We start from the raw sequence: 56,655 nt of genomic DNA on the forward strand, positions 1-56,655 counted from the left end.
TGGCCACGCCGGCGAAATGGCCGTGCCGGCGCGCGCCACACAGACCTTCGCTGACTGTCGCCACGGTAACGGTGGTGGAGAAACCGTTGGGGTACATCTCCGTCACATCCGGCGCGAACAGCAGCGGCACGCCGGCCGCGCGCAGGGCGGCGACATCCTGTGCCTCGCGGCGCGGGTAGGAATCCAGATCCTCGCTGGGTGCGAACTGCGTCGGGTTCACGAAGATCGTCGCCACCACCTGGTCGCACATTTCAGCGCCCTGCCGCATCAGCGACAAATGCCCCTCATGCAGCGCGCCCATGGTCGGCACCAGCGCGACCGTCAGCCCCTCGGCGCGCCAGGCCGCGACCTGCTGGCGCAGATCGGCAACAGTCCGGACGATGCGGGGAAGATCGCTCATGCCGCCCCCTTCGGCTTAGCCGTGCCAAAGCAATGTTCCGGGCCGGGGAAGCGTCGCGCCGTCACCTCCGCGGCGTAGGACTGGACCGCCTGCTCCACCGAGGCACCCAGCGAGGCGAAGCGCTTCACGAATTTCGGCGTGAAGTCGGAGAACAGCCCCAGCATGTCGTCGGTCACGAGGATCTGCCCGTCGCAGGCCGGCGAGGCGCCGATACCGATGGTGGGGATGCCGATGGCCTCCGTGATGGCGCGGCCCAGCGGCTCCGGCACGCCCTCGATGACCACGGCGAAGGCACCGGCTTCCTCTATGGCCTTCGCATCCGCCATGACGCGTGCGGCCTCCTCCTCGCCCCGCCCCTGTACGCGGAAACCGCCGAAGGCGTTCACCGATTGCGGCGTCAGGCCGATATGGGCCAGCACCGGGATATGCCGCTCCGCCAGGAAGCGGATGGTCGGCGCCATCGCCACCCCGCCTTCCAGCTTCACCGCCGCGCAGCCGGTTTCCGCCAGCACGCGCGCGGCGGCGCGGTAGGCCTGCTCCGGCGATTCCTCATAGGAGCCGAAGGGCAGATCGACCACCACGCAGGCATGGCGGGCCGAGCGCGCGACCGCCTTGCCATGGGCGATCATCATGTCCAGCGACACGCCCAGCGTGGAGTCCATGCCATAGACCACCATCGCCAGCGAATCGCCGACCAGCAGCAGATCGACATGCGGGTCCAGCAGCTTCGCGATGGGCGCGGTATAGGCGGTCAGGCAGACCAGCGGCTGCCCGCCCTTGCGGGCGCGGATATCGGGAACGCCGATGGGACGGTCCTTGGTCGGTGTACTCATTATTCTGTCCTCGGCTGCCTTCAGCCTTGTCCTTACAGCCTTACCGGATTTACAGCCCCGCCACGCCGGACGGCCGGCGGCGGTCCGCGCCCCCGGCCTTCAGCCCGGTCGCCGGATCGGCGACGATGGCGCACACGCCGCCAGCCTTCCAGGTCCAGTCCGGCCAGGATACGACATCGTGGCCAAGGGCGGCGAGGGCGTCCTGCGTCCGGCGCTCGATCCGCCCCTCCAGCGTGAGGCGGCCCGGGTAATAGGGGTGCGGCGCGAAGGAATCGGGGAAGCTGTATGTCGCAAAGCGCGGCGCGTCGATGGCCGACTGCGTGTCCATGCCGAACACGCCGACATTCAGCAGCACCTGCAGCATGGCCTGCGACTGAACATCGCCGCCCGGCGTGCCGAACGGCATCAAGGCGCCATTGTCAAACACCGCCAGCGCCGGGTTCGGCGTCAGGCGCGGGCGCTTGCCGCCCATCAGCTCGCTGGCATGGCCTTCCTGCGTGAAAGCCTGGGAGCCGCGCGAGGACGGGCAGATGCCCAGCCCCGGAATCACCGGCGCGTCGTTCGAGGTGTCGCTGGGCGTGGCGGAGAACACATTGCCCCAGCGGTCCACCGCGCAGACATAGGAGGTATCGGGCGACAGCGGCGGCTCGCCATCACGGACCGGTGCCTTGCTTCCGCTGTTGCCGAGAATGGCGCGCAGATTGCGCGGATCGCCCGCCGGCGGCATCTCCGGCCAGGCCTTGTTCGGGTCAATCAGCCCGCGCCGCAGATCGGCATACTCATCCGACAGCAAGTCCGCCATCGGCACATCGACGAAGCGCGGATCGCCGTAATAGGCCTCGCGGTCGGCGAAGGACAGCTTCATCGCCTCGGTCAGCAGATGGATATAGGAAGGGCTGTTATGGCCCAGGCCGCGCAGATCGACGCCCTTCAGCAGGTTCAGCATCTGGATCAGCACCGGCCCCTGGCACCAGACATCGCAGGTATAGACCGTCATGCCGTTGAAGCGCCCGGAGACCGGCTTCTCGAAAGTGACGGAGAAATCGGCCAGGTCCTGCTCCGTCATCCAGCCATCATTCTCGGCATGGTAGCGGGCAATCGTGCGGGCGATATCGCCCTTGTAGAAGGCATCGCGCGCGGCGCGTAGCCCATCCTCCCGGCTGCCACCGGCTGCCTTCTCCTGATCCGCCATATAGGTCAGCGTGGCCGCGAGATCGCTCTGCACGAACAACTCCCCCACCTTCGGCGGGCGGCCCTTCGGCAGGTAGATCTCCTTGTTGGCGTCCCAGCGCGCATAGGCTTCCGCCTGGCCGGCGACATAGTCGGCCAGCAGCGCGTGCGTCGGGAAGCCCTCGGCGGCGTAGCGGATCGCGGCGGCGGCCACCTCGGAAAACCGCATGGTGCCGTATTTTGCCAGCGCGGCGATCCAGGCATCCGGCGCGGCGGGCACCACGGTGCGCTTCAGGCCGGGGGGAATCTCGCCGCCATGGTTTTCGCGGAACCAGGCGGAACTGGCCTGCTTCGGAAAACAGCCAAGGCCGCTGATCGTCGTCACCTCGCCGCTGTCCGCCATGCGGATCATGATCGGCGCCACGCCCGCGACATTCACCAGGTCGGATTGCAGCACGCCCAGCGCGATGCCGGCGGCCACGCCCGCATCGACAGCATTGCCGCCCGCCTCCAGAATGGCGAGGCCAGCCTGCGCGGCGGCGTGATGGCCGGCTGACACCATGTGCCGGCTGCCCAGCGTCACCGGCCGGTGCGCACCCGACCCCAGGCCCGGAAAAGACTCCATTCCCCACTCCTGCTTCTTGTTTTTTTGCAGTGCCGCATAGGAAAGCTGCCCGCGCCCGCGCTGGCAAGCGGCAATGCATCGGGGCAGGGTTACGGAAGCCTGCCGGCCCTGTCCTTCGAGACGCTGGCGCTCGCTCCTCTCTCCCGCCACCTACTCCGCCCGTCACCCCCGCATTTATTGCGGGGGTCCAGGCCTCAGCTAACTGGATGCCCGCCCGATCAGGCTGAACCCTGGATTCCCGGGACAAGCCCGGGAATGACGGCTAGTGTGGTTGTAATAGGGAGCGCAATTCCCCTCACGCCGCTTCGGGCACTTCGGCGGTCTTCAGCGCCTCGGCCTGGCGTTTCGCCAGTGCCTTCGCGTCGAAATCGGCGATCAGCTCGTGGAACATGCGGTACCAGTTGATCTCCGCCTTCAGATGCAGGAACACCGAGCCAAGGCCGATGGCCGCGCGGTCCATCAGCACGAATTCGCGCGGCGGGGCGACGCCGCCGATCCGGCGCAGCTCGGCATGCACCTTCTCCGCCACCTCGCGGCCATACATGCCGTTGTTGGTTTCCTGGATCGGGCGCTGGCGGTCCTCCATCAGCGGCGCATAGACGAAGCGCGCCCAGAGGTTCAGCACCTCGATCTTGTCCTTGGTCAGATTCTCGAAACCCCAGATCGTGTAGGCATGCACGGCCAGCTCGTCATCGCCGTCGCGCAGCGCCTTGTAGAGGTCGATGACGCCCTCCACGAAGCTGGGCCGAAACACGCGGACGCAGCCGAAATCCAGCAGGTTCACGCTGCCATCCGGGCGCACCGAATAGTTGCCGAGATGCGGGTCGCCATGGATCGATCCGAAGAAATAGAACGGCACATACCAGGCGCGGAACATGTTCAGCGCCACACGGTTGCGGAAGTCGAGGTCTTCCCCGGTGACGGAGAGCAGCGGCGCGCCGTCCAGCCAGTTCATGGTCAGCAGCCGCCTGGTAGAGAGCTCCGGCACGGCAGCGGGCACATGCACGCCGGGCTCATCCGCCAGCATATGGGCATAGAGCGCCATGTGGCGGCGCTCCAGATCGTAATCCAGCTCCTCGCGCAGGCGGGCCGAAAGCTCCTGATACATGCGGGATGTGGAGATCGCCTTGTCGTAGCGCTCATAGACCGACATGGCGAGCTTCAGCTGCTTCAGGTCGGCCTCCACCGCCGACTGCATGTCGGGATATTGCAGCTTGCAGGCCAGCGCCGTGCCGTCCTTTGCCGTGGCGCGGTGGACCTGGCCCAGCGAGGCGGCAGCGGCGGCCTCATGCGCGAAATCGGCGAAGCGCGAGCGCCAGTCCGGCCCCAGCTCGGCGGCCATGCGGCGCTTCACGAACAGCCAGCCCATCGGCGGCGCGTTGGACTGCAGCTGCTGCAGCTCCTGCGCATATTCCTTGGGCAGCGCATCGGGGATGGTGGCGAGGATCTGCGCCACCTTCATCAGCGGGCCCTTCAGCCCGCCCAGCGCCTGCTTCAGCCCCTCTGCATGCTCGGTTCGGTCCAGCTTCAGGCCGAGATAGCGCTCGCCCGCCAGCCTGGCCGCCAGCGCGCCGACGCGGCTGCCGACCTGCACATAGCGCCGCGCCCGGCCGCCGAACCTGTTGTCTTCATTCTCGGACATGAGGCTCTGACTTTCTGTATGTGTCATGGCCGGACCTGATCCGGGCATCCAGGGGCGATGCCCTGCCTGTCACGTCCAAAGCTGTGGCTCTGGATTGCCGGGTCAAGCCCGGCAATGACAGGCTGGCTGCCCCCTACTCCATCGCTTCCAGCTCGTCGATCATGCCGGCGATCATCGACAGCCCCTTGGCCCAGAAGGCCGGGTCCGCGGCATCCAGCCCGAAGGGGGCGAGCAGCTGCTTGTGGCGCAGCGTGCCGCCGGCCCGCAGCATCTCCAGATAGCGGTCGGCGAAACCGTCCTCCGCCTCCCGGTACACCGCATAGAGCGAGTTCACCAGGCAGTCGCCGAAGGCATAGGCATAGACATAGAAGGGCGAGTGGATGAAGTGCGGGATATAGGCCCAGAAGTGCCGGTAATCCTCGTCGAAGCGCAAGGCCGGGCCGAGGCTTTCGATCTGCGTTTCGATCCAGATGTCACAGATCTCGTCCGGCGTCAGTTCGGACTGCCGGCGCGATGCATGCAGCTTTGCCTCGAAGAAATGGAAGGCGACCTGCCGCACCACCGTGTTCAGCATGTCCTCCACCTTGCCGGCCAACATGGCCTTGCGGCGCTTCGGATCGGTTTCCTTCTTCAGCATCGCCTGGAAGGTCAGCATCTCGCCGAACACGCTGGCGGTCTCCGCCAGGGTCAGCGGGGTGTTCGCCTGCAGATGCCCCTGCTCCGCCGCCAGTACCTGATGCACGCCATGGCCCAGCTCATGCGCCAGCGTCATCACGTCGCGCGTGCGGCCCTGATAATTCAGCAGGATATAGGGGTGGGCGCTGGGCACGGTGGGGTGCGAGAAGGCGCCAGAGGCCTTGCCGGGACGGGCCGGCGCGTCGATCCAGCCCTCGCGGAAGAAGCGGCCGCCAATCTCCGCCATGCGCGGATCGAAGCCGGCATAGGCGGTCAGCACCGTATCCTCCGCCTCCTCCCAGCGGATCAGCCGGTCGGCATCGTCGGGCAGCGGCGCGTTGCGGTCCCAGTAATCCAGCTTGTCGATGCCGAACCACTTCGCCTTCAGCGCGTAATAGCGGTGCGAGAGCCGCGGATAATGATCGCGCACACTGTTCACCAGCGCGTCCACCACCTCATCCTCGATCTGGTTGGCGCGGTTGCGCGCCGAGACCGGCGACGGATAGTGACGCCAGCGATCCTCCGTTTCCTTGTCCTTGGCCAGCGTGTTGGTGACCAGCGAGAACAGCCGGGCCTCGCCGCGCAGCGTGGCGCCCAGAGACTTTGCCGCCTCGCGCCGTTCCTCGCGCTTGCCACTGGTCATCTTCTCCAGAATGCCGGTGACGGTCAGCTCCTTGCCCTGGAAGGGAAAGCGCAGGCCGGTCAGCGTCTCGTCGAACAGCCGGTTCCAGGCGGAACGGCCGGAAATCTCCTTCTCATGCAGCAGCTTTTCCAGATCGTCGGACAGCTGGTGGTCGCGGAACACGCGCAGATCGCGCAGCCAGGCGGAGAATTTCGCCAGTTCCGGCGCCGTCAGCTTGTCCGCCAGCTGCGATTCATCCAGCCGGTTCAGCTCCAGCGTGAAGAACAGCAGCTTCGTGGAGATATCCGTCACCCGCTCCACCACCGACTGGTAGAAGCGGCCGATCTTCGCATCACCCATGTCGCCGGCATGGACCAGCTGGGCATAGCTGGCGGCGCGCGACAGTACCTCGTCTATGCGCTCATATTCCGCGACCGCCCGGCCCAGCGCCGCGCCGTCGAGGCTGGCCAGCTTGCCGGCATGGGCCGTCTCGAAGGCCGCCGCGTCCTTTTCCGCGCCATCCAGATCGGCCTTCAGCCGCGGACACGCCATCCCGTCATACAGGTCGGCGAGCCGCCATTCCGGCAGATCGCCCAGATCGGGGGCGGCGTTGTCCTTGATTTCGGCGGCAGCAGTCATATTCCTCTCCATGGTTACTGACAGGGATATGGTGAGCCTTGCCGGATCGCCAAGCGCAAGCGACACTGCCGGCACTATATGACAAGACGCCCCGATATAACGGGACGGCGACATGGGAGGAGACGTGGCGATTATCGATTACGCGGCGGCGCAGAACCTTGCGCTGATGTTCTTCGAGCAGGCGGCGAAGCTGGGCGACAAGCCCTTCCTCTGGGCCAAGCGCGACAGCACCTACCAGCCGATGAGCTGGCGCGAGATCGACCGCCAGGTGCGCACCCTGTCCCGCGCTCTACGCGCGCAGGGCATCCAGCCCGGCGACCGCGTGGTGATCGTCTCCGAGAACCGGCCGGAATGGGCGATTGCCGATCTTGCCATCATGGCCGCCGGCGCGGTCAGCGTGCCGGCCTACGTCACCAACACGGTGGCCGACCACATCTACATCCTGGAGAATTGCGGGGCGAAGGGGCTGATCTGCTCCACCGAGAAGCTGCTGCGCAATGCCCTGCCCGCCGCCATCCATTCCAGCCATTGCGAGTTCGTGATCGCGTTGGAAGGCAAGGGCCCGGCGCAGGAATGCACGATCCGCTTCCAGGGCTGGGATGACGCGCTGAAGGCCGGCGAAGCCCTCCTCAGTGCGGGGCCCGACGATGTGGAGGATGTCGCCGGCCAGCGCAGGCGCGACGACCTGGCCTGCCTGATCTACACCTCCGGCACCGGCGGCGCGCCGAAGGGCGTGATGCTGAGCCACCGGGCGATCTTCTGCAACCTCGTCTCGGCCTTCGACCTGCTGCACGAATTCGGGCTGGGCGACGAGGTGTTCCTGTCCTTCCTGCCGCTGTCGCATTCCTACGAGCATACCTGCGGCCTGTTCTTCCCGATCTCCATCGGCGCGCAGATCTATTACGCGGAAGGGGCGGACACGCTGGCCGCCAATCTGCAGGAGGCCAAACCCACCATCATGACCGCCGTGCCGCGCCTCTATGAGGTGCTGCACGGGCGCATCCTGGCCGGGGTGGAGCGCGCGGGCGGCAGGAAGCGTGACCTGTTCATGAAGGCGCTGGAGCTGGGGCGCAAACGCATCGAACAGCCGGGCAGCCTCAGCCTCGGCGAGAAGGCGTTCAACCTGCTGCTGGACCTTTTGGTCCGCCGCAAGGTGCGCCAGCGCATGGGCGGGCGGCTGAAGGCCTTCATCTCCGGCGGCGCACCGCTGAATTACGAGGTCGGGATGTTCTTCCTGGCGCTGGGCATCCGGCTCTGCCAGGGCTATGGCCAGACCGAGGCCGCCCCGGTGGTCAGCTGCAACCGGCCGCGCCGCATCCGCATCGAGACGGTCGGCCCGCCGCTGAAAGGCGTCGAGGTGCGGCTGGCCCCGGACGGTGAAATCCTGGTGCGCGGCGAACTGCTGATGGACGGCTACTGGGACGATCCCGAGGCGACGGAGAAGGCGCTGATCGATGGCTGGCTGCACACCGGCGACATCGGCGAGATCGACCCCGACGGCTATATCCGCATCACCGACCGCAAGCGCGACATCATCGTCATCTCCGGCGGCGACAATATCTCGCCGCAGCGCGTCGAGGGCTTCGTCACGCTGCAGCCCGAAATCAACCAGGCCATGGTCTATGGCGACAAGCGGCCCTATCTGGTGGGGCTGATCGTGCCGGCGCAGGATTTCGTCGAGAGCTACGCGAAGGGCAAGGGTGTGGCGCCGAACCTGGCGGAACTGGCCGGCGACAAGGACTTCCGCGCCGCCGTCGGCGAGGTGCTGGACCGGGTGAACCGCGACCTTTCCAGCCTGGAGAAGGTGCGCCGCTTCGTCATCGCGACCGAGCCCTTCACCACCGACAACCAGATGCTGACGCCGACCATGAAGATCAGGCGGCACAATATCCGCAAGGAATACCAGGCGACCCTCGACGCGTTGTACGAGGGCAAGGCGGGGTAGAGTTCTGTACCCCCCTCACCCAGCTTCGCCTAGTTCGCTACGCTCACAAGGCTGCGCATCCCTCTCCCCCAAGGGGGCGAGGGAGCTTCTTTTCATCTTCTTTTTTGTTCCCTCGCCCCGGAAGGGGAGAGGGATGCGGAAGCTTGGCGAATGAAATGAGCCTAGCTGGAGCTGGGTGAGGGGAGAAACGTCCCTCCCCCTACTGGTCGTACTGCGCCAGCGTGGTGATCGGCATGTCCAGCTTGTCGCGGCCGTTCAGGAAGGTCAGCTCGATGATGCAGGCCGCCGCCGGCACCTGACCGCCGACCTTGCGGATCAGCTCCGCCGCCGCCGCCAGAGTGCCGCCGGTCGCCAGCAGATCGTCAACCAGCACCACCTTCTGGCCCGGCTGCACGGCACCTTCCTGAATCTCGATGACGTCGGAGCCGTATTCCAGATCATATTCGTGGCGCACCGTGGCGCCGGGCAGCTTGCCCTTCTTGCGCAGCATGATGAAGCCGCAGCCCAGCATCAACGCCAGCGGGGCGGATACCAGGAAGCCGCGCGATTCGATGCCGGCCAGCAAATCCGGCTTGTGCGGGGCGATGGCATCGGCCATCTGGCGCACCGTGTGCTGCCAGGCACGGGGATGCATCAGCAGGGTGGAGATGTCGTAGAACAGGATTCCCGGCTTCGGAAAATCCGGCACTTCGCGGATATGCTGCTTGATGTCCATGCGTTCTCACTTCCCCCTGAATATCTGACTGTACTGGCGTTTCGCGGCTGCGGCGTTATAGCGGGCGCGCTGCCTGCGGGCAAATACACCGCACTTGCCGCCCCACTTCCCATTGACGAACGTGCTTGGCCGCGCCTTCATACCCCTATCGCCCTTGCATCAGGAAGCCAGCCATGTCCGGCACCCCGTCCCGCGTCTTTCACCGCCTGCCCAACGAGCCGATGCCAACCGCCGTGGCCGGCGATGGCTGCTACATCATCGATGCCGAGGGCAAGCGCTATATCGACGCCTCCGGCGGGGCGGCCGTGTCCTGCCTCGGCCACAGCCATCCGGCGGTGCGCAAGACCATGCATGAGCAGATCGACAAGCTGGCCTTCGCCTATAGCGGCTTCTTCACCACCGAGCCGCTGGAGCAACTGGCCGACTACCTGATCGACAATGCGCCGGACGGGCTGGAGCGGGTGTTCTTCGTCTCCGGCGGGTCGGAGGCGCTGGAATCGGCGATCAAGATCGCCCGGCAATATTTTGTGGAGATCGGCCAGAAGCAGCGCACCAAGCTGATTGCGCGCCGCCAGTCCTACCACGGCAACACGCTGGGCGCGCTGTCGCTGGGCGGCAACATGGCGCGCCGCGAGCTGTACCAGCCGCTGCTGTCGGAGAATGCACACCATATCGCGCCCTGCTACGCCTACCGCCATCAGCACCATGACGAGACGGAGGAAGAATACGGGCTGCGCGCCGCCAACGAGCTGGAAGCGAAGATCATTGAGCTGGGGCCCGACACCGTGGCCGCCTTCGCCTGCGAGCCGGTGGTCGGCGCCACGGCCGGCGTGGTGCCCGCCGTACCCGGCTATCTGAAGCGAGTCCGGGAAATCTGCGACAAGTACGGCGTGCTGCTGATCTTCGACGAGGTGATGTGCGGCATGGGGCGCACCGGCTACCTCTATGCCTGCGAGGAGGATGGCGTGGCGCCGGACCTGCTGTGCATCGCCAAGGGGCTGGGGGCGGGCTATCAGCCGATCGGCGCGATGCTGGTGTCGGGCAAGATCTGCAAGGCGATCGATGAAGGCAGCGGCGCCTTCATGCACGGCCACACCTATATGGGCCACACGCTGGCAAGTGCCACGGCGATGACCGTGCAGAAGGTGATCCGTGACGACAATCTGCTGGAGAATGTCCGTACCCGCGGCGAACAGCTGCGCGCGGCGCTGCAGGAGCGCTTCGGCAACCACCACCATGTCGGCGACATCCGCGGGCGCGGGCTGTTCGTCGGCATCGAGCTGGTGGCCGACCGCGCGACCAAGCAGACCTTCGACCCGAAGCTGGGCCTGCACAACAAGATCCGGCTGAAGGCGATGGAGGAAGGGCTGATGTGCTATCCGGGTGCGGGCACGGTGGATGGCAGGAACGGCGTGCATATCCTGCTGGCCCCGCCCTTCATCATCGATGAGAGCCATATCGCCGAGATCGTCGAGAAGCTGGACCGCACGCTCACATCCGTGCTGGCCGAGGCGAAGCAGGTGGCCTGAGGCGGCCCCCCTTATGTCACCCCCGGGCTTGACCCGGGGGTCCAGGGGCGGTGCCTAGCCTGTAGCATTACAGAACGTGGCCCCTGGATTGCCGGGTCAAGCCCGGCAATGACAAAGGAAAGAATTACAATTCAAGCGGACGCCTCAGGATAGCTCACCCACGGTACCGTGCTGCCGCCGCTTGGTTGACCCGCCCGGCTTCAGCGGGCATAGTCCCGCACAAGAGCCGGGCGGCACAGGCCGCCCCAGAGCACGAAAACATCCCGGTGCGTGAGCCTTTGCGCCGTATCGGGAATGGCAGAATCATCAAACGACACGATAAGGGAGCACACAGATGAAGAAGCTCACGTCCCTTTCCTTTGCCGCCGCGCTTGCGTTTGGCGGCCTGGCGCTGGCCGATGGCACGGCCGCGCAGGCACAGCAGAAGTTCTTCACCATCGGCACCGGCGGGGTCACCGGCGTCTATTACCCGGCCGGTGGTGCGATCTGCCGCCTGGTGAATGCCGACCGCAAGACCCACGGCCTGCGCTGCTCGGTCGAGAGCACCGGCGGTTCGATCTACAACATCAACGCCATTGCCCAGGGCGAGATGGAGATCGGCGTCGCGCAGTCCGACTGGCAGTATCACTCCTACAACGGGTCGGGCGGTCCGTTCGAGGGCAAGCCCATCAAGCAGATCCGCGCCATGTTCTCGCTGCATCCCGAGCCCTTCACCGTGCTGGCCCGCAAGGATTCCGGCATCAAGACCTTCGACGACATGAAGGGCAAGCGCGTCAATGTCGGCAATCCGGGTTCCGGCCAGCGCGCCACCATGGATGTGGTGCTGAAGGCCAAGGGCTGGACTACCGCTGACTTCTCGCTGGCCTCCGAGCTGAAGCCGGCCGAGCAGAGCCAGGCGCTGTGCGACAACAAGGTCGATGCCATCATCTACACCGTCGGCCATCCGAACGGCTCGATCCAGGAAGCCACCACCTCCTGCGAGACCGTGCTGGTGAATGTTGATGGCCCGGCCATCGACAAGCTGCTGGCGGAGAACCCCTACTACTCCAAGGCGACCATCCCGGGCGGCATGTACACCGGCAACCCGAATGACGTCACCACCTTCGGTGTGGGCGCCACGGTCGTGACCTCCGCCACCGTCTCCGAGGATGTGGTCTATCAGACCGTGAAGGCGGTGTTCGAGAATTTCGAGGACTTCAAGAAGCTGCACCCGGCCTTCGGCGTGCTCGACAAGAAGGGCATGACCATGAACGCCCTGTCGGCCCCGCTGCATGACGGTGCCGCCAAGTACTATCGCGAAGCCGGCCTGATGTAATCGGGTCCGCCTCGGCGGAACAAGAAGCGGGGCCGGGAAACCGGCCCCGCTTTCTTTTTAAAGGGCAGGAGAAAATCGCCTGCTTCCCGCAATAGTTTCAATTCGCGGCAAGCTCTCTTACAGTTAGGCGTCATCTGAATTCAGGACCGGGGGGCTCCATGTCCGATACAAGCGAAGGCCGCAAGGGTCTTTCCGACACCGACCTTCAGGATCTGGTCGCCCAGGCCGACACCGGCGGGCGCAGCCCGACAGGGCCGGTCGGCGTGCTGCTGCTGGTCACCGCCGTCGCCTGGTCGCTGTTCCAGCTGTGGTATGCTTCGCCGCTGCCCTTCATGCTGAACTTCGCGATCCTGAACGACACCGAGGCGCGCTCGATCCACCTCGCCTTCGCGCTGTTCCTGGGTTTCCTCGCCTATCCGGCACTGAAACGCTCCCCGCGCAGCTATATCCCGATCCAGGACTGGGTGCTGGCCATCGCCGCCGCCTTCTGCGCCGCCTACATCTTCATCTTCTACCGCGACCTCGCGCAGCGGCCGGGCATGCCGACACAGTTCGACCTGATCGTCTCGGTCATCGGCATGCTGCTGCTGCTGGAGGCGACCCGCCGGGCGCTGGGCCCGCCGCTGATGATCGTCGCCATCGTCTTCCTGATCTACACCTTTGCCGGCCCCTACATGCCGTCGGTGATCGCACACAAGGGCGCCTCGCTGGCCCGCACCATGGACCAGCAATGGCTGACCACGGAGGGCGTGTTCGGCATCGCGCTGGGGGTGTCCACCAGCTTCGTCTTCCTGTTCGTGCTGTTCGGCTCGCTGCTCGACAAGGCCGGCGCCGGCAACTACTTCATCAAGGTCGCCTTCGCGCTGCTCGGCCATCTGCGCGGCGGCCCGGCCAAGGCAGCCGTCGTGGCATCGGGCATGACCGGTCTGATCTCCGGCTCCTCCATCGCCAACACCGTGACCACCGGTACCTTCACCATCCCGCTGATGAAGCGCGTCGGCTATCCGGCGGAGAAGGCGGGCGCGGTCGAGGTCTCGGCCTCGGTGAACGGCCAGATCATGCCGCCGGTCATGGGTGCCGCCGCCTTCCTGATGGTGGAATATGTCGGCATCTCCTATGTCGATGTCATCAAGCACGCCTTCCTGCCGGCGATCATCTCCTACCTCGCGCTGCTCTACATCGTCCATCTGGAGGCGCTGAAGCTTGGGCTGAAGGGGATGGAGAAGCCGAACCCCAAGACCCTGCCGATGGCGCTGATCACCTTCGGCATCACCATTGCCAGCATCATCATTCTCTCTGGCGTGGTCTATTACGGCGTCGGCTGGATCAAGACCGCCTTCGGCGACGCCGCCAGCCCCATCATCGCGGTGCTGGTGCTGGCCGCCTATATCGGGCTGGTCTGGTACTCGACCACGGTGCCGGAACTGGTCATGGACGACCCGAACTCGCCGCTGGTGAAGCTGCCGGAAACCGCACCGACGGTGAAGGCCGGCCTGCACTTCCTGCTGCCGGTCGTGGTGCTGATCTGGTGCCTGATGATCGAGCGGCTGTCGCCCGGCCTGTCGGCCTTCTGGGCGACCGCCTTCATGATCTTCATCCTGCTGACCCAGCGCCCACTGATCGCGCTGTTCCGCAAGACCGACACCCTGGCCGCCGTGCGCCAGGGCACGGTCGAGCTGATCGACGGGCTGGCCACCGGTGCGCGCAACATGATCGGCATCGGCATCGCCACGGCGGCGGCCGGCATCATCGTCGGCACCGTGTCGCTGACCGGCATCGGCCTGATCATGACCGAATTCGTGGAGTTCATCTCCGCCGGCAATCTGATGCTGATGCTGATCTTCACCGCCGTCATCAGCCTGATCCTGGGCATGGGGCTGCCGACCACGGCGAACTACATCGTGGTCTCCACCCTGATGGCACCGGTGATCGTGGAGCTGGGCGCGCAGAGCGGCCTGCTGGTGCCGCTGATCGCGGTGCATCTGTTCGTGTTCTATTTCGGCATCATGGCGGACGTCACGCCGCCGGTGGGCCTGGCCTCCTTCGCCGCCGCGGCGATTTCCGGCGCCGACCCGATCAAGACCGGCCTGGTGTCCTTCTACTACTCCATGCGCACGGCGATCCTGCCCTTCATCTTCATCTTCAATACCGAACTGCTGCTGATCAATATCGGCGGGCCGCTGCACCTCATCATCACGGTGGCGGCAGCGGTGATAGCCATGCTGGTCTTCGCGGCCTCGACCCAGGGCTTCTTCCTGGTGCGCAGCCGGCTGTGGGAATCCGTAGCACTGGCGCTGATCGCCTTCACCCTGCTGAGGCCCGGCTTCTGGATGGACATGATCTATCCGCCGCTGGAGCGCGTCGATCCGAAGCAAATCGTCGAGGTCGTGGCGCAGAAGCCGGAGGACGCGATGCTGCGTGTCGTCGTCGAAGGGCTGACGCTGGACGGCAAGGAGGTCAGCAAGACCGTGCGCCTGCCGCTGGGCCCGAAGGCGGATGGTGCCGAACGCCTGCAGTTCGCCGGCATCGAGGTCATCGAGGATGACGGCAAGATGCTGGTGGACAATGTCGTCTTCGGCTCCCCCGCGGAGAAGGCCGGCATCGACTTCGACTGGGAGATCAAGGTGGTCGAGCTGCCGGTCGAGACGCCGGACAAGCAGTGGATGTTCGTCCCGGCGCTGATCCTGCTGGGCGGCATCATGCTGCTGCAGCGCCGCCGCCGGACGGACGGCCCGGCACCAGCCACCGCGTAAGGGAGGACAGGCCATGTACAAGGACATCCTGCTGCCGGTCGATCTCAATCAGGACAGCTCCTGGAAGTCGGCGCTGCCGGTCGCCATCGACCATGCCCGCGCCTTCGGCACGCGGCTGCATGTGATGACCGTGGTGCCGGATTTCGGCATGACGATGGTCGGCCAGTTCTTCCCCAAGGGCTTCGAGAAAAAGGCCGTGGAAGCCTGCCAGAGCAAGCTGCGCGCCTTCATCGATACGGAGATCCCAAAGGACATCCCGACCCAGTGCATCGTCGCCGAGGGCACGGTCTATGAGCGCATCCTTGACCTCGCGAAGAAGCTGAAAATCGACCTGATCGTGCTGGCCGCGCACCGGCCGGAGCTGAAGGACTACCTTCTCGGCCCGAACGCCGCCCGCGTAGTCCGCCACGCCGCCTGCTCCGTGCTGGTGGTCAGGGAGTAGGAGGAGCGGGCTGCCCTATGCTTCGAGACGCCCGCTGAAGCGGGCTCCTCAGCATGAGGTCACCTGGGGGTACTGCCGGTGAATCCAATACTCCCCTCGCACTGAGGAGCCACCCCAGTATCTTGGGTGGCGTCTCGAAGCGCATGGCGGCAAGCGCCATTCCCCCTCACCCGGCTCGCTTCGCTCACCACCCTCTCCCGCAAAGGGGAGAGGGTTAAAGGGGCTGCTGCTTCTATCCCTCTCCCCTGGAGGGAGAGGGTTGCCGAGCCTTATGAGCGAGAGCGAATTAGGCGAGGCTGGGTGAGGGGGAAAGGCAATTGCCCGCTCCGGCGACGCTTGTGAGAGTCCCACGATCCCCCCGCAACAAGTGCGAGGGTGACGCCAGTATGGAAGCTTCTCCGTAAATGCCCTATATTACAGCAAATACAGCATTTACGGATTTCATATCATGAGCCGGCAGAGCTATTCGACCAGCGACCTGTCCCGCAAGTCGGGCGACATCATCGCCGAGGCGCTGCGCCACCCGGTGACGATCACCCAGCGCAACAAGCCGCGCCTCGTGCTGCTGAACATCGAGGATTACAACCGGCTGCGCAAAAGCGCCGAGACACGCACGGTGGGCACGCTCGAAACCATGCCCCCCGCCCTGCTCGCCGAGATCGAGGCCGCCATCGACGCTTATGCGCAAGAAGACGATGCCGATCCAGGCAAGCACGGATGAGCTTCGAGGCGCTACGCACCGGCTGCGTTATCCGCTATCCTTATCTTTGGGCGCGGGAGGCAGCACGCGGCGAAACCGAGGGCCGCAAGTCACGCCCAACAGCCGTCGGCATCCGTCTTCCCCGCCCGGACGGTGATACGCTGTTACTGTTCCCCATTACCAGCCAGCCGCCCAGACCGGACTGCTTCGCCGTGGAAATCCCGGAGATCGAGAAACGGCGCGCCGGTTTGGATACCAGCCTGCGGCTCTGGATCGTGCTGGACGAATACAACACCGATATCGTCGGCCAGTCCTTCTATCTGGAACCAGACCCGCCACTAGGGCAATTCGGCAAACCTTGGTTCGAGACTGTGCTGCGCAGTGTCATTGCCCATAAGAAGCAGCTGCACGCCGTAAGGCGCGGCGATTAATCTCCCTCACACCAGTTCCCGCACCCGCCGCCGTATCTCCGGCACGACCTCTTCCTCGAACCAGGGGTGGGTCTTCAGCCAGTTGCGGTTGCGCGGGCTGGGGTGCGGTGTCGGGATGAAGGCGGGGCCGAAGTCGCGCCAGCGCGCCACGGTGGCCGCCAGCGTCTTTTCCCGCTTCTCGCCCAGATAGCGTCCTTGCGCATAGGCGCCAATCAGCAGCGTCAGCTCGATCTCCGGCAGCAATGCCAGCACCCGGTCGTGCCAGAGCGGCGCGCATTCCGGCCGGGGCGGCGCATCGCCGCCGCGCGCGTTGCGGCCCGGATAGCACAGCCCCATCGGCATGATGGCGATGCGCGTCTCGTCATAGAAGATGTCGCGGTCGATGCCCATCCAGTCGCGCAGCCGGTCGCCGCTGGGGTCGTTGAAGGGAATGCCGGTCTTGTGCACCCTGGTGCCCGGCGCCTGGCCGATCACCAGAATGCGGGCACTCGCCGCCGCGCGGATCACCGGGCTCGGGCCCAGCGGCAGATGCGCCTCGCACAGCCGGCAGGCCGCTATCTCCCGCAGCAGCGCCGGAAGGGTCTCTCCTACCATCCCGATGTCAGCACCCGCTCTACGAAGGCGGGGACGATCTCGCTGGCCGGGCCGTGGATCGCCTCGTCGAACAGGTCCGTGCCGGAGGAAGCCTCCAGATTCAGCTCCACCGTATGGGCATGGCCGCGCCGGCTGACCTCATCCACAAAGCCCGCCGCCGGATAGACATTGCCCGAGGTGCCGATGGAGACGAACAACCCGCAGGCATCCAATGCCGTATAAATGCGCTCCATCTCCAGCGGCATCTCGCCGAACCAGACGACATGCGGGCGCAGCCCGGCGGCATGGCCGCAGGAGGGGCAGGCGGTGCCGACGCTGAGCGGCGCGCGCCATTCGGCCACAACATGGCAATGGGTGCAGCGCGCCTTCAAAAGCTCGCCATGCATGTGCAGCACGCTGGCGCTGCCGCCGCGCTCGTGCAGATCGTCGATATTCTGGGTGACCAGCAGAACCTCGCCCGGCCAGTCGCGCTGCAGCCGGGCCAGCGCCAGATGCGCCGGGTTCGGCTGGATGTTGGACTCCAGCAGCTGCTGGCGGCGCGCATTGTAGAAATCATGGACGCGCAGCGGATTGTCGCGGAAGGCCTGCGGCGTGGCGACATCCTCGATGCGCACGCGCGACCAGATGCCGTCCGCATCGCGGAAGGTATCGAGGCCGGATTCCTTGGAGATGCCGGCCCCGGTCAGGATAACGATGGACTCAGCCATGAAGCGCCCCGCCCCCTTTTCGCATGAGGATAGCCGCCTCTTGCACGCCTGTCAGCCGGATGCGGGCAGCGGATAGAACGCCTCCTCCCGGTAGGTCGGGCCGGTGGCGCCAAGGATGCTGGAATAGAGCGCGAAGCCCTGCACCGCGAAGGGCGGCGCGCGGAACGGGCCATGCTCGCGCAGGAAATCGCCGACGCGGGTGGCCGGCGGGTTCTTCAGCCGCGCCAGCGTGACATGCGGGGCGAACTTGCGCGGCTCCGGCGGCAGGCCGGTACGCACCAGCGCCGCCTCTACCCGGTCGTGCAGGTGCAACAGTTCCGGCGATTTCTCGACACCGGCCCACAGGGCGGTGGCCTTGCCCCGTGTTTCCCAATGGCCGACACCGGCCAGCGTCAGTTCGAACGGGTCGGAATCGACACCCAGCAGCGCATCGTCGATATCCTCCATCAGCCCCTCCTCCACCTCGCCGATGAAGCGCAGGGTGAGATGCAGATTGTCAGTCTCCACCCATTTCGCCCCCGGAATGCCGCCGCCCATCAGCGCCAACCGCTGGCGCAGGCCGGCCGGCAGGGACAGGGCGACGAACAGGCGGATCATGGCTTCCTCCTTCTTCCACGGTCATTCTGGGGGCATCAAAGCTGCGTGATGGGCGCGCGAGATGCCTGACAGGCCGTCCCGACTGGCTTAGTAATCACTATCCATCTTGGCAAGGGGGAGAGCCGGAAAGATGCGCATCGTGAAGATCATGCTGGCCGCGCTGGCGCTGGCAACGGGGATCGGTACCGCGAAGGCGGATGACTGGTCCGACACCCTCGCCAAGGCGCGCGGCCAGACCGTCTATTGGAACGCCTGGGCCGGCGACGAGCGCATCAACACATATATCCAGTGGGTGGGGACGCGCGTGCTGGCGGAACACGGCGTGACGCTGCGCCATGTGAAGCTGGCCGACACGGCCGAGGCGGTGTCCCGCGTACTGGCGGAAAAGACCGCTGGCCGCGCCGAGGGCGGCTCGGTCGATCTCATCTGGATCAATGGCGAGAATTTCGCCGCCATGAAGCGCGGCCAGATGCTGTTCGGCCCCTTCACGCAGAAGCTGCCCAATTTCAAGCTGGTGGATACGAAAGGCAAGCCAACAACGCTGGTCGATTTCACCATCCCGACCGACGGGCTGGAATCGCCCTGGGGCATGGCGCAGTTCGTCTTCATGATGGATACCGCGCGGGTGAAGAACCCGCCGAGGAGCATCCTCGCCCTGCTGGACTGGGCGAAGGCCAATCCCGGCCACTTCAGCTATCCCGCGCCGCCGGACTTTATCGGCTCCACCTTCCTGAAGCAGGCGCTGGTCGAGCTGACGCCGGACCGGGCAATCCTGCAGAAGCCGATGGACGAGGCCGGCTTCGCCGCCGCCACGGCACCACTCTGGACCTGGCTGGACGCGCTGCACCCGGCGCTGTGGCGTGAGGGATCGGCTTTCCCGAAGAGCGGCCCGGCGCTGCGTCAGATGCTGGACGATGGCGCGGTGGATATGGCGCTGTCCTTCCATCCGGGCGAAGCCTCCTCGCTGATCGCCGAGGGCAAGCTGCCGAAGAGCGTGCGGACCTTCGTGCTGGACGGCGGCACCATCGGCAACACGCATTTCGTCGCTATCCCGTTCAATGCCAAGGCGAAGGAAGGCGCGATGGCGGTCGCCAACTTCCTGCTGTCGCCGGAAGCGCAGGCACGCAAGCAGGACCCGGCCCATTGGGGCGACGGCACGGTGCTGGACCTCGCCGCCCTGCCCGCCGCCGACAAGGCCCGGTTCGGGGCGATCCAGCTGGGCGTCGCCACCCTGTCGCCGCAGGAGCTGGGCACCGCCCTGCCGGAACCGCATCCGAGCTGGATGACGCGCATCGAGGAGGAATGGCTGAAGCGCTACAGCCGTTAAGCCGTCCCCCCGGATGCTGCGCCTCATTCCGCCGCTGACCCTGCTGCTGTTCCTCGGCCCGATCGCCGCCGGGCTGGCCGGCACGCTGCTGCCGGCCTTTGGGCATCTGCCGGTGCTCGGCATGGACCTCTCACCGCTCGATCCCTGGCAGATGCTGGCCGGGGCGCCGGGCCTCGGCACCGCGCTGACGCTCACGCTGACCAGCGGGCTGCTGTCCGCCGCCCTGTCCTACGCGCTCGCCGTCGGGCTGTGCGCCGCCTTCCATGACCGTGCATGGTTCGCCCGGCTGCGAGTCACGCTGGCGCCGCTGCTGGCGGTGCCGCACGCCGCCCTTGCCATCGGCTTTGCCTTCCTGATCGCGCCCAGCGGCTGGATCGCGCGGCTGATCTCGCCCTGGCTGACCGGCTGGGAGACGCCGCCCGGCTTCGCCACCGTCGCAGACCCGCATGCGCTGGCGCTGACCATGGCGTTGATGCTGAAGGAGACACCCTTCCTGCTGCTGATGATCCTGGCGGCGCTCAATCAGGTGCCAAGCGACCGGCTGATGGCGGTGTCGCGCACGCTGGGCTACGGCCCGGTCACCGGCTGGCTGAAATCCGTTCTGCCGCTGGTGCAGCGGCAGATCAGGCTGCCGCTCTATGCGGTGCTGGCCTATGCGCTGTCCAATGTCGATATGGCCATTGTGCTGGCGCCCGGCACGCCGCCGCCGCTGGCGGTGCAGCTGCTGCGCTGGTTCAACGATCCAGACCTCGCCATGCGCGGCCCCGCCGCCGCCGGGGCGGTGCTGCTGTGCCTGGTGGGGGCGCTCGCCATCGGCCTCACGCGCGGCATCGAGGCGCTGGCCGGCGCGCTGGGCCGGGGCTGGATCGCCGGCGGATCGCGTGGTGGCGGCGGCGGCGGCCTGCGCCTTGCCGCCGGCGTGGGCGGCGGGGTGGCGCTGGCCCTGTCGCTGCTGTCGCTGCTGGGGCTGGGCCTGTGGACGCTGGCCGGGCGCTGGCGCTATCCCGACGCCCTGCCGCAGAGCATCGGCCTGTCGACCTGGATGCGGCAAGGCGAGGCGCTGGCCCTGCCCTTCTGGACCACGCTGTGGGCCGGCCTCGCCGCAACGCTGATCGCGCTGGCGCTGGTGCTGGCCTGCCTGGAGCATGAGCAGCGGCGCGGCCGGGCGCTCAGTCAGCGCGGGCTGTGGCTGCTCTATCTGCCGCTGCTGGTGCCGCAGGTCGGGTTCCTGTTCGGCGTGCAGGTGCTGCTGGTCGTCGCCCGTCTCGATGGCAGCGCGGCAGCACTGGTCTGGAGCCATCTGCTGTTCGTGCTGCCCTATGTCTATCTGGCGCTGGCCGACCCCTACCGCGCGCTCGATGCGCGCTACGAGCGCACGGCACGCTGCCTCGGCGCAAGTCCGGTGCGCGTGTTCTGGCGGGTGAAGCTGCCGATCCTGCTGCGACCGATCCTGATCGCCACCGCCATCGGATTTGCCGTCTCTGTCAGCCAGTATCTGCCAACCCTGTTCGCCGGGGCCGGGCGCTATGCCACGCTGACGACGGAGGCAGTCAGCCTGTCCGCCGGGGCCGACCGGCGGGTGGTCGCCGTCTTCGCCTTCGCGCAGGGCGGCCTGCCCTTCCTGGGTTTCCTGCTGGCGCTGCTGCTGCCGGCGTGGCTCTATCGCCACCGGGCGGGCCTCAGGAGAATCGGATGAGCGGCTACCGGCTGGATTTGAGAGGCGTTACCCTGCATCTGAACGGCAGCCGGCTGATCGGACCGCTCGACCTTGCCGTCGGTCCGGGCGAGATTGCCACGATCATGGGGCCGAGCGGCTCCGGCAAATCAAGTCTGCTGGCCCATCTGTGCGGCATGCTGCCGCCCGCCTTCACCGCCGAAGGGACGGTGCTGGTGGATGGCGGGGATATCCTGGCCCTGCCACCCGAACAGCGGCGCATCGGCATCCTGTTCCAGGACGACCTCTTGTTCCCGCATCTGTCGGTCGGCGAGAATCTGGCCTTCGGCCTGCCGCCATCGGTGCGTGGCCGGGCCGAACGCCGGGCGCGCATCGACCAGGCGCTGGAAGAGGCCGACCTCGCCGGGTTCGCCAGCCGCGACCCGGCCACCCTGTCGGGCGGACAGCGCGCCCGCGCGGCGCTGATGCGCACGCTGCTGTCGGACGCTTGCCTGCTGCTGCTGGACGAACCCTTCGGTAAGCTGGATGCGGCCCTGCGCGAACGCTTCCGCGCCTTCGTGTTCGATCATGCGCGGCGGCGCGGCCTTCCGGTGCTGCTGGTGACGCACGATCCGGCCGATGCCGGGGCTGCCGGCAGTGGCAAAATCATCACGCTCGACTGACCCATCAGCATCGGCTGAATTGGCTGGGAACTTTACCCCGCCCTCGCGGGTTCATAGTGTTGCAAGAGGTATCGTGATAAGCTGCATCGGAGCTTTGACGAGACAGGCGTCATGCCGCAAAGACAATGACGCGCGGAGCGGGCGATATCCCCGTGCTTTCGCGTGCGCCGCAAGACAAGAAAGGAACCCCCAATGGCCTTCCATTCATCCATGAAATTCCTGTTCGCAGGGGCCACCGCCCTGCTGGTTGCCGCCTGCGGCACCGCGAACATCGACCATGTCCGCACCGCGCAGCCGACCGGCGCGTCGCCCTTCAATGTTGCGCTGACCAACGAATATCGCGAGCTGGCGGTGTACGAAGCCGACAAGATGTATGACTGGCCCGATTCGGTGACCTGGTCGAAGAAGGGTCTTGCCGCCGCGAACAACCAGCTGGTTCTGCCCGAGCAGATCGGCGACTGGAATGTCCCCGCCGACAAGGTGGGCGAGCTGACCACCGCCCGCCAGCGCCTGGTGACCGCGCTGGACGGCAGCGCCCGCACCAAGCTGCCGGCCGATGCCGCGCGCGCGCAGGCCATGTTCGACTGCTGGGTCGAGCAGCAGGAGGAGAACTGGCAGTTCGACCATATCGCCGCCTGCCGCAAGGGCTTCATGGACGCGATGGAGAAGGTCGATGCGGGCATGAACCCGCCGAAGGCCGCTGCTCCGGCCCCGACCGGCACGCCGGCCCCGGCTGGCCCGTACACGGTCTATTTCGCCTTCGACAGCGCAAACCTGTCGGCTGAGGGCCTGCGCATCGTGCGCACCGCCGCCGACGCCGCGCGCAACGAGAAGGCGCCGATCGCCGTCGTTGGCCATGCCGACGCCGCCGGCCCGTCCGACTACAACATGCGCCTGTCGCTGCGCCGCGCCCAGGCGGTTCGTGACGCGCTGATCGCCGACGGTATTCCGGTCAGCCGGATCACCGCCAGCGGCCAGGGCGAGGGCGACCTCGCCGTGCCGACCGCCGATGGCGTGCGCGAGCAGCGCAACCGCCGCGTGGTCGTCCTGTTCCGCTAAGCGGAACAGGCACCCAACAAGAAAACGCCCGGTGCTGAGCACCGGGCGTTTTTCTTTGTGCGGTCGGCAGGGCGCGTGCGGAATAGACGGGAAACCGTAATGCCCTTCGAGAGGTTCGGACCGGGCAATCTACTTCAGACCGTCACCCCCGCATTTATTGCGGGGGTCCAGACCTCAGCTTACTGGATGCCCGCCCGTGCAGGCTGAACCCTGGATTCCCGGGACAAGCCCGGGAATGACGACCAAAGAAATGGCACCGTAAATCTCTTCCCTCTCCCCTTGCGGGAGAGGGTTGCCGAGCCTTATGAGCGAGAGCGAATTAGGCGAGGCTGGGTGAGGGGTAACCGCACAGGCTGAGCCGTCCCTCACCCGGTTCACTGACGCTCACCACCCTCTCCCGCAAGGGGAGAGGGGCGGGAGCATAGGGCCGCGTGCAGAGAACGGACATCAGACCGCGACGTCGAAATTCATCGTCGGCATCAGCTGCAGCAGCCGCTGGGTGTAGGGGTTCTGCGGTGCGGTGAACAGCGTCTCGGTCTCCGCGATCTCCATGATCTTGCCGTTCTGCATGACCGCCACGCGGTCGCACATCTGGCGGATCACCGGCAGGTCATGGCTGATGAACAGCATGGTCAGACCGAGTTCCTGCTGCAGATCCTTCAGCAGGTTCAGGATCTGTGCCTGGATCGACACGTCGAGCGCCGAGGTCGGCTCGTCGCAGATCAGGAAGCGCGGCCGGGTTGCCAGCGCGCGCGCGATGGAGATGCGCTGGCGCTGCCCGCCGGAGAATTCGTGCGGGTACTTCCAGGCCGCCGCGCGGCCCAGCTCCACATGTTCCAGCAGGTCTTCCACGATCTGGGTCACCTGCTCCTTGCTCTCCGCCAGACGGTGATGGCGGATCGGCTCGGCGATCACGTCGAACACCCGCATGCGCGGATTGAGCGAGGAATAGGGATCCTGGAAGATCATCTGGATCTGCCGGCGGAACGGGTCCAGCTCCTTGTCGGTCTTCAGCGTGCTGACCGCCGTGTCGTCGAAATAGATCGTGCCGGCGCTGGGCGTGTAGAGGCCGGCGATCATCCGCGCGACGGTGGACTTGCCGCTGCCGCTCTCGCCGACCACGCCGAAGATTTCGCCGCGCTTGATGTCGAAGGAGACGTTATCGACGGCGGTGAAGTATTTGCGCCAGGACGGGATCACCGAATAGCGGCTGGTGAACCGCATGGTGAGGTTCTCGCAGCGGACCAGCGGGCCGGTATTCTCCGAGGTCTTGGCCTGCGCCTTGCCCAGCCAGTGCGACTGGATGTCGATATGCTGGTGCTGCTTCACCTCGCCGTCGGAATAGGAGACGCGCGGGAACCGGTCCAGCTTCACGTCAGAGCGCGGCACGGCGGCCATCAGGCTCTTGGTGTAGGGATGCTCGGGGCGCCCCAGCACCTGCGCGGTCTCGCCCAGCTCCACGATCTTGCCGCGATACATCACCGCCACCCGGTCGGTGATCTCGGCGATCACGCCCATATCGTGGGTGATGATGATGACGCCGACATTACGCTCCTTGCAGAGCTTGCGGATCAGATCGAGGATCTGCGCCTGGATCGACACGTCGAGCGCCGTCGTCGGCTCGTCGGCAATCACCATCTCCGGCTCGGCGCACAGTGCCAGCGCGATGACGACGCGCTGCCGCATGCCGCCGGAGAACTGGTGCGGATACTGATCGACGCGGTTTTCCGCATCGTCGATACCGACCTCCTCCAGCATCTCGATGGCCCGCTTGCGCGCCTGATCCTCGCTCATGTCAAGATGGGTGCGGACCGTCTCGACCAGCTGCTGACCGACGGTGAACAGCGGGTTCAGGCTGGTCAGCGGGTCCTGGAAGATCATGCCGATCTTGCGGCCGCGGATCTTCTGCATCGCCTGGAACGGCTTGTTGTCGATCCGCTCGCCATGCAGCTCGACCTCGCCGCCGGTCATGCGTCCCGGTGCTTCCAGCAGGCCAATCACGGCATTGCCGATGGTCGATTTGCCGGCACCGGATTCGCCGACCACGCCGACGATCTCGCCGCCATTCACTTCAAGGTCGATGCCCTTCACCGCCTCGACCGTCCCGCGCCGCGAGGGAAACTCGATGCGCATGCCCTTGATGTTGAGAAGCGCCATCGTTCTTACCTCAGCTTCGGGTTGAGAGCATCACGCAGCCAGTCGCCGACCAGATTCACGGCCAGCACCAGGATGGCGAGCGCGGCACCGGGGAAGATAGTGATACACCACGCGCCGGAGAACAGATAGTCGCTGCCGACATTGATCAGCGTGCCCAGCGACGGTTCGGTCGGCGGTACGCCGACACCCAGGAAGGACAGGGTCGCCTCGGTCAGCACGGCACCGGCGAGGCCCAGCGTGGCGATGACCAGGATCGGCCCCATCACGTTCGGCAGCACATGGCGCAGCATGACGAAGAACGGCTTCACGCCGATCAGCCGGGCGGCCAGCACATATTCCTTGTTGCGCTCGACCAGCGTCGAGGCGCGCACGGTACGCGCGAACTGCACCCAGTTGGACAGGCCGATGGACAGCACCAGCACCAGGATCGTCAGCTCCGCATGCTGCGCCGGCGGCAGCAGGCCGCGCATGATGCCGTTGATCAGCAGCGCCACCAGGATGGTCGGGAAGGACAGCTGGATTTCCGCCACGCGCATGATGAAGGCGTCGATCAGGCCGCCCTTGTAGCCGGCGACGAGGCCCAGCGCGATGCCCAGCACCATCGACAGCACGACACTGGTGAAGCCGACCAGCAGCGACACCCGGCTGCCATAGAGGATGGTGGAGAACACGTCGCGGCCCAGATTGTCGGTGCCCAGCAGGTAGCGGGCATCGCCATCGGCCTCCCAGAAGGGTGGCAGCTCGGAGTCCAGCAGGTTCAGCGTCGCCACGTCGAACGGATCGTGCGGCGCCACCAGCGGGGCGAAGACCGAGGCCAGGATCATCACCAGCGTGACGATGCTGGCGACGATGGTCACCGGCGATTTCAGGAAACTGTGGAAGATGTCGCTGTCCAGCGCGCGCTTCACGCCATCGCCGAATCGCGCCACGGGCTTGTCGCCCTTGTTCGTCATCGCGCCGCTCATCAGTTGGCACCCTTCGCACTGTCGATGCGCAGGCGCGGATCGACCACGTAATAGAGAATATCGACGATCAGGTTAATGACCACGAAGAAGAAGGCGATCATCACCAGGTAGGCCGACATGATGGGGATATCGACGGACTGGATGCCCTGCAGGAACAGCCGCCCCATGCCCGGCCACTGGAACACCGTCTCGGTGATGATGGCGAAGGCGATCACCGTGCCCAGCTGCAAACCGATGATGGTGATCACCGGCACCAGCGTGTTCTTCAGCGCATGGCGGAACTGGACTGCCCGGTTGGCGATGCCGCGGGCGCGCGCGAACTTGATGTAGTCAGTGCGCATCACCTCCAGCATCTCGGCACGCACCAGGCGCATCACCAGCGTCATCTGGAACAGCGCCAGCGTGACCGCCGGCAGGATGACCGCCTTCCAGCCCGACAGCGTCAGGAAGCCGGTGGTCCACCAGCCGAGATCGACCACCTCGCCGCGCCCGAAGGAGGGCAGCCAGCCGAGAATGACCGAGAACAGGTAGATGAACAGGATGCCGATCAGGAAGGTCGGCAACGAGACGCCGATCAGCGACAGCGTCATGAATATCTTGGACAGCACGCCATAGCGGTGCAGGCCGGTATAGACGCCCATCGGGATGCCGACCAGCAGCGCCAGGATGATGGACAGGCCCGCCAGCTCCAGCGTTGCCGGCAGCCGCTCCGCGATCAGGTCGATGACCGGGCGTTTGTGCTGATAGGAAAAGCCGAAATCGCCGGTCGCCGCATTGGCGGCAAAACGGCCGAACTGGACGATCAGCGGATCGTTGAGGCCCAGCCGTTCGCGCAATTCCTCGCGCTCGGCCTGGGTTGCGTCTTCGCCGACCATCTGGTTGATCGGGTCGCCCACGAACTGGAACAGCGTGAAGGCGATCGCGCCGACGAAGAGCATCACGAACACGGACTGCATCAGCCGTCCGGCGATGAATTTAAGCATCTGGCGTCTTCAATCTCGAAACGAGCGGGCACATCGCTGCACCCGGAACAAAAGGGAACGGGAGTGCCCCGGTTGGGACACTCCCGCTTCAATTACCCAGTCTTACTTCACCGTCACATGACGGAAGTGGAACTGGTTGTCCGCGCGCTGCTTCAGCTCGATAGTGTCGCGCGCCGCCCAGACGACGGCCTGCTGGTGCAGCGGGATGTAGTAAGCCTGCTCCTTGACGATCTGGTAGCCCTCAAGGATCAGCTTGTCACGCTTGGCCTGGTCGGTCTCGGTCAGGATCAGCTTGGTGATCTCGTCGATCCGCGGATCGCTGAAATCGCCATAGTTGACGCGGCCCTGGCCGGTCTTCTCGTTCCAGGTGGACATCAGGTTGTAATAGACATTGTGGCTGTCGAAGCTGGACGGGGTCCAGCCCAGCAGGTAGATCGCGAAGTCCTGCTTGCCACGGTTGATGTCGGCGAAGAACTGTGCCTTCGGATAGGCCCGCATGTTCAGCTTGATGCCGACGCGCGCCAGCATGGCGGTGATCGCCTGGCATATCTGCGCATCGTTCACATAGCGGTCGTTCGGGCAGTCCATGCGGGTCTCGAAACCGTCCGGATAGCCGGCCTCGGCCAGCAGCTTCTTGGACGCCTCGGGATCGTACGGCCAGCGCGAAACCTGATCGGACAGGGCGAACAGCTTCGGCGAGATCATGATCGAGGTCGGGTCGGCCAGGCCGCGCATGATGCGCTTCTTGATCAGCTCGATATCGATCGCCTGATAGACCGCCTTGCGCACCCGCGCATCCTTGAACGGGTTCTTGTCGGTGTTGGTGCCCAGCGCCTTGTCGCGGAACTGGTCCATGCCCAGGAAGATGGTGCGCAGCTCAGGGCCGCTGATGACGCTGGTGCCCTGGTTGTTGTTGATCCTGTCGATATCCTGCAGCGGGGCCGGATACATCATGTCGATCTCGCCAGACAGCAGCGCCGCAACGCGCGTCGCCGACTGGGTGATCGGGGTCATGGTGACCTTGGTCAGGTTATGCGTCGCCTTGTCCCACCACTCGGTATTCGGCACGAACACGGTGCGCACATCGACGGTGCGCTCGGTGATCTTGAACGGGCCAGTGCCATTGGCGTGCTGGCCGGCATAGCTCTCGATGCCCTTGGTGGTGTTGGTCGGAACGGTCGCGCCATTGGCCTCGGACCATTCCTTGTCCATCATGAAGAAGCTCTCCCACTGGGAGATCAGGATGGGGTTCGGCACCTCGGTCACGAAATCAACCGTGTAATCGTCAACCTTGACGACTTCCGTCACGCCGGCAACGCGGTCGCGGACGTTGGAGTCCGGATTGTTGATGCGCTGGTAGCTGAAGATCACGTCATCGGCATTGAAGTCGTTGCCGTTGTGGAACTTCACGCCCTTGCGCAGATGGAAGCGCCAGCGCGTCGGCTCGACGATTTCCCACTTCTCGGCCAGGGCCGGCTCGATCTCCAGATCGGCGCCGCGGCGCACCAGGCCTTCATAGACATTGCCCAGCACGGAGAAGGTGAAGGTGACGTTGTGACCCATCGGATCGAGGGACGTGGTGTCGGTCTGGAACGCCCAGCGCAGCTCCTTGGCGTCAGCCGGGCCCGCCATCAGACCGGCGGACAGCACCGCGGCAAGCGCCGCAGTGGAAAGATATCGTCGTTGCATACTGAAAAAGCCTCCTTGGAACCCAAAATATAGACAACGGCAAATGATCGCCTGAATTAGAGTCAGCTGTTTTATAGGATTGCCGTTGAGACCGGGGATCAAAGCAGGGGTTACGATGTGATGTCAACACACGTCACCTATGCAATTTCGGCAAAAATTAGGACTTTCCAACAGCAGAATTTCATCGGAACGTCATAGACCGATTTCCAGCCTACCTCAGTACCTGCGCGACCCAATCTGCTTAACCAGACAGGCTGTTGGTATTACTATCCTAAATTCTTCTCCGCTCTCCCGGAGGCCGAAGGAACCCGCCATGACAAGCAGTGCCGCCCCCCGCCCCAGCCGCATTTCCACGACCGTCGATTTTTCCAGGGACGGCAAGCAGACCGGCTTCCTGCGGCTGCCGCATTCGGTGCATCGCTCCGCCTATGGCTGGCTGCCGATCCCGGTGGTCTGCATCAAGAATGGCGATGGCCCGCGCGTGCTGCTGATGTCGGGCAATCATGGCGACGAATATGAAGGCCAGGTCACGCTGTGCGACCTTGCCCGCACGCTCCAGCCCGAGGATATCAAGGGCCGCATCATCATCCTGCCGATGGCGAACTATCCGGCCGCCCATGCCGGCCTGCGCACCTCGCCCATCGACGAGGGCAACCTGAACCGTTCCTTCCCCGGCAATGCCGACGGCACGCCGACGCCGATCATCGCGCACTACATCGAATCGGTGCTGCTGGCCGATTGCGACTACATGGTCGATCTGCATTCCGGCGGTTCCTCGCTGCATTACCTGCCGACCGTGGTCGGGCGCCAGGGCCGCACGCCGGAGGAAAGCCACAAGGTCTATGACCTGATGAAAGTGTTCGGCGCGCCCATCGGCTTCATGTTCCCGCCGGGCACGGAGGATCGCACCTCGACCGCCGCTGCCGCGCGCCAGGGCGTGATCTCGATCCTGACGGAGATGGGCGGCAGCGGCACGGTGACGCCGGACATCCTGAAGATCGCCAAGCGCGGCGTCCGCCGCGTGCTGGCCCATATCGGCAGCCTGAAGAATCCGGCGAAGGAACTGTCCGAGGAGCTGCCGGTGCGCCTGACCCGCGCGCCGAGCCAGGCCTGGTTCGTCTATGCCAGCGAGGATGGGCTGTGGGAGCCGCTGGTCAATCTCGGCGACGAGGTGGTTAAGGGCCAGCCCGCCGCCCTGATCCACTTCCCGGAGACGCCGTGGAAGGAGCCGGCCGAGGTCTGCTTCGAGGAATCCGGCGTGGTGGTGTGCAAGCGCATCCCCGGCCGCACCGAGCGCGGCGACTGCCTGTTCCACCTCGGCAGCGATTTCAGCATCGACTAGAAGTGATCGGGATCTGGGCGGGCCGGCGGCAGCACAGGCGCCGCCACCTGCCCCGCATCCAGCGCCGCGACCAGCCGCCCCACCGCCAACAGCGAGCGGTCGCGCAACCCCATCGCGCGCAACCGCTCCAGCGTGTTCAGGAAATACTCCCGGCAGGCCCCGCGCCCGCCAATGGCGCTGGCCACGATGGAGGCCACCTGCAGCCGGTCGAGATGGCCGGCATAGTGCGGGTTGCCTGGGTTGGCGACGAAGCACAACGCCTGGATGCCGGTGCCGCCCGCCAGCAGCCGCCGCGGCCCGGCGCGATAGACGCCATTGCCCATCTCCCGATGCCACAGATAGGTCGAGATATCGGCAAGGTCCGACGCAGCCACCCGGTAGGCGATGCCGTTGCACGCCCCGCCCCGGTCCAGCCCCAGCCCCAGCCCCGGCTTTTCCGGCGTCCCGCGCTGGCGGTAGGCATAGACGCAGCAGCGCCGGTGAGAGCCCTGCCGCCGTGCCGGCCCCGCCGCGCTATGGGGGAAACCCGGGTCCCACATCAGCGAGCCATAGCCGAACACCCAGGCATCGCCTTGACCCGCCCCCCGATAGTCGAACAGGCGGTGTGCCCGGCCCTCGGGGTCGGCGGAGCGGAACAGCGGAGAGTGAAGGAAATCATCGTTGCGCATGCTGTGCGCCACTATATGGAATGCAACAGCCTGCCGGAATAGCCTGTCCGGCATGCCAGCCACCGCCCTTGGGCCCATCTGCCACCAGTCCCGCCACCAACCCGCCACGAACCCGGATGATCCATGCCCAGCCGTTCCTTCCTCATCGCCGCCTTTCTCGTCATCCTGGGCACCGCCTATGCCGCCTACTGGCACCTGATGGCCTACCGGCTGGAGCAGGGCATCGAGCGCTGGGCCGAGCAGCAGCGGGCGCAGGGGGTGGAGGCCGGCTGGCGCGAGCTGACATTTGATGGTTTCCCGCTGCAGTTCCGCGCCCGCCTCAGCGCCCCGCGCCTGATCCAGGAACGCGGCGGCAATGCCTGGTCCTGGCAGGCCGAAAGCCTGACGCTGGAGGCGCTGCCCTGGCAACTGCATAAGATTGCCTTCACCAGCGACGGCAAGCAGGCGGCCCTGCTGAACGGGCGCGAACTTGCCTTCGACCGGGCGGAGGGAACACTCAGTCTGGACGGTTCCGGACGCATCGCCGAAGCGGATGCCACCCTGTCCCGGCTGGCACTGGCGCCGGGAGCTGGCCTGCAGGGCGCGACGGCGGAAACGCTGCGCCTTGCCGCCCGGCTGCCGGAGGAAGCGCCGCGCGGCCACACCGACCCCGGCCTGTTCGTCGAGGCTGACCTCAGCGGGCTAGCCATCGCCAGCCGCCAGGCGCTGCCGGTCGAAGGGCCGGCCGACCTGTCCTTCCGGGCCACACTCATGGGTGCGCTGCCCACCCCGCCGGACAGGACGCGGCTTGCCGCCTGGCGGGACGCAGGAGGCACGCTGGAAATCGAAAGCCTGTCGCTCGACTGGGCGCCGCTCAGCCTCGATGCCTCCGGCACGCTGGCGCTGGACCCGGCCTTGCAGCCGGTCGGCGCGTTGAGCGCCACCCTGTCCGGCCATGGGCCGCTGTTGCAGAGGCTGGTCGCTATGGGCTGGGTCCGGCCGCAGGATGCCAGCATTGCCGCTGTCGCCTTCGGCCTGCTGGAAAAGCCGGGCAGCGATGGCCGGCCGACACTGAACGCCCCGGTGACCGTGCAGGATGGCTTCCTCTATATCGGGCCGGCACGCCTCGCGCCGGTGCCGCGCATCGCCTGGCGCTAGCGATTCAGATCCCGGCGCTCTTCGCGCACCGCATCGGGCCACTGCTTCTGCACATAGGCGATGACGGCCCAGATCTCGGCATCGTCCAGCCGGTGCTCATAGCCCGGCATATCGTTGCGGTAACCGCGCGGCGAGTAGGGCTGGCCGCCATACTTCACAATCTCGAACAGCGCCTGGTCGCTGCGCAGCGGGGACGGCCCGTCGGCATCCAGCGGGGTCGGCGGCCTGCCGCCCTGCGGGAAGGTCTGCTGCCAGCCCGGCTTACCTTCCAGCGCATCGCCATGGCAATAGGCGCAATGGCCGAAATAGACCGCCCGCCCCAGCTGCACCTGAGCGGCGTTGTCGGGGTCAGCGGTATCGGCGCGCTTCACCGATTCGCGGTCCCAGAACACCGCGCCGATGGTCGCGATGGCGGCGATGATGCTGGCGGTTAGCAGGAACTTGCCGCTGCGGCTGATGCGCGGCAGGCCGGGCATGCCCTCCTCGGCATCCTCGTCCACCCGCTTCACGCCGCGTTTGGCGTCCAGGCGCTGCTGCCGCCGCTTGTAGGGATCGATGCCCATGCCTGTTCCTGCGCGTTCGCCTCAGCGCCGTTTCGCGGCGTCGATCAGCACATCTAGTATAATCCCGGTCGCGGCGGCGATCAGCACCACATCATTATCCACGATCACCCGTTCCGTACCCGGCCGCGCAGCCGGCAATCGGCGCAGCAGGTCCGAGGGCAGCGCCTGCTTCGCGATACCGGGCGGAAGCTTGCCCTGCTTCGCCAGCCCGGGCGGCAGGCCACCTTTTTTTGCCAGTCCCGGCGGCACGCCTTTCCCGCCTGTGGGATGGCCGAAATATTCCAGGATCATCCGGCGCTCGACCTCGCTGAAAACGGTATCGGCGACGCTTTGGGCGCGCGACGGTCCACCCAGCGCAGCCGCGCCAATCAAAAGGGCCATCAGCCCGATCAGGACACGTTTCATCTCTTTCCTCCCAACCGCGATGCAGTATAGCGCCCCATGATCTTGGGGCCACGGTCATAAGAAAACCCCCGGCGCGGGCCGGGGGTTCCCAAACTCTGGTCTGACGGCAGCTCCGCTTAGTGCAGCTTGCCGGGCAGCTCGTCGATGGCGTTGTCGATCAGCGCGTTGGAGGCCTTGGCATCCAGCTTCTCGTCCAGCAGGCGTCGGGTCGCCGCGATGGCGACATCAACCGCCTTCTCGCGGACTTCCTGCAGCGCCTTGGCTTCGGCCTGGGCGATCTTCTCCAGCGCCTGCGCCTCACGCCGCTTCAGCAGCGCTTCGAGGTCAGCCTCGGCCTGCTGCTGCTGGCGCTTCGATTCCTCGCGGGCATGCGCCACGATCTCCTCGGCCTCCTGCAACGCGTCACGCTGCTTGCGCTTGTAGGAGGCGAGCAGCGCCTGGGCGTCCTCGCGCAGCTGCTGCGCTTCCTCGATCTGCTGGCGGATACGCTCCGCCCGGCCATCGAGGGCGCCGCCGATCTGCCGCATCGCCGGCTTGTAGGCCAGCGCGACGAAGATCACGAAGGAGACGGCAACCCAGAAATTGGTGTCCTGCAGCATGACCGCCCCCTTAGCCTGCGTCTTTCATGGCGGCCGTGACGGCCTTGGCGGCATCGTCCTCGCCGACATCGCCACCGATCAGCCGGGCCGCCGCATCGCGCGCCACATCCGTGGCGACCTGGCGGATATTGTCCAGCGCTTCGGTCTTCGCGGCCTGAACACGGCTTTCCGCCTTTTCAAGCTGCTTGGCCAGCTTCTGCGACATGTCCTGCTGACGCTTGGCGGCTTCCGCATTGGCCTTCTCGGCGGCCTCGGCGAACAGCGCCTGCGCGCTGGCGCGGGCATCGGCCAGCGCCTTCTCGTATTCGGCCAGCACGGTTTCCGCCTCTTCCTTCAGACGCTGGGTTTTCTCCAGGTCGTCGGTGATGCGGCGCTCGCGCTCTTCCAGGACGTCACGCACACGCGGCAGCGCCACGCGCGACATCAGCAGATAGAGCACGATGAAGGTCACCGCGAGCCAGAAAATCTGGGTCGCGAAAGTGCTGGGATCGAGCTGCGGCAAGCCCGCACCGCCGCCTTCCGCGGCCAGGGCCGAAGCACTGGACACGGCGAGACCGGCACTACCGGCGCCAACAGCCATGAGGGATCGGAGGCTTGTCATCGCAATCCTGCCTTTGGCAATCCTGCCTGGTTCCTCTGGTACGGACAGCGGCAGCCGGAGCCGCCGCTTCCGTGGACCCGGCCGGGAGGGCGAACCGCCCCGGCCGGAAACCGGACCCGAAGGATCAGGCGAACAGGATGAGGAAGGCGATCAGCAGCGCGAACAGCGCAATCGCTTCCGTCAGCGCGAAGCCCAGAATGCCGATCGGAAACACTTCCGAGCGGGCAGCCGGGTTACGGGCGATCGAGGCGATCAGGGTCGAGAAGATATTGCCGATACCGACGCCGACACCCATCAGGGCGATCACGGCCAGGCCAGCACCGATCATCTTGGCGGCTTCGAGTTCCATCGTTTCGGTCCTCTAGGTTAGGTGGAACAAGATTACTATTAGCGACGCTGGATCAGCGGCTAATGCAGGTGGATCGCATCGCGCAGATACAGGCACGTCAGGATCGTGAAGACGTAGGCCTGCAGCACGGCGACCAGAATTTCGAAGGCAGTCAGCGCCACATTGATCGCGAGCGGCGCCACGCCGAACACGCCCAGCGCGATGGTGAACATGGCGAACACCTTCATCATGGTGTGGCCGGCCATCATGTTGGCGAACAGGCGGATCGACAGGCTGACCGGGCGCGCCAGGTAGGACAGCACCTCAATCGGGATCAGGATCGGCGCCATGTAGATCGGCGCGCCTTCCGGGAAGAAGAAGCTGAAGAAATGCAGCTTGTGACGCACCAGGCCGATCAGGGTCACGATCACGAACACGGCGAAGGCCAGCGCGAAGGTGACGATGATGTGGCTGGTGAAGGTGAAGCTGTAGGGGATCATGCCCAGCAGGTTGCCGAGCAGGATGAACATGAAGATCGAGAACACGAAGGGGAAGTACTTGCGCCCCTCCGACCCCACGCTGTCGCGGATCATCCCGGCGATGAATTCATAGGACAGCTCAGCCATCGACTGCAGGCGCGTCGGCACCATGCCGCGGCCGCGGACGGCGAGCGTCAGGAACCCGGTCACCAGGACGACGGCAATGGTCATCACCAGCGAGGACTGGGTGTAGGAAAGATCGAGACCGCCAACCTCAATGGGAAGCAGCGGCTTGATCTGAAACTGTTCGAGAGGACTGCTGGCCAAGGCTTGCCCCGTTCCGTGCGGTTAAGCGTCGAGGTCGGTTCCGTCTTCGTCCCGGGCCTTTGCCGTTGGCTTCCTGTAGCCCGGCGCCAGCCCGATCCCCATGATGGCGCGGTAGACGTTCATCACGCCGGCCCCCGCCCCCAGAAAGAAAAACACCACCATCAGCCATGGCTTCGTGTCCAGCCACGCATCGAGCAACCAGCCAATGCCGAGCCCGACAGCGAGTGCGGAGACCATCTCAACCCCGATCCGCAAACCCGTCCCGAAAGACGAGTTCAGCGACCCGGCGCCCCCCGACCGTTCCTTCTTTCCGCCCTGCGTGCCCCGCGCCTGGTTCAGGCGTTCGGCGATGTCCCGCAGGGACGTTTTTTCCGGCTCACGATCAGTCAAGATGAACACACGAACCCAAGGCTTCCGGCGATAGCGCCGTCAGCGCGACGCGGACCATAAGGACTGCCCCCCACCCTGTCAAGGCAGGAATCGGGCAGCCCCGGAGGCGCGGAATTCCGCCTCTTTCCGGCAGCGCGATCAGGCAATGGCCCGCAGCTTTTCCGCGCCGCTGAGATCGACCGAGACCAGCTGGCTGATGCCACGTTCCGCCATGGTGACGCCGAACAGCCGGTCCATCCGCGTCATGGTCAGGCGGTGATGGGTGACGACCAGGAACCGGGTGCCGGTTTCCGCCGCGATATGGTCCAGCAGCTGGCAGAACCGGTCCACATTGCTGTCGTCCAGCGGGGCGTCAACCTCGTCCAGCACGCAGATCGGCGACGGGTTGGTCAGGAACACGGCGAAGATCAGTGCCAGCGCGGTCAGCGCCTGCTCGCCGCCGGACAGCAGCGACAGCGCCTGCAGCTTCTTGCCCGGCGGGCTGGCCATGATCTGCAGGCCGGCCTCCAGCGGATCGTCGGATTCCACCAGCTCCAGATAGGCGCGGCCACCGCCGAACAGCCGTACGAACAGCTCCTCGAAATAGGCATTCACCTTGCCGAAGGAGGCGAGCAGCCGTTCCCGCCCCTCGCGGTTCAGCGCGCCGATGGCCTGGCGCAGCTTGGCGATGGCCTGGATCAGGTCGGTACGCTCCTGCTGCAGCGTCTCGACCTGGGTCTCGACCTCGCCGGCCTCCTGCTCGGCGCGCAGATTGACCGGTCCCATGCCGTCGCGCTCGCGGCTCAGCCTTTCAAGCCGCTGCTCCACCTCCGCCTCGTCCGGCAGTTCTTCCGCAGGGTCGATGCCGCCTGCCGCCAGCGCCTGATCAGGCCGGCAGTCCAGCCGTTCATTCACCCGGTCGATCAGCACCTGCCGCGCCTGGCTGGCCTGCTCGACCGCCGCCTCGGCACGCACCCGGTCCTCGCGCGCCTCGCCCAGGCTGGCCTCCAGCGCGCGCAGCAGGCGCTGCGTCTCGGAGGATGCCGATTCCGCCTCGGCCAGCGCCACTGCCGCCGCCTTGCGCCGCCGGTCGGCATCGGCAATGCCGGCGACCAGAATGGCGCGCTGTTCGGCGATCTCCGCCGGCCGCTTCTCATAGCCGGCGATGGCGCTGCGTTCCTCCGCCTGGCGTGCCTCGATCTCGGCTATGCGCTGCGCCGCGCCCTTCGCCCGCCCGTCCCAGGACCGGCGTTCGTCGGCGATGGCGGCCAGCCGCTGGCGCCGCGAGTCCGCCTCGCGCTTCAGCGCGTCATGGCGGCTACGCGCCTCGACCACCGCCGTGCGTTTCTCGGCCAGCAGGGCGCGTCCTGCATCGGCCTGCTGCCGGCGTTCGGCCAGATCGCCGATCTCCGCCAGTGCGGCTTCGGCAGCCACGCGCTGCTCCCCGGCCTCCGCCTTCTCCGCTGCCAGCCGCTCCAGCGAGGCGGCAAGGGCGGCCTGCCGCGATTCCAGCGCTGACCGCTTCTGCGCCAGACGGGATTCCTGCTCGCGCAGCCCGTTCAGCCGGGTGAAGGCCTCGCGCTCAGCGCTGCGGGCCTGCGCCTCGGCCTGCCGGGCAGCGGCCTCGCCCTGCCGCGCCTGCTGCACGTCCGCCTCAGCCGCGCGCACCGCCTGTTCCGTCGCCCCATGCGCCTCGGCCAACCGCGCCAGTTCGGCTTCCGCTTTGGCCAGATCGGCTTCCAGCGCCACCAGCCGGTTCTTCTGGCGCAGCCGGGCCGCGGCGGCGCTCGGCGCCCCGGCAGCGACGGTGAACCCGTCCCAGCGCCACAGCCCACCCGCGCGGTCCACCAGCCGCTGCCCCGGTTTCAGTGCGTCGCGCAGGGTGAGTGCCGCCGCCTCGTCCGCAACCACACCGATCTGCGACAGCCGCCGCGCCAGCGCCGCAGGGGCGGTGACGAAACCAGACAGCGGCTCCGCCCCCGCCGGCAGAGCCGGCGCGGCATCCAGCGGCGGCAGTTCCTCCCAGCGGCGCTGCCCGGCCCCGCCAAGCGACGCATCCAGATCCTCGCCCAGCGCGGCACCCAGCGCCGCCTCATAGCCCGGCTGCGCCGACAGCTTTGCCAGCACCGGAGCCTTCTCGTCCTGCCGGTCGGTGAGGGCGGCCTGCAAACCAGCCACTTCCGCCCGCAGCTTGCCCGCCGCCTGTTCCGCCTGCTGGCGCGCGGTACGCGCGGTGCGCTCCGCCTGCTGAATCTCGGCGACGGCAGCCTGCCGCTTCGCGGTTTCGCCCTGCGCCGCCGCGACACCGGATTCGGCCTCACCGGCGGCTATGCGGGCCGCCTCAAGCGCTGCTTCGGCGGCAGCGAAGGACTCGGCCAGCCGGGCCGCCTCCCCCGCCAGGTCGCTTTCCGCCTCCAGCCGGCGGCGCTGCTCGGCGATCTCCGCCTCCTGCCGCTCCAGCCGGGAAAGCCGCTCCTGCAGGGCGGCGATCTGGCGCTGCTGCTGGGTGCGTCGTGCCTCGTCGGCGGCGATGGCCTGGGTCAGCACGTTCAGCGCGGCCTCCGCCTCCTCGGCATCGGCGAAGGCTGCGTCCAGCGCGCGCTGTGCGCCATCCAGCGCATCGGCCTCGCCGGCGCGCGCCGCCTCCAGCGCCTCCGCCTCCGCCGCCAGCCGGTCCAGCGCGGCGCGGGCATCGCCGGCCAGCGCGGCCTCGCGCCCGGCATCGCTGTCGAGCTGGCGCAGCCGCTGTTCGGCCAGCGCCTTGGCGTCGGCGATCCGGCGCTCTTCCGCGTCCAGCTCGGTCTTCTTGATCGTCAGATGCTGGAACTGCGCCCCGGCCTCGGCCTCCGCCTGCCGCAGGCCGGGCAGCTTCTCCTGCGCCTCCGATGCGAGGCGGGAGGCTTCCGAGACCTCGCCAGTCAGCTTGGCGACCGTACGTTCGGCTTCGCGCAGCCGGGCCAGCACCGTCTCGCGTTCCGCCAGCGCCTGCTGCCAGCGCAGATGCAACAGGATCGCCTCGGCGCGGCGGATATGGTCGGAGAGGTTGCGGTAGCGGCCAGCCTGGCGCGACTGCCGCTTCAGCGCCTGCAGCTGGCTGTCCATCGTCTTCAGCACATCTTCCAGCCGGGCGAGGTTGCCCTCCGCCGCGCGCAGCCGCAGCTCCGCCTCGTGACGCCTTGAATGCAGGCCGATGATGCCGGCCGCTTCTTCCAGCAGCATGCGGCGGTCAGCCGGCTTGGCGTTGATGATGGCGCCGACCTTGCCCTGGCTGACGAGGCCGGGGGAGCGTGCACCGGTCGAGGCGTCAGCAAACAGCAGCTGCACGTCGCGGGCGCGCACCTCCTTGCCGTTCAGCCGGTAGGCCGAGCCCTTGTCGCGCTCGATGCGGCGACTGATCTCGATTTCCAGATGGTCGTTGAAACCGACCGGGGCGCGGCGCTGGCTGTTGTCGAGATGAACCGAAACCTCGGCAATGTTGCGCGGCGAGCGGCTGGAAGTGCCGCCGAAGATGACGTCGTTCATCTCCCCACCGCGCATCTGCCGGGCGGAGGTTTCCCCCATTACCCAGCGCAGCGCCTCGACAAGGTTGGACTTGCCGCAGCCATTGGGACCAACGATTCCGGTGAGGCCCGGCTCGATCAGCAGTTCGGTCGGATCGACGAAGGATTTAAATCCCGTAAGGCGGATTTTCCTGAACTGCACCGATGCCCCATTCCCCGGATGATATCGCCGGCTGCTCCCGTCAGGAGCCGCCGACCAGCGGTTTCAGCACCTTCTCGAACTCGGCGAAGGGCTGCGCCCCGCTGATGACCGCCTTCTGCTCGCCATTCACCCGGACGATGAAGGTCGGCGTGGACTGGATGTTGTAAGCGTTCTGACCGTCCAGCCGGATCTGCAGCACGCCATCGGCCAGCTTCTCGTCGGCCATGCAGGCCTCGAAGCGTTCCTTGCTCATGCCGCCCAGCCGGGCGATCTGCCCCAGCGCGCCAATCGGATCAGCGGCGCGGCTCCAGGCGTTCTGGTTGTGGAACAGCGTCTCCAGATAGGCGAAATACCGGTCCTCCGGCGCGCAGCGCGCCAGCATGGAGGCGCGCAGCGCCAGCCCGTCCAGCGGGAAGTCGCGGTAGGTCAGCTTCACCTTGCCGGTGTCGATGAAAGCCTTTTTCACCTCGCCCAGGATTTCCCGGTGGAACTGCGCGCAGTGCGGGCAGGTCAGCGAGGAGAATTCGAGAATCTCCACGCTCGCCTCCGGATTGCCGAGGACACGGTCCTTCAGCATGGTCTCCAGCGATTGCTGGGCACTCGCCGCCACGCTCCAGGTCAGCAGCACGGCGCCCACTACAATTTGTGCAATTCGCTTCAAAATCGCCTCCGACACGCAAGATGTTGAGTTGAGAATACCGGCCACCACCAGCCGGTGCAAGATTCGAATCCGCCCCGCCAATATGGCGAATTTGCGGGTGCCTTTCCGGGGCTAACGCCGGTCCGGGCCCGGTTTCGCCAGCACCGCCTGGCCGAGCCTGTCCAGCGCCTGGCGCAGCCCGTCATCGGCGATGCCCGAAATATCCTGGTCCAGCTGCTGGCGGGTCGGCGCTGCCAGCGGCGGAATCTGCGGCAGCCGGGGCTTTTCCTCGCGCAGCAGCTCGCCCTGATGCAGCGCCAGCCGGGCCACCGCCGGATAGCCCAGATAGCGGTTCACCCGTTCCACGATCTGCGCCGCGCTGTACTGGATTTCCAGCGCGAAAGGCGCATCCACCGTCAGATGCAGCGTCGCCGCCCCGGCATTGGCCCCGCGCCCGCGCGCCAGCTTGCGCGGCTGGCAGCGCTCCGCGATCTCCGTCCCGACGATGGCGGGCCAGTCCAGCATGACCGAGGCCTCGACCGCCGCCTTGCCGCCCAGCAGCTTCTTGGCGAGGCCGCGCACCGGGGCCGCCACCGAGGACAGGCGCCGGTGCCGCACCGCCGCTGGTGGTGCGCTCTCCCCTGGCGCACTCACTCCGGGCTCAGGCTGGGTTTTGCGTTTCGTCATGTGACTGGCATATGGGAAGCAGGCGCCTATAGTCTAGCCGCAAACCGCCGCCCGACCCGAACCGAATTGCATGGCCGCCCCTCCCATCGCCCCGCAAGAGCTGAACCGCCTGCTGCTGGACTGGTATGACCGGCACCGCCGCCGCCTGCCCTGGCGGGCGGAACCGGGGGAGCGCGCCGACCCCTACCATGTCTGGCTCAGCGAGATCATGCTGCAACAGACCACCGTAGCAACGGTCGGCCCCTATTTCCGGCGGTTCCTGGAGCTGTGGCCGACGGTGGAGGACCTGGCCGCCGCCGATCTGGATGCGGTCCTGCATGCCTGGCAGGGGCTGGGCTATTACGCCCGCGCCCGCAATCTGCACAAATGCGCGCAGGCGGTCGCCGGACGCCATGGCGGGGTCTTCCCCGACACCGAGGCGGAATTGCTGACGCTGCCCGGCATCGGCGCCTATACAGCCGCCGCCATTGCCGCCATAGCCTTCGACCGCAAGGCCACCCCGGCGGACGGCAATTTCGAGCGTGTCTTCGCCCGGCTGCACGCGGTGGAAACACCGCTGCCCGACGCCAAGCCGATCCTGCGCGGCCTCGCCGCCGCACTGACCCCGGACCGGCGGCCCGGCGATCATGCGCAGGCGGTGATGGATTTGGGCGCCACCATCTGCACCCCGCGCAGCCCGAAATGCATGGCCTGCCCCTGGCACGAACCCTGCGACGCCCGGCAACTGGGCATCGCCGCCGACCTGCCGCGCAAGAGCCCGAAGAAACAGAAGCCGACCCGGCGCGGCATCGCCTTCTGGGCGGTGACGCCCGGCGGGTCTGTGCTGCTGCGCCGCCGACCCGAAAGCGGGCTGCTGGGCGGCATGATGGAGGTACCCTCCACGGACTGGACCGAAGCCGATATCGCGCTGGCTGAAGCGGACGCGCCGGTAAAGGGCGAATGGCGGCTGCTGCCTGGGCTGGTGCGCCATACCTTCACCCATTTCCATCTGGAACTGGCGGTGGCCGCCGCCTCTGTCGCAGAGCAGAAGGTCACCGACGGCGCCTGGGTGCCGCTCGACCGGCTGGGCGAGCACGCGCTGCCGACCGTGATGAAGAAGGTGGTGACCCACGCGCTGGCACAGGCGGGCAAACAAAAGCGCTAAGCGCAGTACCGGACAAGTACGCACGAAACTAATACGCACGAACCGCCCTACATCCTCCATACGTCACCCCCGCACTTGTTGCGGGGGGCCAGGCCTCCGCTAGCTGGATGACTGCCTGAGCAAACTGAACCCTGGATTCCCGGGACAAGCCCGGGAATGACGGTCTGAGTAAATGGCATCATCCGTCACCACATACGATCTGGTCCGGGCGGGCGGTCTCGCCTATCTTCCCTGCCATGACAACCGAACCCTCTGCCGCTCCGCCGCTTCGCGCCCGCCTGTCCGATGTGCCGCTGCCCGCCCTGGTGCTGGGGCTGGGCGGGCTGATCCCGTTCCTCGCCGGGGCGGTTGCCGTCTGGCTGTTCGAGCCAATGGCGGCGCGGGTCGCGCAGGACATGCAGGTCGCCTACGCCACGGTCATCCTCTCCTTCCTGGGGGCGGTTCATTGGGGCGCGGCGCTCAGCCGGCCTGACGGCGCGCGCAGCTGGGGCTGGATGGGCTGGTCGGTGACGCCGGCGCTGCTCGCCTGGTTCTCCGTCATGATGGCCCCGGAAAGCGCGCTGATGGCGCTGATGGCCTGCTACCTCGCCGCCTTCGCGGTGGACATGCAGGCGGTGAAGAAGGGGCTGCTGCCGCTGTTGTATCTCAGCCTGCGCCGGGTGCTGACGACCGGCGCCTTCCTCTGCCTCGGCGCCACATTACTCAGGCTGGGCTAGGGGCTGGGCTGACCTTGCCTTGACGCGCCCCCGCGCGCTATTACCGATGGAAAGCCCGGCGAACGGGATATCGGGGATGCAACACGGGAGGCGGAGATGCAGTTTCTGGTCATTGCCTATGACGGCACCGACGATCTGGCGCTGGCGCGGCGCCTGGCGGTACGCGAGAAGCATCTGGAAGGCTGGTACAAGCTGGTTGCCGACGGGCACGGCATCACCGGCGGCGCCATCCTCGACGAGGAAGGCAAGATGATCGGCTCCTCCGCACTGCTGGAGTTCCCCGACCGCGCCGCCTTCGACAACTGGCTGAAGAACGATCCCTATGTCACCGGCGATGTCTGGCGCGACATCACCGTGCACCCCTTCCGCGTCGCGCCCACCACCAAGAGCTGAGCGACCATGACCGATACTCCCCCCTCCGAAACGCCCCTGTGGCAGCCCTCGGCCGACCGCATCGCGCAGGCGAACGTCACCTGCTTCATGGCCGCGCTGGAGAAACGCCACGGCGTGAAGGCCGGGGATTTCCAGGGGTTGTGGCGCTGGTCGGTGGAGAACAGCGCGGAATTCTGGGACCTGATCTGGGATTATTGCGGCGTGATCGGCGAGAAGGGCGGGCGCATCCTGATCGACGAGGACAGGATGCCCGGCGCGCAGTTCTTCCCCGATGCGAAGCTGAATTTCGCCGAGAATCTGCTGCGCAAGAATGACGACAGCGACGCCATCGTGTTCTGGGGCGAGGACAAGGTGAAGCGCCGCCTGTCCTGGCGCGACCTCAACGAAGCCGTCTCCCGGCTGGCGCAGGCGCTGAAGGCGGAGGGTGTCGGCCAGGGCGACAGGGTGGCGGCCTATATGCCGAACCTGCCGGAAACCGTGATCGCCATGCTGGCAGCCAGCTCGCTGGGGGCGACCTTTACCAGCGCCTCGCCCGATTTCGGCGTGCAGGGCGTGCTGGACCGGTTCGGCCAGACCGAGCCGAAGGTGCTGATCGCGGTCGAGGGCTATCACTATAATGGCAAGGTGATCGACTGCCTGGCGAAGCTGCGCGAGGTCGCCGCGCAGTTGCCGACGGTAAAGCGTGTCGTCGTCGTGCCCTATGCCCGCGAGGCGATGGACCTGAGCGGCATCGACCGTGCCACCCCTTATGCCGACTATGTCGCGCCCTATCAGCCGAAAGCGCTGGAGTTCGTGCGGGTGCCGTTCAACCACCCGCTCTACATCCTCTATTCATCGGGCACCACGGGGGTGCCGAAATGCATCATGCATGGCACCGGCGGCACGCTGCTGCAGCACCTGAAGGAATTGCAGCTGCACAGCGACGTGAAGCCGGGCGACCGCGTCTTCTACTTCACCACCTGCGGCTGGATGATGTGGAACTGGCTGGTCAGCGCGCTGGCCTGCGAGGCGACGCTGCTGCTCTATGACGGATCGCCCTTCTACCCCGACGCCCGCATCCTGTTCGACTATGCCGATGCCGAGGGCATGACGCTGTTCGGCACGAGCGCGAAATATATCGACGCGGTGCTGAAGAGCGGCCTCGTCCCGCGCGAGACGCATTCGCTGAAGAGCGTGCGGGCGATGACCTCAACCGGCTCGCCGCTCTCGCCGGAAGGCTTCGACTTCGTCTATGCCGGCATCAAGCCGGATATCTGCCTGTCCTCGATCTCCGGCGGCACCGACATCGTGTCCTGCTTCGTGCTGGGCAACCCCATCGGCCCGGTCTGGCGCGGCGAGATCCAGACCCGCGGCCTCGGCATGGCGGTCGATGTGTTCGACGATGAGGGCCAGCCGGTGCGCGAACAGAAGGGCGAGCTGGTCTGCACCAAGCCCTTCCCCTGTATGCCCATCGGCTTCTGGAACGATCCCGATGGCGCGAAATACCGCGCCGCCTATTTCGAGAGCTTCCCGAACATCTGGTGCCATGGCGATTTCGTCGAGCTGACGAAGCATGACGGCATGATCATCTATGGCCGCTCCGACGCCACGCTGAACCCTGGCGGGGTGCGCATCGGCACGGCGGAAATCTACCGCCAGGTGGAAAAGCTGCCGGAAGTGCTGGAGAGCATCGTCATCGGCCAGGACTGGGACAGCGATGTGCGCGTCGTGCTGTTCGTGCGGCTGCGCGACGGGGTGACGCTGGATGAGGGGCTGGAAAAGCGCATTCGCCAGCAAATCCGTTCGGGCGCCACGCCGCGCCATGTACCAGCAAAGATCGTGCAGGTCGCCGACATCCCGCGCACCAAGAGCGGCAAGATCGTCGAGCTGGCGGTGCGCAACGTGGTGCATGGCCGGCCCATCAAGAATATCGAGGCGCTGGCCAACCCGGAGGCGCTGGAGCTCTACCGCGACCGCCCGGAACTGGCGGACTAGCGGGAGCCGCTTTAAGCCGTTCCCTGTTTCACTGACCGTCGGTTCTCACAGACCGTCACGTTCTCTCGGGCCGTCACATTCTCTCGGACCGTCCCCCCCGCATTTATTGCGGGGGTCCAGGCTTCCCTTTGCTGGATCATCGGCCGAGCAGGCTGAACCCTGGATTCCCGCAATAAGTGCGGGAATGACATTCTTGAGTAAATACCGGCGCATTCCAGCACCCGTCTTTCCTAGGGCAATACCTCCCCGGTTGCCGATTATGCCGGCAAGCCAATATGATAGGGGAACCGGAGCCCTGGACGGGACAGCGGATGGCAGCGAGCGAACAGCGATACGGGCAGATGCGGGGGGGCAAGGAGCCCTCTGAGCCACTGACCCAGGAAGACATCGTCCGCCAGCTCGACGCCGCGATCCTGGAACATCTGGACTGGATGCTGCGCTGGAACCGCTCCGCCGTGTGCAAGGTGCAGCCTGCCGGCGACATCACCTCCGAACACGCGCATTTCCTGTGCGGCTTCGGCAACTGGTACGATCTGCATCAGCATGATCCGCTGGTCGCCCAGCCCGCCTTCGAGGCGCTGGCGCTGGCACATCGCGACCTGCACCGCAACGCCGCATGGCTGGCCGCGCGCGCCTGGAAGGACGCGAAGATCCCGGTCGAGGAATATGACGTGCTGGTGGAGAAGGTGACGCGCTTCACCGATCTGGCGCGCAAGCTGCTGAAGGCGTTCCAGAAGGTCGCCTCCGACCTCGACCCGCTGACCGGGGCGCACACCCGCCAGACCATGACCAAGGAGCTGATGCGCGAGCGCGAGCGGTCCTTGCGCAGCGGCAAGCCCTGCATGGTGGCGATGGGCGATCTCGACCATTTCAAGAAGGTTAATGACACTTACGGCCACCAGGCCGGCGACATGGTGCTGCGGCTGGTTGCCGCCGCCTTCCTGGAGGCGCTGCGCCCCTATGACCGGCTGTACCGCTATGGCGGCGAGGAGTTCCTGTTCTGCCTGCCGGATGTCTCGGCGGAGGAAGCGAAGCAGGCGCTGGAGCGGCTGCGCCGCCGCATTGAGGAGATGCAGGTGCCGATCGGCGGCGGCCGCACGATCCACGTCACCTGCTCCTTCGGCATTGCCGCCCTGTCCGGCGACAGCTCCGTGAAGACCGCGACGCAGCGCGCCGACGCGGCGCTCTATGCGGCGAAGGAAGCCGGCCGCAACCGGGTCATCGCCTGGACGCCCGATATCGGCTGAAGCCGGTCAGAAATCCGTCACCCGGCCCTTGAAGGCCCAGTCGCCATAGCGCGTCGGCTCCGGCCCGGCCGGCCCGCCAATCTCCTTCGGCATGTCCTCAGGCTTGGGGGCCGTCTTGGCGGCTGCGGGCGGTACCTTGCCGCTCTCCAGCTTGCGCTCGCGGAAGGCCGGCTTGGGGGTCTGGTCAGGCTTGTTCTCGGTCATTTCCTTTATATGGCGCACGGACCGGCAGCCGCCAAGTCTTGAAGCATCCGCCTGCGCTGCGCATTTATCATCGGCTTCAGATGTATTCCCGCAATCGGGCGGGATCGGTTGAAAGGACGGGTTTCCGACGATGGGTTTCACGCGCACCGCGATCTTGATGGCCGGGCTGACCGCGCTGTTCCTCGGCATCGGCTTCATGCTGGGCGGCGAGGGCGGCATGCTGATCGCGCTTGCCTTCGCGGCGGCGACCAACCTGTTCGCTTACTGGAATTCCGACAAGATGGTGCTGCGCATGTACGGAGCCCGCGAGGCGACGCGGGAAAGCCAGCCCTGGCTGTTCGACATCGTCGCCCGCATGGCGGAGCGTGCCGGCCTGCCGATGCCGCGCGTCTATATCATCGAGACCGACCAGCCCAACGCCTTCGCCACGGGTCGCAACCCGGAGAACGCCGCCGTCGCCGTGACCACCGGCCTGATGCGCGTGCTGTCGCCGGAGGAGGTCGCGGGTGTGCTGGCGCATGAGCTGGCGCATGTGAAGAGCCGCGACACGCTGATCATGACGGTGACCGCCACGGTCGCCGGTGCGGTGTCCATGCTGGCCAATTTCGCGCTGTTCTTCGGCAACAACCGCAACAACCCGCTAGGCATCGTCGGCACCATTCTGGTGATGGTGCTGGCGCCGATGGCCGCGATGCTGGTGCAGATGGCGATCAGCCGCTCGCGCGAATACGAGGCCGACCGGGTTGGCGCGGAAATCTGCGGCCGCCCGCTGTGGCTGGCCTCGGCCTTGCGCAAGATCGAGCAGGCGGCGCAGGTGATCGACAACAACCCGGCCGAGAGCAACCCCGCGACCGCGCACATGTTCATCATCAACCCGCTGCACGCGCATGCGGTGGACGGGCTGTTCACCACCCATCCGAAGACGGCGGAGCGTATCCGCCGGCTGGAGGAAATGGCCGGGCAGAAGCTGGCGGCCGCTGCCGGCCCCTGGGGCTGATTTTAAGGGCTGAGTTAGTGGCTCAGCAGGCGATAGCCTGCGGCCCCTGCAACCGGTCGATCTTGCGGATCAGGTAATCGACATCCGCCTGGTCGAGGATATTGTCCGGGTTTTCATCCACCGCCGTCAGCACGCGCTCGATCATCCGCACGGCATAGCGCTCGCGGTCGCGATCCAGCCCGTCGAACTGCGTCTCGTCGGCGACCTCCACCGCGGTCTGCAGCACGACGGCAAGCCGAGCCGGAAAATCCGCCTTCTTCAGCAGCGAGGCAAGGCCGCGCCGGCCGGCATCATGCACCAGCAGCCGCGCATTCTCGCGCGGGATGCCGGCGATGACCGCCAGCGAGGATTCCAGGAAATCGATATCGCCCAGCACCGCCGCCCGCAGGATCAGCGATTCGGTGAGCCGGCCATTCTTGTGCAGCTGCTTCGCCAGCGCTTCGACCGCCAGGGTGGAACGCGCGCCGCGCAGCAGCGACATGGTCGCCCGCTCGCGGCTTTCCAGCACAAGGTCGGTCGCCATGTCGGGCGACAGGGCGTGATGCGTCACCAGCCGCTCGCGCAGCCGCTCGGACACCAGATTGACCAGCCGCTCGGCGATGGTCACCGGCAGCACCGGCCGGCTGACCAGCCCTTCCTTCACGGTCTCGCTGTTCGGGAAGGCGGCAAGCGCCCGCTCCATCGCGCGGTCACTCAGATCGGCGCCGGGATTGGACACCACGGTCGCCACCACGGCCTCGTTGCCGCTATCCACCAGCGCGTCGGCGACGCTGCCCGGCACATGCTCGCGCTTGGCGATCGACAGCAGCTTCGCGGTGTCGCTATCGCGCACCAGCATCAGCAAATCGGCCTCGGTCAGCACCGAGGCGCTTTCTAGGATCGGACCGGCGACTTCGGCCTCGTCGCTGGCCAGGATCATCGCCAGATCGTGCGGCAGGTCGGGCAGCGATTTCACGCTGGCGGCCAAGGCGGCGCGCACCCGCTGCTCGGCATCGCGCGCGAACATCTGGAACAGCGCCATCACCGCCTCGCGCTCGGCGGGCGACATCTCGCTCTCGGCATAGGTGGCGGCGAGCTTCTGGACAGTCGCCTGCCGGCTCTCGCCGGAACGGTCGGCGGCCAGCCGCGCCACATCCTGGGCGCTGAGGCCGTGGCCCGCGGATTCCTTGGCTTTAGGGCTCTCGCCCTTCGGGTCGCCGGATTTCGTCACCTTGTCCCTCACCCCGTCGCGGAATGACATAAAATTTACATCATTATGCGCTTAATCATGCATTCCATGCAATCCAGCGAATCTGACCTGCGACCAACAGTCCGGTTGCCGCGCGGCCTGCAACAACTAGAATTAGTCTGCGTATGTGCCCTAAACACATGCCCGTACAAATGGGAGAACACAGAATGCTGATGAGGAAGCTAAGCCTGCCGGTCGTTGCCGCCGCGCTCGCCACCGTCATTTTTGCCCCCCAGGTTCAGGCCGGGGATGCCGCGGCCGGGCAGAAGGTCTTCAACAAGTGCCGCGCCTGCCACGTGGCGGACAAGGAGACCAACCGGGTCGGCCCGCATCTGGTCGGCATCATCGGCCGCAAGACCGCCAGCGTCGATGGTTTCAAGTACTCCGATGGCATGAAGGCGGCCGGTGAGAAGGGCCTCGTCTGGACCGAGGAGAATTTCACCAAGTACATGAAGGACCCGAAGGATTTCGTGCCGGGCAACCGCATGGCCTTCGTCGGTCTGAAGAGCGACAAGGAAATCGAAGACCTGATCGCCTTCCTGAAGAAGTAGTCTGTACGACAGCACGTTAATGCGCGTTTCCCTCGCCCCGGAAGGGGAGAGGGATGCGAACGCTTACGAACGTAAGTGAGTTAGCGGAAGCCGGGTGAGGGGAGATTTGGTGCTACCCTTGTGCATGTCCCCCTCACCCAGCTTCGCCTAGCCTCGGCTTCGCCTCGCCAAGGCTGCGCAACCCTCTCCCCCAAGGGGGCGAGGGAATCACCAGAAAGCAATTATAGAAATCCCTCACACCGACAGATAGGCTTGGCGGGCGTCCTCGTCCGCCATCAGCTCGTCCATGGTGCCGGAAAAGCGGATGCCGCCCTTCTCGATGATGGTCGCGCGGTCGGCGACCAGCTTCGCGAAATGCAGGTTCTGCTCCGACAGGATGAGCGTCAGCCCTTCCGCCTTCAGCGCCTTCAGCGTGACGGCCATCTGCTCCACGATCTTCGGCGCCAGCCCCTCGGACGGTTCGTCCAGCAGCACCAAAGAGGGGTTGCCCATCAGCGTGCGTGCGATGGTCAGCATCTGCTGTTCGCCGCCGCTCATCTGCCCGCCCGGCCGGCGCCGCATCTCCGCCAGGTTAGGGAACAGCGCATAGAGCTTCTCAGGCGTCCATTCCGGCACGCCGGGCCGCGCCGGCTGACGCCCGACCTCCAGATTCTCCTCGACCGTCAGCTCGGTGAAGACACGGCGTTCCTCCGGCACATAGCCGAGGCCCAGCCGGACGATCTCGTGCGGCGGCCGTCCCGCCACATCCGTTTCCTCGAAACGGATGCTGCCCGATGTCGGCGGCACCAGCCCGACGATGGATTTCATGGTGGTGGACTTGCCGGCCCCGTTGCGGCCGAGCAGCGCCAGCACCTCGCCGCGCGCCACCGTCAGCGCCACATCGGCCAGGATATGGGCGCGGCCATAATGCGCGTTCAGCCCTTCGACGGTCAGCATCACGAAGCCTCTCCCGCGAACATGGCGCCGCTGCCGAGATAGGTTTCCTGCACCAGCGGATTGTCGCGCACCGCCGCCGGCGTGCCCTCGGCCAGCAGCCGGCCCCGGTTCAGCACCAGCACCCGGTCGGCATGGCCGAACACCACATCCATGTCATGCTCGGTGAACAGCACGGAGATGCCGCGCTGCTTCACAATGCTGGCGGTCAGCTCCATCAGCCCGACGCGCTCACGCGGGGCCATGCCGGCGGTCGGCTCGTCCATCAGCAGCAGCTTCGGCGCATTCGCCAGCGCCACCGCCAGCTCCACGCGCTTCAGGTCACCATAGGCCAGTACGCCGCAGGCGCGTTCCGCCTGCTCCGCCATGCCGACGAGGGCGAGCAGTTCCATTGCCTCTTCCCGGTACTGGCGGCCGGCATCGGCGAACAGTGACAGCAGGCGGTTATGGTGCGACAGCAGCGCCATCTGCACATTCTCGCGCACGCTCATCGAGCCGAAGGTGGCGGTGATCTGGAAGGTGCGGCCGACGCCCAGCCGCCAGATGCGGCGCGGCGCCATGCCGGCAATGTCACGGCCCAGCAGCCGGATGGTGCCGGCATTGGGCTTCAGCTGGCCCATCAGCATGTTGAAGCAGGTGGTCTTGCCGGCGCCGTTCGGGCCGATCAGCGCCAGCAGCTCCCCGGTATCCAGCGTGAAGGACACATCGCTGACGGCGTGAATGCCGCCGAAGGATTTGGCGAGGCCCGCAACCTCAAGCACCCGGCTCATGCCGCATCCTCCCGGTCCATGAAGCGATGGCGCACGAAGCCGGCGATGCCCTGCGGGAAGGCGACCACCAGCCCGACGATGACGAGGCCCAGCAGGATGCGCCAGTAATTGGTCAGGCTCACCAGCTCGGTCTTGATGGCGGTGAAGCTGACCGCGCCGACAATCGGCCCGGCCAGCGTCTGCACGCCGCCCAGCAGCACCATGACCAGCGCATCGACCGACAGCGGGATCGCCATCAGGTCGGGCGAGACGCTGCCCTTCAGGAAGGCGAACAGCCCGCCGGCGATGCCGGCGAACAGCCCGGCCAGGGTGAAGCCGAACCAGCGCATGCGGCGCACATCGATGCCGATGGCATCCGCGCGCAGCGGCGAATCACGGCCGGCCCGCAGCGCATAGCCGAAGGGCGAGAAGGCGATGCGCCTGAGCGCCAGCAGCGCCAGCACCACGACGATGGCGGCAAAGCCATAGAACGCCGCCGCCGATGAGGCCCAGGAGGACGGCCAGATGCCCAGCATGCCATTGTCGCCGCCGGTAACATCCAGCCACTGGAAGGCGACCGCCCAGGCAATCTGCGCGAAGGCCAGCGTCAGCATGGCGAGATAGACGCCCGACAGCCGCACGCAGAACCAGCCGAACAGCAGCGCCCCCAGCGCGCCTCCGACCGGCGCCATGAACAGGGCGGCCTCCATCGGCCAGGCGAAATGCTTCACCATCAGCGCTGCTCCATAGGCGCCGAGGCCGAAATAGGCGGCATGGCCGAAGGAGATGACGCCGCCGATCCCCATCAGGAAATGCAAGGACGCGGCGAACAGCGCGAAGATCAGGATTTCCGTGGCGATGGTCAGCGCGTAATTGCCCGCCATGCCGGGCAACGCCACCAGCAGGGCCAGCACCGCGAGGCCAAACCATTTCAGCGAAGCGGGTGCCGGCAGCAGCGGCGGTTCCACCGCGCCATGCGCGGCATGCAGTGTTTCCCGCCGGCCCAGCAGCCCCCAGGGCCGCACCACCAGCACCACCGCCATGACGGCGAAGATCAGCACCAGCTCGACCTGCCAGAACTGGATGCCCAGCACGCTCATATCCGCATTGGCGACGGCGAAGACGCGGATCAGCGCGATCAGCAGCGCCGCGAGGTAAGCGCCCAGGATCGAGCCCATGCCGCCGACCACCGTGACCACGAACACCTCGGCGATGATGCCCAGATCCATGGTCAGGCTGGCATTGCCCTTGGGCAGCTGGATCGCCCCGCCCAGCCCGGCCAGCGCCGTGCCCAGGAAGAACACGCCGGTCAGCAGCCATTTCTGGTTCACGCCCAGCGCTGCCACCATCTGCCTGTCCTGCGTGGCGGCGCGCACCAGGATGCCGAAGCGGGTGCGGTGGAACAGCAGCCACAGCCCGGCCAGTACCAGCGGCGCGAAGGCGATCAGGAAGAGATCATATTCCGGCAGGCGCTGCACGCCGAACGGCACGGCCCCGGTCAGCCCGGGTGCACGCGGGCCCAGCAGGTCTTCCGCGCCCCAGATATAGAGCGCGATATCCTGCACGATCAGCACCACGCCGAAGGTGGCGAGCAACTGGAACAGCTCCGGCGCGTGGTAGATGCGGCGCAGGATGGTCATCTCCATCGCCACGCCGATCAGCCCGACGGCGATGGCGGCCAGTAGCACCCCGCTCCAGAAGGCGAGCACGCCGCCGCCCATCCCCTCGATCAGCGTCCAGGCGATATAGGCGCCCAGCATGTAGAAGCTGCCATGGGCGAAATTCACGATCCGGGTAACGCCAAAGATGATGGTCAGCCCGCAGGCGACCAGAAACAAGGCAGAGGCGCTGGCAAGCCCGGTCAGCAACTGGGCGATGAACAGTTCCAAGGGCGGGGTTCCCTACTTCTCCCCTCTCCCCCAAGACTTACGCCCAGGGCGGGAGAGGGTTGACGAGGCTTGGCGAGGAACGAGCCTAGCCGAGGCTGGGTGAGGGGTAACCTTATCGACACAAGCCCCCTCACCCGGTTCGCTATCGCTCACCACCCTCTCCCGCGAGGGGAGAGGGTGGGCAGGGCGGTTAGCCATCCCAGCGAGGGAAAAGGCCTACGATAAAAGCTTACTCCTTCGCACGGAGCTTCTTCACCACCTCGTCGGGCGGCAGATAGTCCTCGCCCTTGCCGAAGCGCCAGTCGACCATGCGCGGCATGCCGTCCTTCACGGTCAGCGTGCCGACATAGGCGCCCATGGTGCTCTGGTTGTCGATGGCGCGGTAGGTGATCGGCCCCAGCGGCGTGCCGTGCTGCAGATCGGCGAAGGCCTCGACGACCTTCTCCGTCTCGGTCGTGCCGGCCTTCTCCATCGCCGCCTTCACCGAATACAGCGCGGCATAGCCGACCACCGAGCCGAGGCGCGGATAGTCGTTGAACTTCTTCTGGAAGGCCTCGCGGAACTTCACATGCTCCGGCGTCTCGATGGCGTACCAGGGATAGCCGGTGACCAGCCAGCCCTCCGGTGCCTCATCCTTCAGCGGGTCGATCCAGTCCGGCTCGCCGCCCAGCATGCTGGCCACGGTGCGCTTCTCCCACAGGCCGCGCACCTTGCCCTCGCGCACGAACTTCAGCAGGTCGCCGCCAAAGGTCACGTTGAAGATGGCGTCCGGATTGGCCGCCGCCAGCGCCTGCACGGCGGCGCCGGCATCGATCTTGCCCAGCGCCGGCCACTGCTCGGCGACGAACTCCACATCCGGCTTCTTCGCCTTCAGCAGCTCCTTGAAGGCGGCGACGGCGGACTGGCCATATTCATAGTTCGGCGCGATGGTCGCCCACTTCTTCGCCGGCAGCTTCGCCGCCTCCTCCGCCAGCAGCGCGGCCTGCACATAGGTGCCGGGGCGCAGCCGGAAGGTGTAGCGGTTGCCCTTCTGCCAGGCGATCGAGTCGGACAGCGGCTCGGCGGCGATGAAGATCACCTTCTTCTGCTTGGCGAAGTCGGACACGGCAAGGCCGACATGCGACAGCAGCGTGCCGAACAACAGGGTGGCGCCCTCGCGGCTGACCAGCTCGTTCGCCACGGTCACCGCGTCGGCCGGCTTGGCGCCATCATCGCGGCTGACCACCGTAACCTGTTTGCCGAGAATGCCACCGGACGCGTTGATCTCCTCCAGCGCCAGCTCCCAGCCCTGCTTGTAGGGGATCGTGAAGGAAGCGAAGCCGGTATAGGAATTCATATCGCCCAGCACGATCTTGTCGGCGGCGACAGCCGACCCGTTAGCCGCCAGCGCGGCGGTCATACCGGCGGCGAGTGCCAGGCCGGAAAAGCGTCTGCGTGTCATCATCGTCGGTCCCCCAAACAAAGTGGATTGCTCTAACAACCTGGCCCGTTCTTAGCGCAGGCCATCCTCTCCCTTGATCTCGCTGACCTGCAGGCCGCCGACACGGGCATGGATGCGCCCGCCGGTGGTCATGACCAGGCAATAGACGATCTCGTCGGCGCGCGGTGCGTCGTGAATGCCGACCTCCATCGCGTCGAAATGGCTACGCACATAGGCGGCGTCCTTGTGGCCCAGCGCGACATCAAGGCGCGCGCCCGCCGACCCCACCTTGGTCGAGGACGGCACGATGGCCTTGGCGCTGCCCAGCAGTTCGCGCATCGCATAGCCGCCCGGCACATGCCAGCACGCACCATGTTCCAGCTCGCCCGCCGTGCCGATGATCGAGCCCTTGCCGTAACCTTCTATCTTCTTCACATCGCCGCCCAGTGCCGCGATCAGCCGTTGCGACATCTCCAGCCCCAGCGGCTTCAGCGCCTCCATCAGCGGCGTGATGTCTGCGACATAGCGCCCGGCATAGGGATTCTTCAGCACCGCCAGGCAGGCAGCACGCAGGATCGGCCGTTCCGGCGCGGGGCCGCCCTCATGGCGGATTTCCTCGACGGTCAGGACCATCTTGCGGATCTGGACCAGCTCGCTCATCTCGTCTCCGTCAGTTCGGGCAGTTCGGGGCTGAGGGCGGTGCCGCACAGGGCGAAACGTCCGCGCAATGACAGCACCGCCGCATGGATGTGTCCAGCCTCGCGCATCGCATGGGCCCGTTGCAGCCCGGCGGCGAGCGCCTGGCCGATCTCGCCATCGCCCAGCGGTCCGACCTCCAGCGTCACCGGCAGGTCGCCAAGATCACTGTCCGGGTCCAGGCTGCTGGCCGGCGCGCGGCGGATTTCGGAATGACCCGGCAGGTCCACGGCGTTGGCGATCAGCGTCGCCGCCGCATCCGCCGCCGCCGCATCGCGCGCGAGCACGGTCACCGCATCGGCGATCCCCAGCGACAGCGACCGCCCGCCGGAACCGCTGGTGGCGATGCCGCGCACCGGTGTGTCGAACGGAATTTCCGCAAGCCCTTCCATCGCGCCCTGGGTGAGATCGGGCACCAGCCCAGCGCGGAAGCTCTCACCCGCTGTCAGGTGGAAGGCGATGTCGCCGCCATCATTCACATAGGCCTTGGTCAGAAGCCGGTCGCGCAGCATGGCGGCCAGCACATGATCCGCCACCGATCCCGCCACCGCCGCCATCGGCGTGACATAGAAGCCGCGGAACGGCCAGATCGCCGCCAGCATGCGCCGCGCCACCGGGCCATGCAGCGCGGGCGGCGCCTCGCCCAGCGGGCGGCGCAGCAAATGCAGTTCCAGCGTCAGCCTCTCCAGCAGCCCGTCAAAGGCCTGCACCGCCTGCCAGTAGGCGCGGCGCACCTCCGCCAGCGGGCCGAACGCCTCGATCACCAGATCGATGGGGCCATGCTGCAGATGCAGCCGGCCATCGGGCAGGAAGGCACGCTGGATACTCATGTGAGCCTGTCCTGAGGGTCGAGAGGCCAGGGATTGTCGGCGGGCTGCGGCCAGGACTGGCGGCGCGCCACCGCCTCCAGCACCGCCTCCAGCGGCTTCACCTCGCCGCTATGGCCGCCGAGAGCCTCGTAATCGGCCAGCGGCAGGGTGAATTCGATGGGCGCGACCAGCGCCGGCGTCGGCACATAGCCGAAGGAGTTTTCCGGCATGCGGGTGACATCGACCATCAGGGTGATGCCGCCGCCCGGCCAGACATAGACCGGCGCGCCGCCGCAGGTGACGCGGGTGACCAGTTCACGGACGGAGCGGGTGAGGCGCACCGGATTCTCGGTCACACCGGCGCGAAGGCTGCCGCCCGCGCCTGCCATGAACAGCACGGAGGTCATGGCAGGCTCGCAATTCTCCTCGATGCGTCCGACCACCGGATCGAGTCCCGGCGGCAGCGACTGCGCCACCGGCACGAGGTTCTCGTCCAGCACGAAATAGGCATGATCCTCGCCGGTGGTGGAGACCATCAGCAGGCGCAGGCCGGGCCAGGCGGTCTTGGGATCGATCCTGTCGATGATCGACAGCGGATCGGTGACATCCGTGCCGCCCCAGCCGCTGCCCGGATTGGCGACCTGGAAATAGCGGCCCGGCGTGGAGCGCCGCCCGCGCACCCGGATGCCCGCCGCCCGAACATCGAGATATTTCCCGGCCTGATGTTCGGTGAAGACGCCGGTGATGTGGTCATCGACCACGATCACCTCGTCGGCATGCTCATGCCATTGCTTGGCGAAGATGCCGATGGTGGCCGACCCGCAGCCGACCCGCATGCGCTGTTCCTGCTTGCCATCGACGATGGGCGGCTTGCCGGCCTGGACGATCAGCGCGGAGCCGCCATCGACGGTCAGTTCCACCGCCTGCTTGTTGCACAGCGCCAGCAGCGCCGCGCAGGTGGCGTTGCCTTCCTTCTTCGACCCGCCGGTCAGGTGATGCACGCCGCC

The 56,655-nt window shown here is 66.4% G+C and carries 53 protein-coding genes (1 of these 53 only partly in view); 20 read left to right on the plus strand and 33 right to left on the minus strand.

Annotated elements, in window-relative coordinates; translation table 11 throughout:
• The 5 genes from MK313_RS01045 to MK313_RS01065 all read right to left on the minus strand — a co-directional run.
• Positions 1–400, minus strand: a 400-nt coding sequence (locus tag MK313_RS01045) for a pantoate--beta-alanine ligase (RefSeq protein WP_416054097.1), incomplete at its 3' end; no start/stop codon positions are given.
• Positions 397–1,233 (minus strand): 3-methyl-2-oxobutanoate hydroxymethyltransferase, encoded by an 837-nt coding sequence (gene panB, locus MK313_RS01050; protein ID WP_287779640.1) that lies wholly within the window; start codon positions 1,231–1,233, stop codon positions 397–399. The genes panB and MK313_RS01045, both read right to left, overlap by 4 nt.
• Before the next feature lie 49 nt (positions 1,234–1,282).
• Complete coding sequence (locus tag MK313_RS01055) at positions 1,283–3,028, minus strand: gamma-glutamyltransferase family protein (protein WP_287779642.1); 1,746 nt, start codon at positions 3,026–3,028, stop codon at positions 1,283–1,285.
• A gap of 295 nt (positions 3,029–3,323) precedes the next feature.
• A complete protein-coding gene (locus MK313_RS01060) occupies positions 3,324–4,670 on the minus strand; it encodes an ABC1 kinase family protein (RefSeq protein ID WP_287779644.1) in 1,347 nt (448 codons plus the stop codon).
• A 133-nt stretch (positions 4,671–4,803) separates the two neighbouring features.
• The gene (locus MK313_RS01065) at positions 4,804–6,606 is read right to left on the minus strand and encodes a M3 family oligoendopeptidase (RefSeq protein WP_287779647.1); all 1,803 of its coding nucleotides are present in this window, start codon (positions 6,604–6,606) and stop codon (positions 4,804–4,806) included.
• 112 nt (positions 6,607–6,718) lie between these two features.
• On the opposite strand from MK313_RS01065, the gene MK313_RS01070 reads away from it, so the two are divergent.
• Positions 6,719–8,551, plus strand: coding sequence for an AMP-dependent synthetase/ligase (locus MK313_RS01070; RefSeq protein ID WP_287779650.1), 1,833 nt, complete (start codon positions 6,719–6,721; stop codon positions 8,549–8,551).
• A 199-nt stretch (positions 8,552–8,750) separates the two neighbouring features.
• On the opposite strand, the gene MK313_RS01075 is transcribed toward MK313_RS01070, so the two are convergent.
• Positions 8,751–9,266: an adenine phosphoribosyltransferase gene (locus MK313_RS01075; RefSeq protein WP_287779652.1), complete on the minus strand. Its 516-nt coding sequence runs from the start codon at positions 9,264–9,266 to the stop codon at positions 8,751–8,753.
• Positions 9,267–9,439: 173 nt separating this feature from the next.
• Between MK313_RS01075 and MK313_RS01080 the strand changes: the two genes are divergently transcribed.
• The 6 genes from MK313_RS01080 (at position 9,440) to MK313_RS01105 (ending at position 16,436) form a co-directional block, all read left to right on the plus strand.
• Positions 9,440–10,795, plus strand: coding sequence for an aspartate aminotransferase family protein (locus MK313_RS01080; RefSeq protein WP_287779655.1), 1,356 nt, complete (start codon positions 9,440–9,442; stop codon positions 10,793–10,795).
• 334 nt (positions 10,796–11,129) lie between these two features.
• Positions 11,130–12,110, plus strand: a complete 981-nt coding sequence (locus MK313_RS01085; RefSeq protein WP_008945952.1) for a TAXI family TRAP transporter solute-binding subunit — start codon at positions 11,130–11,132, stop codon at positions 12,108–12,110.
• 158 nt (positions 12,111–12,268) lie between these two features.
• Positions 12,269–14,863, plus strand: a complete 2,595-nt coding sequence (locus MK313_RS01090; RefSeq protein ID WP_287779660.1) for a TRAP transporter permease — start codon at positions 12,269–12,271, stop codon at positions 14,861–14,863.
• A gap of 13 nt (positions 14,864–14,876) precedes the next feature.
• The gene (locus tag MK313_RS01095; RefSeq protein WP_287779662.1) at positions 14,877–15,305 is read left to right on the plus strand and encodes a universal stress protein; all 429 of its coding nucleotides are present in this window, start codon (positions 14,877–14,879) and stop codon (positions 15,303–15,305) included.
• Between the two features lie 448 nt (positions 15,306–15,753).
• Positions 15,754–16,026, plus strand: coding sequence for a type II toxin-antitoxin system prevent-host-death family antitoxin (locus MK313_RS01100; protein ID WP_287779664.1), 273 nt, complete (start codon positions 15,754–15,756; stop codon positions 16,024–16,026).
• A complete protein-coding gene (locus MK313_RS01105) occupies positions 16,023–16,436 on the plus strand; it encodes a hypothetical protein (protein ID WP_008945948.1) in 414 nt (137 codons plus the stop codon). Before MK313_RS01100 ends, MK313_RS01105 begins: the two co-directional genes overlap by 4 nt.
• A gap of 6 nt (positions 16,437–16,442) precedes the next feature.
• Here the strand turns inward: MK313_RS01105 and MK313_RS01110 are convergent, their stop codons facing one another.
• Genes MK313_RS01110 through thpR form a run of 3 tightly spaced genes read right to left on the minus strand, consistent with a single transcriptional unit; the run spans position 16,443 to position 18,334 of the window.
• Complete coding sequence (locus MK313_RS01110) at positions 16,443–17,030, minus strand: uracil-DNA glycosylase family protein (protein ID WP_287779668.1); 588 nt, start codon at positions 17,028–17,030, stop codon at positions 16,443–16,445.
• Positions 17,024–17,737: a Sir2 family NAD+-dependent deacetylase gene (gene cobB, locus MK313_RS01115; protein ID WP_287779671.1), complete on the minus strand. Its 714-nt coding sequence runs from the start codon at positions 17,735–17,737 to the stop codon at positions 17,024–17,026. The genes MK313_RS01110 and cobB overlap by 7 nt, the downstream gene beginning before the upstream one ends.
• Positions 17,738–17,788: 51 nt before the next feature.
• Entirely contained in the window at positions 17,789–18,334 is a 546-nt protein-coding gene (gene thpR / locus MK313_RS01120) for an RNA 2',3'-cyclic phosphodiesterase (protein ID WP_287779674.1), read from the minus strand.
• A gap of 130 nt (positions 18,335–18,464) precedes the next feature.
• Between thpR and MK313_RS01125 the strand changes: the two genes are divergently transcribed.
• From MK313_RS01125 to MK313_RS01140, 4 genes are all read left to right on the plus strand, one after another.
• Positions 18,465–19,661: an ABC transporter substrate-binding protein gene (locus MK313_RS01125; RefSeq protein ID WP_287779676.1), complete on the plus strand. Its 1,197-nt coding sequence runs from the start codon at positions 18,465–18,467 to the stop codon at positions 19,659–19,661.
• Between the two features lie 13 nt (positions 19,662–19,674).
• Positions 19,675–21,357, plus strand: coding sequence for an ABC transporter permease (locus tag MK313_RS01130; RefSeq protein WP_287779678.1), 1,683 nt, complete (start codon positions 19,675–19,677; stop codon positions 21,355–21,357).
• Positions 21,354–21,998: an ATP-binding cassette domain-containing protein gene (locus MK313_RS01135; protein ID WP_287779680.1), complete on the plus strand. Its 645-nt coding sequence runs from the start codon at positions 21,354–21,356 to the stop codon at positions 21,996–21,998. Before MK313_RS01130 ends, MK313_RS01135 begins: the two co-directional genes overlap by 4 nt.
• Positions 21,999–22,190: 192 nt before the next feature.
• Complete coding sequence (locus tag MK313_RS01140; RefSeq protein WP_287779683.1) at positions 22,191–23,057, plus strand: OmpA family protein; 867 nt, start codon at positions 22,191–22,193, stop codon at positions 23,055–23,057.
• Between the two features lie 447 nt (positions 23,058–23,504).
• On the opposite strand, the gene MK313_RS01145 is transcribed toward MK313_RS01140, so the two are convergent.
• From MK313_RS01145 to MK313_RS01160, 4 genes are all read right to left on the minus strand, one after another.
• Positions 23,505–25,214, minus strand: coding sequence for an ABC transporter ATP-binding protein (locus MK313_RS01145; protein ID WP_008945940.1), 1,710 nt, complete (start codon positions 25,212–25,214; stop codon positions 23,505–23,507).
• 5 nt (positions 25,215–25,219) lie between these two features.
• Positions 25,220–26,179, minus strand: coding sequence for an ABC transporter permease (locus MK313_RS01150; protein ID WP_287779685.1), 960 nt, complete (start codon positions 26,177–26,179; stop codon positions 25,220–25,222).
• The gene (locus MK313_RS01155; protein ID WP_121220050.1) at positions 26,179–27,162 is read right to left on the minus strand and encodes an ABC transporter permease; all 984 of its coding nucleotides are present in this window, start codon (positions 27,160–27,162) and stop codon (positions 26,179–26,181) included. Before MK313_RS01155 ends, MK313_RS01150 begins: the two co-directional genes overlap by 1 nt.
• 102 nt (positions 27,163–27,264) lie before the next feature.
• Complete coding sequence (locus MK313_RS01160; RefSeq protein ID WP_121220048.1) at positions 27,265–28,851, minus strand: ABC transporter substrate-binding protein; 1,587 nt, start codon at positions 28,849–28,851, stop codon at positions 27,265–27,267.
• 313 nt (positions 28,852–29,164) lie between these two features.
• On the opposite strand from MK313_RS01160, the gene MK313_RS01165 reads away from it, so the two are divergent.
• The gene (locus tag MK313_RS01165) at positions 29,165–30,193 is read left to right on the plus strand and encodes a succinylglutamate desuccinylase/aspartoacylase family protein (RefSeq protein WP_287779690.1); all 1,029 of its coding nucleotides are present in this window, start codon (positions 29,165–29,167) and stop codon (positions 30,191–30,193) included.
• Here the strand turns inward: MK313_RS01165 and MK313_RS01170 are convergent.
• Positions 30,190–30,861 (minus strand): gamma-glutamylcyclotransferase, encoded by a 672-nt coding sequence (locus tag MK313_RS01170; RefSeq protein ID WP_287779693.1) that lies wholly within the window; start codon positions 30,859–30,861, stop codon positions 30,190–30,192. The genes MK313_RS01165 and MK313_RS01170 overlap by 4 nt on opposite strands.
• A 123-nt stretch (positions 30,862–30,984) precedes the next feature.
• Between MK313_RS01170 and MK313_RS01175 the strand changes: the two genes are divergently transcribed.
• A complete protein-coding gene (locus MK313_RS01175; RefSeq protein ID WP_287779696.1) occupies positions 30,985–31,998 on the plus strand; it encodes a DUF2125 domain-containing protein in 1,014 nt (337 codons plus the stop codon).
• Here MK313_RS01175 and MK313_RS01180 read toward each other — a convergent pair.
• The 10 genes from MK313_RS01180 to MK313_RS01225 form a co-directional block, all read right to left on the minus strand.
• Complete coding sequence (locus MK313_RS01180; RefSeq protein WP_287779698.1) at positions 31,995–32,561, minus strand: c-type cytochrome; 567 nt, start codon at positions 32,559–32,561, stop codon at positions 31,995–31,997. The two genes, MK313_RS01175 and MK313_RS01180, sit on opposite strands and share 4 nt — an antisense overlap.
• A 21-nt stretch (positions 32,562–32,582) precedes the next feature.
• Positions 32,583–32,966 (minus strand): hypothetical protein, encoded by a 384-nt coding sequence (locus MK313_RS01185; protein WP_287779700.1) that lies wholly within the window; start codon positions 32,964–32,966, stop codon positions 32,583–32,585.
• Positions 32,967–33,082: 116 nt separating this feature from the next.
• The gene (locus MK313_RS01190; protein ID WP_008945932.1) at positions 33,083–33,565 is read right to left on the minus strand and encodes a hypothetical protein; all 483 of its coding nucleotides are present in this window, start codon (positions 33,563–33,565) and stop codon (positions 33,083–33,085) included.
• 10 nt (positions 33,566–33,575) lie between these two features.
• A complete protein-coding gene (locus tag MK313_RS01195) occupies positions 33,576–34,166 on the minus strand; it encodes a F0F1 ATP synthase subunit B' (RefSeq protein WP_287779704.1) in 591 nt (196 codons plus the stop codon).
• A 124-nt stretch (positions 34,167–34,290) separates the two neighbouring features.
• Positions 34,291–34,515 (minus strand): ATP synthase subunit C family protein, encoded by a 225-nt coding sequence (locus tag MK313_RS01200; RefSeq protein ID WP_008945930.1) that lies wholly within the window; start codon positions 34,513–34,515, stop codon positions 34,291–34,293.
• Between the two features lie 59 nt (positions 34,516–34,574).
• Positions 34,575–35,300: a F0F1 ATP synthase subunit A gene (locus tag MK313_RS01205; RefSeq protein ID WP_287779708.1), complete on the minus strand. Its 726-nt coding sequence runs from the start codon at positions 35,298–35,300 to the stop codon at positions 34,575–34,577.
• Between the two features lie 21 nt (positions 35,301–35,321).
• Positions 35,322–35,699, minus strand: coding sequence for an AtpZ/AtpI family protein (locus MK313_RS01210; protein WP_008945928.1), 378 nt, complete (start codon positions 35,697–35,699; stop codon positions 35,322–35,324).
• Positions 35,700–35,828: 129 nt separating this feature from the next.
• The gene (locus MK313_RS01215; protein ID WP_287779714.1) at positions 35,829–39,371 is read right to left on the minus strand and encodes an AAA family ATPase; all 3,543 of its coding nucleotides are present in this window, start codon (positions 39,369–39,371) and stop codon (positions 35,829–35,831) included.
• A gap of 40 nt (positions 39,372–39,411) precedes the next feature.
• Positions 39,412–39,999: a DsbA family protein gene (locus tag MK313_RS01220; protein WP_287779717.1), complete on the minus strand. Its 588-nt coding sequence runs from the start codon at positions 39,997–39,999 to the stop codon at positions 39,412–39,414.
• Between the two features lie 144 nt (positions 40,000–40,143).
• Positions 40,144–40,665: a DUF721 domain-containing protein gene (locus MK313_RS01225; protein WP_287779720.1), complete on the minus strand. Its 522-nt coding sequence runs from the start codon at positions 40,663–40,665 to the stop codon at positions 40,144–40,146.
• Positions 40,666–40,768: 103 nt separating this feature from the next.
• Between MK313_RS01225 and mutY the strand changes: the two genes are divergently transcribed.
• From mutY to MK313_RS01250, 5 genes are all read left to right on the plus strand, one after another.
• A complete protein-coding gene (mutY, locus tag MK313_RS01230) occupies positions 40,769–41,842 on the plus strand; it encodes an A/G-specific adenine glycosylase (protein WP_287779722.1) in 1,074 nt (357 codons plus the stop codon).
• A gap of 236 nt (positions 41,843–42,078) precedes the next feature.
• Positions 42,079–42,558 (plus strand): DUF3429 domain-containing protein, encoded by a 480-nt coding sequence (locus tag MK313_RS01235; protein WP_287779724.1) that lies wholly within the window; start codon positions 42,079–42,081, stop codon positions 42,556–42,558.
• Positions 42,559–42,654: 96 nt separating this feature from the next.
• A complete protein-coding gene (locus MK313_RS01240) occupies positions 42,655–42,951 on the plus strand; it encodes a YciI family protein (RefSeq protein ID WP_040707490.1) in 297 nt (98 codons plus the stop codon).
• A gap of 6 nt (positions 42,952–42,957) precedes the next feature.
• Entirely contained in the window at positions 42,958–44,925 is a 1,968-nt protein-coding gene (locus MK313_RS01245) for an acetoacetate--CoA ligase (RefSeq protein ID WP_287779729.1), read from the plus strand.
• Positions 44,926–45,236: 311 nt separating this feature from the next.
• On the plus strand, positions 45,237–46,172 hold the full coding sequence (locus MK313_RS01250) for a diguanylate cyclase (RefSeq protein WP_183077952.1): 936 nt from the start codon (positions 45,237–45,239) through the stop codon (positions 46,170–46,172).
• A gap of 6 nt (positions 46,173–46,178) precedes the next feature.
• Here the strand turns inward: MK313_RS01250 and MK313_RS01255 are convergent, their stop codons facing one another.
• Positions 46,179–46,376, minus strand: a complete 198-nt coding sequence (locus tag MK313_RS01255) for a succinate dehydrogenase assembly factor 4 (RefSeq protein ID WP_008944903.1) — start codon at positions 46,374–46,376, stop codon at positions 46,179–46,181.
• A 130-nt stretch (positions 46,377–46,506) separates the two neighbouring features.
• Here MK313_RS01255 and htpX point away from each other — a divergent pair, with 130 nt between their 5' ends.
• A complete protein-coding gene (htpX, locus tag MK313_RS01260; RefSeq protein WP_287779736.1) occupies positions 46,507–47,373 on the plus strand; it encodes a zinc metalloprotease HtpX in 867 nt (288 codons plus the stop codon).
• A gap of 22 nt (positions 47,374–47,395) precedes the next feature.
• On the opposite strand, the gene MK313_RS01265 is transcribed toward htpX, so the two are convergent.
• A complete protein-coding gene (locus MK313_RS01265; RefSeq protein WP_287779739.1) occupies positions 47,396–48,613 on the minus strand; it encodes a DUF2336 domain-containing protein in 1,218 nt (405 codons plus the stop codon).
• 155 nt (positions 48,614–48,768) lie between these two features.
• On the opposite strand from MK313_RS01265, the gene MK313_RS01270 reads away from it, so the two are divergent.
• Positions 48,769–49,152 carry a c-type cytochrome gene (locus MK313_RS01270; RefSeq protein ID WP_008944906.1) on the plus strand — a complete coding sequence of 128 codons (384 nt, stop codon included), beginning with the start codon at positions 48,769–48,771 and terminating at the stop codon, positions 49,150–49,152.
• Positions 49,153–49,386: 234 nt separating this feature from the next.
• Here the strand turns inward: MK313_RS01270 and MK313_RS01275 are convergent, their stop codons facing one another.
• The 7 genes from MK313_RS01275 to MK313_RS01305 all read right to left on the minus strand — a co-directional run.
• Complete coding sequence (locus tag MK313_RS01275; RefSeq protein ID WP_287779823.1) at positions 49,387–50,088, minus strand: ABC transporter ATP-binding protein; 702 nt, start codon at positions 50,086–50,088, stop codon at positions 49,387–49,389.
• Positions 50,088–50,855: an ABC transporter ATP-binding protein gene (locus MK313_RS01280; protein WP_287779742.1), complete on the minus strand. Its 768-nt coding sequence runs from the start codon at positions 50,853–50,855 to the stop codon at positions 50,088–50,090. The genes MK313_RS01275 and MK313_RS01280 overlap by 1 nt, the downstream gene beginning before the upstream one ends.
• Entirely contained in the window at positions 50,852–52,723 is a 1,872-nt protein-coding gene (locus MK313_RS01285) for an ABC transporter permease (RefSeq protein WP_121220020.1), read from the minus strand. The genes MK313_RS01280 and MK313_RS01285 overlap by 4 nt, the downstream gene beginning before the upstream one ends.
• 229 nt (positions 52,724–52,952) lie before the next feature.
• Positions 52,953–54,167 carry an ABC transporter substrate-binding protein gene (locus MK313_RS01290; RefSeq protein ID WP_287779744.1) on the minus strand — a complete coding sequence of 405 codons (1,215 nt, stop codon included), beginning with the start codon at positions 54,165–54,167 and terminating at the stop codon, positions 52,953–52,955.
• A 48-nt stretch (positions 54,168–54,215) separates the two neighbouring features.
• Positions 54,216–54,803: an amino acid synthesis family protein gene (locus MK313_RS01295; RefSeq protein WP_121220016.1), complete on the minus strand. Its 588-nt coding sequence runs from the start codon at positions 54,801–54,803 to the stop codon at positions 54,216–54,218.
• Positions 54,800–55,669, minus strand: coding sequence for a UPF0280 family protein (locus tag MK313_RS01300; RefSeq protein WP_287779747.1), 870 nt, complete (start codon positions 55,667–55,669; stop codon positions 54,800–54,802). The genes MK313_RS01295 and MK313_RS01300 overlap by 4 nt, the downstream gene beginning before the upstream one ends.
• A protein-coding gene (locus MK313_RS01305; protein WP_287779749.1) for a 6-hydroxynicotinate reductase crosses the window boundary here: on the minus strand, positions 55,666–56,655 show its 3' portion. Its footprint extends 498 nt past the window's final position; only the last 990 of its 1,488 coding nucleotides appear in the window; its start codon lies beyond the right edge, outside the window — the gene reads right to left on this strand; it ends in the stop codon at positions 55,666–55,668. Before MK313_RS01305 ends, MK313_RS01300 begins: the two co-directional genes overlap by 4 nt.

It is taken from the genome of Oceanibaculum sp. (genome assembly GCF_022449305.1).
Lineage (GTDB): Bacteria > Pseudomonadota > Alphaproteobacteria > Oceanibaculales > Oceanibaculaceae > Oceanibaculum > Oceanibaculum indicum.

Coding starts and splice junctions, on each gene's coding strand:
- thpR (WP_287779674.1), bottom strand. CDS start 18,334: ATGATCCGCCTGTTCGTCGCCCTGTCCCTGCCGGCCGGCCTGCGCCAG.
- cobB (WP_287779671.1), bottom strand. CDS start 17,737: ATGGCTGAGTCCATCGTTATCCTGACCGGGGCCGGCATCTCCAAGGAA.
- MK313_RS01275 (WP_287779823.1), bottom strand. CDS start 50,088: ATGCTGACCGTCGAAGGGCTGAACGCGCATTATGGCCGCGCCCATATC.
- MK313_RS01295 (WP_121220016.1), bottom strand. CDS start 54,803: ATGAGCGAGCTGGTCCAGATCCGCAAGATGGTCCTGACCGTCGAGGAA.
- MK313_RS01290 (WP_287779744.1), bottom strand. CDS start 54,167: ATGATGACACGCAGACGCTTTTCCGGCCTGGCACTCGCCGCCGGTATG.
- MK313_RS01150 (WP_287779685.1), bottom strand. CDS start 26,179: ATGAGCGGCGCGATGACGAACAAGGGCGACAAGCCCGTGGCGCGATTC.
- MK313_RS01190 (WP_008945932.1), bottom strand. CDS start 33,565: ATGCTGCAGGACACCAATTTCTGGGTTGCCGTCTCCTTCGTGATCTTC.
- MK313_RS01175 (WP_287779696.1), top strand. CDS start 30,985: ATGCCCAGCCGTTCCTTCCTCATCGCCGCCTTTCTCGTCATCCTGGGC.
- MK313_RS01130 (WP_287779678.1), top strand. CDS start 19,675: ATGCTGCGCCTCATTCCGCCGCTGACCCTGCTGCTGTTCCTCGGCCCG.
- MK313_RS01080 (WP_287779655.1), top strand. CDS start 9,440: ATGTCCGGCACCCCGTCCCGCGTCTTTCACCGCCTGCCCAACGAGCCG.
- panB (WP_287779640.1), bottom strand. CDS start 1,233: ATGAGTACACCGACCAAGGACCGTCCCATCGGCGTTCCCGATATCCGC.
- MK313_RS01245 (WP_287779729.1), top strand. CDS start 42,958: ATGACCGATACTCCCCCCTCCGAAACGCCCCTGTGGCAGCCCTCGGCC.
- htpX (WP_287779736.1), top strand. CDS start 46,507: ATGGGTTTCACGCGCACCGCGATCTTGATGGCCGGGCTGACCGCGCTG.
- MK313_RS01090 (WP_287779660.1), top strand. CDS start 12,269: ATGTCCGATACAAGCGAAGGCCGCAAGGGTCTTTCCGACACCGACCTT.
- MK313_RS01110 (WP_287779668.1), bottom strand. CDS start 17,030: ATGGTAGGAGAGACCCTTCCGGCGCTGCTGCGGGAGATAGCGGCCTGC.
- MK313_RS01200 (WP_008945930.1), bottom strand. CDS start 34,515: ATGGAACTCGAAGCCGCCAAGATGATCGGTGCTGGCCTGGCCGTGATC.
- MK313_RS01075 (WP_287779652.1), bottom strand. CDS start 9,266: ATGGACATCAAGCAGCATATCCGCGAAGTGCCGGATTTTCCGAAGCCG.
- MK313_RS01265 (WP_287779739.1), bottom strand. CDS start 48,613: ATGTCATTCCGCGACGGGGTGAGGGACAAGGTGACGAAATCCGGCGAC.
- MK313_RS01095 (WP_287779662.1), top strand. CDS start 14,877: ATGTACAAGGACATCCTGCTGCCGGTCGATCTCAATCAGGACAGCTCC.
- MK313_RS01300 (WP_287779747.1), bottom strand. CDS start 55,669: ATGAGTATCCAGCGTGCCTTCCTGCCCGATGGCCGGCTGCATCTGCAG.
- MK313_RS01135 (WP_287779680.1), top strand. CDS start 21,354: ATGAGCGGCTACCGGCTGGATTTGAGAGGCGTTACCCTGCATCTGAAC.
- MK313_RS01170 (WP_287779693.1), bottom strand. CDS start 30,861: ATGCGCAACGATGATTTCCTTCACTCTCCGCTGTTCCGCTCCGCCGAC.
- mutY (WP_287779722.1), top strand. CDS start 40,769: ATGGCCGCCCCTCCCATCGCCCCGCAAGAGCTGAACCGCCTGCTGCTG.
- MK313_RS01125 (WP_287779676.1), top strand. CDS start 18,465: ATGCGCATCGTGAAGATCATGCTGGCCGCGCTGGCGCTGGCAACGGGG.
- MK313_RS01250 (WP_183077952.1), top strand. CDS start 45,237: ATGGCAGCGAGCGAACAGCGATACGGGCAGATGCGGGGGGGCAAGGAG.
- MK313_RS01180 (WP_287779698.1), bottom strand. CDS start 32,561: ATGGGCATCGATCCCTACAAGCGGCGGCAGCAGCGCCTGGACGCCAAA.
- MK313_RS01280 (WP_287779742.1), bottom strand. CDS start 50,855: ATGAGCCGGGTGCTTGAGGTTGCGGGCCTCGCCAAATCCTTCGGCGGC.
- MK313_RS01240 (WP_040707490.1), top strand. CDS start 42,655: ATGCAGTTTCTGGTCATTGCCTATGACGGCACCGACGATCTGGCGCTG.
- MK313_RS01070 (WP_287779650.1), top strand. CDS start 6,719: ATGGGAGGAGACGTGGCGATTATCGATTACGCGGCGGCGCAGAACCTT.
- MK313_RS01140 (WP_287779683.1), top strand. CDS start 22,191: ATGGCCTTCCATTCATCCATGAAATTCCTGTTCGCAGGGGCCACCGCC.
- MK313_RS01060 (WP_287779644.1), bottom strand. CDS start 4,670: ATGTCCGAGAATGAAGACAACAGGTTCGGCGGCCGGGCGCGGCGCTAT.
- MK313_RS01165 (WP_287779690.1), top strand. CDS start 29,165: ATGACAAGCAGTGCCGCCCCCCGCCCCAGCCGCATTTCCACGACCGTC.
- MK313_RS01085 (WP_008945952.1), top strand. CDS start 11,130: ATGAAGAAGCTCACGTCCCTTTCCTTTGCCGCCGCGCTTGCGTTTGGC.
- MK313_RS01195 (WP_287779704.1), bottom strand. CDS start 34,166: ATGACAAGCCTCCGATCCCTCATGGCTGTTGGCGCCGGTAGTGCCGGT.
- MK313_RS01185 (WP_287779700.1), bottom strand. CDS start 32,966: ATGAAACGTGTCCTGATCGGGCTGATGGCCCTTTTGATTGGCGCGGCT.
- MK313_RS01145 (WP_008945940.1), bottom strand. CDS start 25,214: ATGGCGCTTCTCAACATCAAGGGCATGCGCATCGAGTTTCCCTCGCGG.
- MK313_RS01270 (WP_008944906.1), top strand. CDS start 48,769: ATGCTGATGAGGAAGCTAAGCCTGCCGGTCGTTGCCGCCGCGCTCGCC.
- MK313_RS01105 (WP_008945948.1), top strand. CDS start 16,023: ATGAGCTTCGAGGCGCTACGCACCGGCTGCGTTATCCGCTATCCTTAT.
- MK313_RS01100 (WP_287779664.1), top strand. CDS start 15,754: ATGAGCCGGCAGAGCTATTCGACCAGCGACCTGTCCCGCAAGTCGGGC.
- MK313_RS01055 (WP_287779642.1), bottom strand. CDS start 3,028: ATGGAGTCTTTTCCGGGCCTGGGGTCGGGTGCGCACCGGCCGGTGACG.
- MK313_RS01255 (WP_008944903.1), bottom strand. CDS start 46,376: ATGACCGAGAACAAGCCTGACCAGACCCCCAAGCCGGCCTTCCGCGAG.
- MK313_RS01155 (WP_121220050.1), bottom strand. CDS start 27,162: ATGCTTAAATTCATCGCCGGACGGCTGATGCAGTCCGTGTTCGTGATG.
- MK313_RS01160 (WP_121220048.1), bottom strand. CDS start 28,851: ATGCAACGACGATATCTTTCCACTGCGGCGCTTGCCGCGGTGCTGTCC.
- MK313_RS01065 (WP_287779647.1), bottom strand. CDS start 6,606: ATGACTGCTGCCGCCGAAATCAAGGACAACGCCGCCCCCGATCTGGGC.
- MK313_RS01235 (WP_287779724.1), top strand. CDS start 42,079: ATGACAACCGAACCCTCTGCCGCTCCGCCGCTTCGCGCCCGCCTGTCC.